The sequence below is a fragment of the Methylocaldum gracile genome, from assembly GCF_053646815.1.
Window position 1 is genome coordinate 4062537 of record NZ_CM132196.1, and the last position, 57671, is coordinate 4120207.

Here is a 57671-nt window from a genome sequence, read left to right on the forward strand (position 1 = left end):
CATTCCTCGAAACCGCGGACACCAACGAAGCAAAATCGCTCGCGGTCTTCTTGCGCAAATTCGCAGCACCCTTCGATCGCGCATTTAAAGACAGCGGATTGCTCGGCAGCCCATCAGATCCCCGCCTGCACCTCTTTTTTCTTAGCTCTATCGCCGCCTATGTCGGTATTTCGATACCCGGCAACTCTTGTCCCTGGTTAATGGGCATTCCCCGCCTGAAATTTCCCCGCGGTGCACCAAGCCGATCCACGCTCAAGCTGGAAGAAGCCTTTCTGACTTTTCTCGACGATCCGAAAGAGAGCCTTAGCCCCGGCATGACGGCGGTCGATCTCGGTGCAGCACCGGGCGGCTGGACTTTTCAGTTGGTCAAGCACCATATCAAAGTCACCGCGGTCGATAACGGAAAACTCGAACCCGCCTTGCTGGACACCGGTCTGGTGGAACACCTGCGGATGGACGCATTTCGTTATCGTCCTCCCAAGCCGGTAGACTGGCTGGTTTGCGACGTGGTGGAACAGCCTGCCAGAATCGCGGCCCTGATCGGCGAGTGGACTGCTCTGGGCTTATGCCGAAGAGCCATATTCAACCTGAAGCTGCCGATGAATAAGCGTTACGAAGAGGTCAAGCGCTGTCGCGAAATCATCGAAGCACGATTAGGAAGAACACTTAACGATTATTCTCTCGCGTTCAAGCAGCTCTACCATGATCGGGCCGAAATTACTGGCTACATTTCGCGGCATATCCGATGAAAACTGGATTTTCCCATTTGGCGCTTAGGGATGGCAGACCGTGGCGCACGAGCTTTCATGCACCGGAATGAGTTGATAGAATGCGGGACGGAGACATCTCCGCCGTCGATAACCCCGATCACCCAGCACGATGACCAATTTCTTCGATACCGACAACTTGCATCAGCATATTTCCAAGCAGTATGACCACGAGCTGCTGGACATCCGCAATCGGGTGCTCACCCTGGGCGGGCTGGTCGAGGAACAAGTCGAGTCGGCCGTAACCGCACTCGTGAATAACGATGTAGAGCTGGCCGAACGTGTCATCACCGACGACTACAAGGTTAATTCCCTGGAAGTTTCGATTGATGAGGAATGCACTCAAATCATCGCCCTACGCCAACCCACCGCCCGCGACTTGCGGTTAGTGGTAGCGGTCATCAAAACCATTACCGACCTCGAGCGGATCGGGGACGAAGCCAAGCGCATCGCCCGGCTGTCTATCGATCTTGCCAGCCATTATCCGAAGAAGAACCAGTTAACCGAGGTCGAGCAACTGGCGAAACATGTGCGCGGATTGCTTCGAGAGGCGTTGGACTCTTTCGCGCGCATGGACGTCGATGAGGCCTTGCGCGTCGTTCAGGAAGACAGGATGGTGGATCGGGAATACGAAAGCATCATGCGCCAGCAGATCACGTATATGATGGAAGATCCCCGAGCCATTCCGGTGTCGCTCGATATCATGTGGTCGGCCCGGTCGCTGGAGCGCATTGGTGACCGCTCCTGTAACATTTGCGAATACGTTATTTACTATGCCAAAGGCAAGAATATCCGGCACATCAGTATCGAGCAGGTGGAGAAAGACTTGCGGGAAGCCTGATGTCATCGCCTTGGACTTCAAGGATTTTGGATTCCCTTCCATCAGCGAAGATTGAACTCGCCAGGATCGTCATGGATTTGATCGCAAGCGTGTAATGGGCCATATCCATTAGATTTTCCGAGCTACTTATACCAACCATCCCCTGCGATCCCAACTCCCCTAATCCATGAACCGCTACAAACTAGCGAAATTGCTGTTGTTAGGGATTTTCTGTTCCTTCTCTGCCTGGGGGCTCGAACCGTTCGTGATCGAAGACATACGTGTCGAGGGGTTGCAGAGAGTTTCAGCCGGTACTGTGTTCAATTACCTCCCGGTCAAAGTCGGCGACCTTTTCGACCAGCGGCAGTCGGCGGAATCCATCAAAGCCTTGTTCAAGACGGGCTTCTTCAGGGATGTTCGACTGGAACAGGACGGAAACGTCTTGGTCGTCGTCGTCGACGAGCGTCCTTCCATCGCGAATGTGAAGATCGAAGGCAACAAGGACATCAGCACGGAAGACCTCACAAAAGCCTTAAAAGGCGTAGGACTTTCCGAAGGAAAAGTATTCGATCGCCAAATCCTCGATAAAGTCGAACAGGAACTCCGCCGACAGTATTACAGCCGCGGAAAATACGGGCTGAAAATCGATTCGGTTGTGACCGACCTTCCGCGCAACCGAGTCTCGGTCAACATCAAGATTTCCGAAGGTAAGGTCGCCAAGATCAAACAGATCAATATCGTCGGCAACAATACCTTTGACGATGAAGAGCTCCTGGAACAATTCGAGCTCAGCACGCCGAACCTGCTTTCGTTCTACACCAAGAACGACCAATACTCGAAGCAAAAACTCTCCGCCGACCTGGAGCGTTTGCGATCGTATTATTTGGACAGGGGCTACATCAACTTCGAAATCGAGTCCACCCAAGTTTCCATTACGCCCGACAAGAAAGAAATCTATATTACGATCAATGTCAAAGAGGGCGAGGTCTACTCGGTCAACGAAGTCAAACTGACAGGCAAACTGATCGTTCCGCCCGAAGAGTTGACACCACTGGTCAAGATCGGCCCGAGCGATACCTTCTCGCGCAAGCTGGCTACGGAAACCTCCAAGGCAATATCCGATCGCTTGGGCGATGAAGGGTATATATTTGCGAACGTCAACATGGTGCCCGACATCAATGAGGCGCAAAAAACCGTTTCGATTACCTTCTTCGTCGATCCCGGCAAACAGGTTTATGTTCGCCGCGTCAATTTTCACGGCAACACCAAGACACGGGACGAAGTACTGCGGCGCGAAATGCGCCAAATGGAGGCGGCTTGGGCTTCCACCAGCAAGATCGAGCGATCCAAAACCCGACTGGAGCGGCTGGGCTATTTCCAGGAGGTCAACGTCGAAACGCCGGCCGTCGCCGGAACCACCGACCAGATAGACGTCAATTACAATGTCGTGGAAAAACCGTCCGGTAACCTGATGGCGGGCGTCGGCTTTTCCCAGGCGCAAGGCATCATTTTTAATGCCAACATTACTCAGGACAATGTCTTCGGCACCGGCAAAAGGATCAATTTCACATTCAACAACAGCAGCGTCAATACGATTTATCGACTCGGTTATTTCAATCCGTACATGACCCTGGACGGCATCAGCAGCGGTTTCGATCTCAGCTACAGAAACACCGATGCGTCGCGAATGTACCTTGCTCGTTACAACACCGACGTCGCCTCCGCGGGGGCCAACCTCGGTATTCCGCTGAACGAATTCGACAGTCTGCGCTTCAACCTGGATCTTGAACACACGAAGCTCGATGCCGCATCCAGATCGTCGCAGGAGATTCTCGACTTTATCGAAGAAAACGGCGACAAGTACAACACCTTGACGATGGCGGCCGGCTGGGTTCACGACACCCTGAACCGAGCCATCTTTCCGACGAAGGGTGGATCCCAGCGCCTTTCAATACTGGCATCGGTGCCTATCAGCGACCTGAATTACTATAAAGCCAGCTATAAGCTTCAGCACTATTTCCCGATCGCGAAGGATCTGACCTTCATGCTGGAGGGTGAAATCGCTTATGGCGATGGTTACGGCGATACCGGAAGCCTGCCGTTTTTCGAACATTATTTCGCGGGAGGTCCTCAGTCTGTCCGGGGCTTTCGACCCAATACACTGGGTCCGCTCACCAAGCCCAACAACCAGGGGCTCGGCGGCAACCTCCCTTTCGGGGGATCGAGCAAATTGGTCGGCACCGCCGAACTCTTCTTCCCGGTGCCCTTCATGCAAGACAGCAAGAACCTCCGTCTGGGGACATTCATCGATGCCGGCAATGTTTTTGACGGTACCTATGATTTAGGTGAAATCCGCTACTCCGCGGGACTTTCGGCCAAGTGGCTGTCACCTTTCGGCGCTTTGGGTTTCAGTATCGCGCAACCTATAAACGCTAGTGGCAGAGACGATGTTCAAAACTTTCAGTTCTCGTTCGGCTCCGGATTCTGACGATCCCGCCACGGCACAAGACGATGTCGAGAGTCGCTGGGCGCTGAACAGTTCTTGTATAATCCGTGAGAGACAACTCGGCGAATTTCAATTCCAAGACTATTAAGCTTCAATATTTCTTCCATCAATAACCTTTCCATTAACCGAATTTTCGAAGTGAGACTTAGAACATGTTAAAGAAAAGCATTGGTTTTGCACTGCTTGGCTTATTGGCGAGCATGAGCCTTGAGGCCGCCGAACTCAAAATTGGATTTGTCAATGTCGCTCGGTTATTGGAAAAGGCACCGCAGGCGGAAAAAGCCAAGAAAGAGCTGGAACGGGAATTTGCACCGCGCGACAAGAAACTGGTTACCGAGCAGAAAGCGATCAAATCGATGGAAGAAAAACTCGCCAAGGATGCCGCGATAATGAGCGATTCCGAACGGCAAAAAATGGATAAAGAAATCATCAGCCGTAAGCGCGAAGCCAAGCGCTTGCAAGACGAGTTTCGAGAAGATTTTAATCTCCGCCGTAACGAAGAATTGACCCAATTGCAGAAAGAGATCTTCGAAGCCATTCAATCCCTGGCCAAGGACGAGAGCTTTGACCTCCTTTTGACGGATGGGGTGGTATTTGCCAGCGAAACGGTTGACGTGACCAGCAAGGTCGAGAAAAAACTCAGAGATAGCTATAAAAATTAATTCGGCTGAGCTGTAATCTCATCCATACCCGAAAAAGGAAAAGCGCCTTTGGATATTCAAAAAATAAAAGAGTATCTACCTCATCGATATCCTTTTCTTCTTGTGGACAGGGTTCTTGAGGTAGATCCCGGCAAGCGGCTCTTGGCTTTCAAGAATGTGACCTATAACGAACCTTTTTTTACTGGACATTTCCCGGAACTGCCCATCATGCCCGGGGTTTTGATTATCGAGGCGCTAGCTCAGACGACGGGTCTGCTTGCATCGGAAACCGCACCGGATGTCTTGGGAAAAGGGATGGTTTACTACCTTGTCGGCCTGGACAAGGTTCGTTTTAAGCGCCCGGTCGTTCCAGGCGACCGTCTGATGCTGGAAGCGACTTATCTGCGTCACAAGCGGAATATCTGGGCGTTTTCCTGCCGTGCCGAGGTCGACGGGGAATTCGTAGCCAGTGCGGAAATCATGTGTGCGGCGGCGGAGCAGGAGTCTTGATTCATCCCACAGCTATTATCGATCCTTCCTGTGAGCTAGCGAACGACGTCCGTGTAGGAGCCTACGCGATCATCGGACCCGATGTCCGAATCGACTCCGGCACCGAAATTGGTCCTCATGCGGTTATCAAAGGGCCGACCCGTATCGGAAAACATAACCGGATCTTTCAGTTCGCTTCCGTGGGGGAAGACCCACAAGACAAAAAGTATCATGGTGAAGTCACCTACCTCGATATCGGCGATCGCAACGTCATTCGCGAGTACGTCACGATTCATCGCGGCACTGTTCAAGATCAAGGAATTACCCGTATCGGTGATGACAATTTGCTGATGGCATACACCCATGTCGCTCATGACTGCGTCATAGGCAGCCATGTCATCATGGCCAATGCCGCTTCGCTCGCGGGCCATGTCCGCGTGGACGATTACGCCATATTGGGTGGCTTTTCGCTGGTACACCAATTTTGCAAGATCGGGCAACACAGCTTTTCCGCCATGGGCAGCGTCATTACGCGCGACATTCTGCCTTATGTCATGGTTGGTGGCTGCCCCACGAAACCCCACGGGATCAATACGGTGGGACTGGAGAGACAAGGTTTTAATCCCGAATCGATTCGGCAGATTCGCAAAGCCTATAAGACCGTGTACAAGTCCCGGCTAAAACTCGACGAGGCGATCCAGCAACTCGACGAGATGACAGCCGAAACGCCCGAGATTCAAAAAATGGTGGACTTCCTCAAGCAAACCGGCCGGAGCATCATCCGCTGATAGACGGCGGATAGGCTCGTTCGGAATCGAATGCCATGGCACTGATTGCCGGTTGCGACGAAGTGGGCCGCGGATGTATCGCCGGACCGGTAGTGGCGGCGGTGGTGATCATCGAAGATCGTTTTCACATCTCGGGGCTGGCCGATTCCAAAAAGCTGACGCCGCAGCGCCGCCAAGATCTGGCCGCAGCCATCAGGACCAAAGCTTTCGCTTGGGCAGTAGGCCGAGCCGAAGCAAGCGAAATCGATCGAATCAACATCCTCCAGGCGTCGCTCTTGGCGATGCGCCGGGCCTTTGACGCTCTACCGATAAAACCGGATTGGGCTATGGTGGACGGCAACCAATATCCGGCATTCCCTTGTCCGGGCGAAGCCATTATCGGTGGAGACGCCACCGTGCCGGCGATTTCTGCCGCATCGATACTGGCCAAGGTATTTCGGGACCGGGAAATGCAAATTCTCGACAGCCTGCATCCCGGCTACGACTTCGCCGTCCACAAAGGCTATCCCACGGCGGTCCATATCTCTCGCTTACGCGAATTGGGACCGACTCCGTGCCACAGACGATCTTTCGGGCCGGTAAGGCGAGCGAGCGTCCCGGGATCGGATTAGCATCAGTCCAACTTTCAACGAGGTGCCGATGGAACTCTTGGCAATCAGCCTAGCCGAGCCGAAACAGGTCGAACATGACGGCCGCCGGATTTTCACTGGCATTTACAAAGAGCCCACGAAGGGTCCGGTCAAAGCCGGCGCCTTCGGGCTAGAGGGCGATGTACAAGTCGATCTCAAGAACCATGGCGGCAAGGACAAAGCGATATATGTTTACACCGTAGAAAACTACCGCTTTTGGGAACGGGAATTGGAGAAGCCGTCCCTGCCTTTCGGGCAGTTCGGCGAAAACTTCACTGTCAGCGGAATGCCCGATGAATCCGTACACATCGGCGACGTCTTTCGAATCGGCAAGATTGTGGTTCAAGTCACCCAACCGCGCGTCCCTTGTTTCAAACTGGGGATCAAAATGGGCGATCCCTCGTTTGTAAATGTTTTTCTCAGCTCGGGCCGAACCGGATTTTATTTTCGAGTACTTGAGGAGGGCGAGGTGCGTTCCGGCGACACGATTGTTCGCCTCCAGGAGGATGAGGAGCGATTGAATATCAAGGATGCGATGCTCGCTATCGTAAAAGGACCGCGCCAACAAGAGATTATCGAGAAAGCCCTCCGGGTCGAGGCGCTGTCGCAGTCCTGGCGGGAAAGTTTGGAGAAGCGCCGCTCGCGGCCATAAAAAACCGGCTCACGGCTCACGCATCCCGCCCCGCCGGGATCGCGTGCCCGATGGACGGCAGCCATGCACGGAGCCCCGGCGCCGTCATGATCGTACTGGCGATCGCCATGAGCACCAGCATGGTGAAGACCTGAGGAGGAATCACGCCGAGCTCGAATCCTAAATTTACGACGACAAGCTCCATCAGCGCCCTCGTATTCATCATGATGGCGATGTTCCGCGCCTCCGGTCTCTTCAAGCCGGAAATCCGAGCCGCGACGTAACAGCCGCCGAATTTACCCAAAACCGCTAGAAAAACCAGCGCTGCGCACCAAAACCAGAGCTCAGCGGTTTCCAATCCTCCCACATCGGTACGCAGGCCGGTATACGTAAAGAAGATCGGCAGGAAAAACACCGTCACCAAATCCGCGACCTTATGCTTCCATGCCTCCACGAGTTCATGCTGATCATGCAACAGCACGCCCATCATGAATCCGCCGAAGATGGCAAAAATTCCGAGCTTGCTGGTCAACATGGCCGAAGTGAACACAATAACCAGGAGAATCGCCATCAGGTCTTGCGGCAACGCCTGATGATTGAATTCGAAACGACGTACGATGAACCGCAGAGCTTGCCGCACCACAGACCAGCACACAATGACGTAAAGCAGAAGCGAGCCGACCTGCGCCAACATGCCGATAATGGAAAAATGCGCGGTCACCGCAGCGGATATGAACGCCAGCAAAGTCCACCCGACCGCGTCATTGACGGCAGCCGACGAGATGGTGATTACCCCGATCCGCGTGCGCGTCAGATCGAACTCCATCATGATGCGCCCCAAAATAGGCACCGCCGTAATCGAAAACGCAGTGGCCATGAATAAGGCGTACGCCGACGCCGAAATTCCGGAGGCGAGATGGGGAGCGGACCCATAGCCGAATACCAGTCCGAGCGTGAATGGCGCCGCAATTCCCATCACGCTGATTAGGCCGACCGCCCGCTGGTTTTGTCGCGATTTGAGCTGTGAGAAATCGAATTCCAGACCGACTTGAAACATCAACATAATCAGTCCGATCTGACTCATAATGCTGATAGGCGTCGTGTCGGCAGTCCGAAATATCAGCTGGAACGTTTCCGGCGCGAGCACGCCGAATAGCGAAGGACCGAGCAAGAGCCCGGCGACGATCTCGCCCACGGCCCGAGGCTGGCCGACCCGCCTGGCCAAATAGCCCGCCACGCGCGCCGCAATAATGATGATTGCGACCTGTACCAGGGTAAAAAAGAGCACCTGCTCGGTCGTCTGAACACCACCCTGAACCGAATCGATCGCCATTATCCGATATTCCGCTTCCGTAAAATCCGCTACGAGCCACACTGCTCGCAGCTTATCGGGCGCATGGTCAAGCTGCGCCAAAGTCCCTTTAAATAAAGTCCTTTCGTGATCAGCTTCCACGCCACCATGCGCGTAATTCTGAGGATATCCGTCACCGGGCGGAAATGGCTGGGACGCGCATTAGCGCGATAAACGGTACTGACCCGCACCGGCATGGCATAAAACCCCATGCGAGCCCCCTCGATCAGAATTTCGCTCTCAAATACAAAACTCCTTTCTCGAGTACAGGACAATTTCACCGAGCGGATCAAATCGGCGGGATAAATCCGAAACCCCGATTGGCTATCCTCTATCGGTTGCCCGGAAGCCCAAGCGATCCAAAAATTGGCGAAACGGTTGGCGCGGTAGCGTGCCGACGGTATGGCTGCCCTATTCCACAGCCTGGATCCGATCACGATATGGTGCGGGAACCGATGCGCCGCCGAAAGCAGCCTGGGAATTTCAGCCGGATCATGTTGACCGTCGCCGTCCATCGTCATTACGGCAAGGATGCTTTCATCTCGCAATGCGTGCTGTAAGCCACGCCAAAGACTAGCCGCTTTGCCCTGATTCGTTTCGTTCCGGAGCAATTCGATATCGAGCCCGTCCAGTGTCGAGGAAGTCCCGTCGGTCGAGCCGTCGTCCACGACGATGATGCGCGGCACGTACCGAAGCGCTGCGCCCACGACCTCCCGGATGGTCGCCGCCTCATTGAACGCCGGAATCACCAGGGCATATGCCGCGTTTCTGCCGCCGGTCCGATCCGGATTCATGCCATGCCGCCATTGACGGAGAACACCTGCCCCGTAATATAGGACGCCTTGTCCGAGGCCAAAAAGCCGACCAGATGCGCCACCTCCTCTGGCGTTCCGGCGCGCTTCATGGGCACCAGTTGCTGGATCAATTCGGGATTGAAGGCTTCTGAAATCATCGGACTTTCGATAATTCCCGGCGCAACCACGTTCACCGAGATTCCGCGAGATGCAACTTCCAGAGCCAACGACTTGCAGGCACCTATCAATCCCGCTTTCGCGGCTGCGTAATTGGCCTGCCCCCGGTTCCCCATGAGTGCAGCTACCGACGAGACGCTTATAATGCGCCCCCACCGAGTTCGGATCATAGGCAGCAGCAAGGGCTGGGTGACATTGTAGAAACCGGTCAATGAAACCTCGAGAACGTTCCTCCACTGCTCCCTGCGCATACCCGCCAGCGGCGCGTCGTCATGGATGCCGGCATTATTCACCAAGACCTGGATAGGGCCGGCCTCCAAGAGCGTCTCCAAAGCCCGTTTAGCCGATTCGTCATCGGCAACGTCAAAGAAAACGGCTTCTGCCGATCCGCCTTGCGCCATGATGTCTTCGACCACGCGGCACGCTCCGTCGCGATTTCCAAAACCGTGCACCACCACATGCAGACCGTCAGCGGCCAATTGTCGAGCAACCGCCGCGCCGATGGCGCCGCTACCGCCGGTAATGAGTGCTCTTCTCATCGATCAAGCCGCCTCAGTCCAAAAGCACGGCCCAACCGAAATTCAGTCCGGTATAGGCTCATTTTTTCGGGTATCCGTAATACGCGGTTGAAAACGATCATAGCTCGCCTAATTCGATCATCCGTGTCAGTGTTGATATATCAACGCCATAGTTTTGAGGCTCTTGTGTTGATGCCTCCTCAGCCAATCTATCAGGCAAGTCATAACCTATGGCCTCATCTGGCGGTATGAGCGGTCGCCTTGATTTACTAGGTTTTCGCTCAAATTTCGGCCTATTGTTCTCGTATTTGAACGCGCCCTCGGCGAATAGGATCTTTGCCCTAAGAGCTTCAAAGCTATACCCCCGCCCAAGCCTGTCCGCTGATCGAATTAGATTGTTGAGTGATTCCGTGTAAGCGTTCGTTATGGGTTGATCGAAATAATTCAGGATGTACGGTTTCCAGTTCGACCAGGCGCGAATGAGATCAGAGAACGCTCTATAGGTCTCAGGCGTGATAGCTTGATACCAGGCTTCGTATTGATTTAGGGCCTGAGCCGAACCAACGGCTGTTTCGTAAATGCCATAGAACTCTTCCTTGAGCCTGTAGGCCGCACCGAGATCCGGGTAATTGACCGTCCAACCATCGAGCAGTAATCTCTCTCGATCATTCAGATCCCGCTCGCGCTTCAGCAATACAAACCGGTCATGCATTAGCCCACGGCGCTGCTTAGTGGTTAACTTTTCTCGCAGGGATTTCCTGATGCGCTCAACGGCATCATTCGCCATCCTGACAACATGAAACTTGTCGATAACGATGAGTGCGTCTGGAAGCACCAGCTGCACGGCGTCACGATATGGCGCCCACATGTCCATAGCCACGAACTGAACTCGCGCCTTATCCTGTAAGCCGTAGAGATAGTTCACGACCGTCTTTTTGTCGCGATTGGGCAGCAAGTCAACGATGGTGTTGCTGCGGATGTTCGCAATGACGCATCGCGGCTTGATGAGGTGGATTTCATCGATCCCCATCCATTTCGGCGTTTCAAAGCGGATCGTCTTCTCAGTGTCGGTTATGTAGTCCTTGAAGATCCCGCGTATCGTCCCTTCCGTGACTCCCACTTCGTCGGCAATGCTGGCAAACGTACGCTTAATCGCCTGCTTGCCGATCCACGCCACCAAGCGTTTCGTCATCGACCGCCGCTCGTTGACCTCGGGTAGAATCTCTGAAAAGGTCTTATTGCAGCTGCGGCACAGCATGCGCCGGGTATTGATATAGATTCCGACTCGACGACCGTGCATGGGTAGGTCTTTAACAACCTGCTCACGCCGACCAAACCCTACCAGGCTTGTAGATCCGCAACTAGGGCACGAGCCTGGCGGTGCTTTTACCTCCGCATTGATGTGGTAGTCGTGGTCATCATGATCCACGGATTTCACAGCGTATTGAGGCAAATTAAGTATGTTGGCTGGCATGTTAGCGCTGTCCCGAGAATACATCGCGCCCGCCGAAAAACGGGCGCGGCAATAAATCATCCTTCCGCATATCGTTCATCTTCGATCTCAACGCCGCCGCGCCCGAAATCGACCCGAACCGCAAAAGTTCCGACATACTCGTTAACCTGAGCTTCGCAGATCAAAAACGGCATGGGGAATTGCCCAGAGTGAATTCCACCGATTGATGTGTTCACCATGCGGGTTTCTATCCGCAGCATGCGAACTTTCGGGATCTCGGTTGACCTAGATGACATGTACCATTTCGTCCGCATCAACTCTTCCGTGGCCTCCGCAAGTGCAATCTCAACTAATCCGCAAGCTACCTCCGCGCCAGCTTCGGGAACTCGAACCGTTGTCGTTTTTCTGTCTCGTGCCATCGTCGTATCCTCTTGTTGTGCATCAACCGTACATTACGATTTCAGTATAATGAACCAACAAGAGAAGTCAACCGTAAAATACGATTTTATCTAATCTATTAGATTTTAGACTGAACAGAGAGATCAACCACTAATTACGGATACCTATTTTTTCTTAATCTATGCTTTACGTTAAGATTTCGGAATTCCAATCGTACGGCTGACATCTAAAAAACGAGCCGACGAGTTCGCAATGAGGAGCGAATTTTAAGTTTTGCCGGCCGTGAAAGCCATCCCGAATCCCGGACCGTTCGAAGAAAGCGAACTCCAATACGCGAAAATCAAGTTCGAAACGGTTATAGATGGACTCCAGCCGCTGGTTACTCCGTAACGCGGCTTTACCCGACCAACTTGCACATAATGAATTCCCGAATCGATGCCATCGCGCATCCTAAAGGCAAAGAAATCCACGTTTGGCACCTGAATCTCGGCGTTATGCCCGTTAATCGTGATGCGTTTTGGAAGGCGCTCGCTCCAGCCGAACGTGATCGCTGTTCGCAGTTCCGCTCCGATATTCATAAGCAGCGCTTCATTGCCACGCAAGGGGCATTGCGATGCTTGCTGTCTTGCTATTTAGGCATTGCACCGCATACCGTCCAGTTCGAACGCAACCAACACGGCAAACCCCGTCTCGCAGGGACAGAACCCGACCGAGGGCTGGTATTCAATCTTTCCCACTCGGGAGACCAGGCCCTCGTTGCCGTGGGCGTGGACATGCCACTTGGGGTGGATCTTGAAATCAGGCGTCCGCTTACCCACATAGAAGGTCTGGTTGAGCGCTGTTTTGCTCCTTCCGAACGCAACCGCTGGTGTTCGCTGCCCCCCTCTCACCGGTTGGCCGCATTTTTCAATGTTTGGACGTGTAAGGAAGCGTTTATCAAAGCGGTAGGCCGGGGCTTGGGACTCGGACTTACCCGATGCGTCCTCGCTTCCGGCGAAGTTCCACGCTGGGAAACGATTCCGGAATCGTGCGGTAATCCCGATGAGTGGTCCCTTCGAAGTTTAGATCTCGGCGAAAATATCAGCGCCGCGCTCTGCGCGCGGGCAACGGACATCCATTGGCGATTAAACGAGCTCGACCCATTCCCGCGCTGAGGCGCGCGGCCCCGGCTCTTCGATGACAGAAAACCTTGAATCACGGATAGGCTTTTCAGTAAGTCGAGGCCTAACGTATCATCCGCCTACCCGTCAATCTTGTGAGGCATTTCGATTATGCAGCAGATCCTTCGTTTTCCGCCTCCCGTCATCGCCTTGGCTCTTGTCGGTCTAGGTTTCGGCTTAGTCCCGATAACCTCCGGATTCCCGTCCTTCAGCATACCCAGCCTGGGAATCATACTTATCGCCGTAGGCATCGTCACTAGCGCTTCGGCGCTGTTTCAATTCCGCCTTATCCGAACCACATTCATCCCCACCGACGATCCTACGGCGCTCGCCAAAGATGGCCCTTATTGCTGGACCCGTAACCCCATGTATCTAGGGATACTAACGGCCTTAACCGGACTCGCCTTTTTTGTCGGCTCGCTATCGATGTTTATCGCTCCGATAGGCTTCTATTTCGTGATCGACCGGCACTTTATTCCTTACGAAGAAACCAAGTTAGCCGGCCTCTTCGCGGAGAACTATCTGGAATACCAACGCCGAGTACCGCGCTGGCTGTAAGCAAAGGGAAGGCGGCGTTCTGCGCCCGCGGCAAAAACTGCCTCGCAGGAATGAGTCAGGATAGATAAACAAATCTAAAGAAGAAGAAATAGAAAAAGGCCGGCGGCACTTTGGCTCAAACCTGTGCCGCCGGCCTATGTAAGAGAAATCAGTCGATGGCTTGGATGCGGATGGCCGGCCGCGCTTTGGCGCCAACCGTTTCCACATCGTACTCCGGCACCGGCTCGGGCGCCATCGGTCCATCGCTACGCGGCCCGAATAGAGCAACCCACGCCGCTTTCAAGGGATTTCTGACGGCATCTTCCACGGCGCTCGCCTCGTATCCGCAATGGGCCATGCAATTGGCGCATTTCGGATTCTTGGAGTTGCCGTATTTATGCCAGGGCGTCTCTTCCATCAATGCCTTGAAAGATGGAGCGTAACCCTCGTCGACCAACAAATAACAAGGCTTCTGCCAGCCGAATACATTGCGGGTGGGGTTACCCCAAGGAGTACAGTTGTAGGCTTGGTTGCCCGCCAAAAAATCCAGATACAGGCTCGAATGGTTCAGCTTCCACTTGCGGCCGCGGCCTAGTTTGAAGACCTTGCGGAACAATTCCTTACTGTCGCGCATCTTGATGAAGATATCCTGCAACGGCGCATGCTCGTAGCTGAAGCCCGGCGCGATGGTCGTGCCTTCGACTCCGAGTTTCTTGCAGTAGTCGAGGAATCCGGCAATTTCTTCGGCGTTCTCGCCTTGAAACAAAGTACAGTTGATGGTGACGCGGAACCCGCGCGCAATGGCCATTTCCACGGCTTCGGTAGCCCGATCGAACACGCCGTTCTGGCAGACTGAAGCATCGTGGCGTTCGCGATTGCCGTCCAAGTGTATCGAGAAAGTAAGGTAGGGGGAGGGTTTGTAATCGTCGATTCGTTTCTTGAGAAGCAGCGCGTTCGTACAGAGATAGACGTATTTCTTACGCTGAATGATGCCTTCGATGATCTGCGGCAACTCCTTATGCAACAGAGGCTCGCCGCCGGCGATGGAAACGATGGGCGCGCCGCATTCGTCAACAGCCGCCAAACACTCATCGATGCTCAGCCGACGATTCAGGATATCATCGGGATAATCGATCTTACCGCAACCGGCGCACGCCAAATTGCAGCGGAACAGAGGTTCGAGCATCAACACTAACGGATAACGTTTGTTTCCATTTAATTTTTGTTGTAGAAGATACTTAGCTACGCTGAGTTGTTGCCTTATTGGAACGCTCATTCACCTTCCCCCGATTTAACAAGTTCGATTCACTTAAAATTAGCCTGTATTCGTGTTTCCACCACAACGAGCACAGCGCCGCAGACTATAAACCATAACTAAATTCCTGACCAATGCACTTTGGAATTCATCAGACCACCTGTCATGTTGATAAGCAGGTTAATTCGGGTTGGTCCAGGCATTAATTCTAATGCAACATCCTAGCTTGTAGTTGTATTTTCCTCAACTAAATTTCGTTAAAATACAACACATCTTGACGATCGGGGCAATCCGGCTAGAATTTGCTGCTTTCCCAGCGAACCGTTGCTGCCTTATCTCAAGACGAACTGGCCGGAACATCGCATCTAGAAACTGGTTGGAATTTCAGAACTTGAACGGAGCAACACTCGTCCGCACGAGCGGAAGCTTTTCCTCGGATCCAAGCGTGATGAGCGACGACGACGCGTTGCAGTCTCACCTACTGGAAGGTGTCTCCCGCACCTTTGCGCTTACTATCCCGCAATTGCCGCCGGTCTTAGCCAAGCCGGTCTCGAATGCTTACTTGTTATGTCGCATTGTCGACACCATCGAAGATGAGACGGCACTTTCATCCACGGAAAAGCGCAAGTTCTGTCAGCAATTCGTGCGCGTGGTCCAAGGCAACGAGGCCGCCGAACTGCTTCGAGACGAACTCGGCCCTCGCCTTTCGACAGTCACCAGTCCGGCCGAGCACGAACTTATCCACTTGATTCCCCGGGTCATCGCCATTACTCACAGCTTCGATCCGCCGCAACGGGAAGCATTGGCCTCCTGCGTCGAAATCATGGCGAATGGCATGGCAGAATTCCAGGACCGAGACCTGCGATACGGTCTCGCAAACATGGAGGAAATGAGTAACTACTGTTATTACGTGGCCGGCGTGGTCGGGGAAATGCTGACCAAGCTTTTCTGTCACTACTCCCCCGAGATCGCCGCCCATAGCGACGAGATGATGAAGCTCGCGGTGTCGTTCGGGCAAGGTCTGCAAATGACCAACATCCTCAAGGACCTTTGGGATGACCATGCCCGCGGCGTTTGTTGGCTGCCACGCGATATTTTTGGCCAGTGCGGATTCGATTTACGCAAGCTTAAACCGGGCCATAACGACCCCAAGTTCTGCGAGGGATTCAAGCATCTGATTGGAATTGCACACGGACATCTGAAGAATGCGCTTGCCTATACCTTGTATATACCTTCGCGCGAGACCGGTCTTCGCGAGTTCTGTCTGTGGGCGCTGGGGATGGCAGTGCTGACCCTGCGCAAAATCAACAAAAACCTTTATTTCAGCGACTCATCGCAAGTCAAGATTACACGCCGGGCAGTGAAAGCGACCGTTCTGACAAGTCGTCTGCTGCGTTCGAGCGATATCCTGCTCAATACCGCATTTTTCCTTGCAGGATCCGGCTTGCAACGTAGCAGCCGTCAGCTCCCGGCCCTCGGTCACCATACCGACACGTGAGAAGCCAACCACAAACAGGGGATTCCTTGCTCATGTTGAAAGAAGCGACTGCACTTTCCGCTCTCGATACGGCTTTCCTCCAGCCTTATAACGAATCACCCTTGGATAACGCTATCCGTCGCGCCAAAAAGGAGTTGCTCGGATTGCAGCACCAGTCCGGCTACTGGGTGTTCGAGCTCGAAGCGGACTGCACGATTCCATCCGAGTACATCTTGATGATGCACTACATGGACGAAATCGACGCAGCATTACAGGCCAAGATCGCCAACTATCTGCGCGCCAATCAGCAGGCAGACGGCAGCTATCCGCTGTTCTTCGGAGGTCCTGGCGATATCAGCTGTACTGTCAAAGCCTATTACGCACTGAAACTGGCCGGCGACGACATCGACGCTCCGCATATGAAGAAAGCCAGAGAATGGATTCTGGCCCAAGGCGGCGCGGCACGCTCCAACGTCTTCACCCGCATCATGCTGGCTATGTTCGAGCAAGTGCCGTGGCGCGCCGTGCCGTTCATTCCGGTAGAAATCATGCTGCTGCCGCGCTGGTTTCCGTTCCACTTGGACAAGGTCTCCTATTGGTCGCGCACAGTGATGGTTCCCTTGTTCATCCTGTGCAGCTACAAGGTTAAAGCGCGCAACCCAAGAAAGATCGGCATTCGCGAACTCTTTACTGTCGATCCGGAAAAGGAAAAAGGATATTTCAGCCACGTAAAGACGCCGCTCGGCAAGAGCATTCTGGCGCTGGAACGCATCGGCCGCCTGATGGAGCCGCTCATCCCAAAAGCGATGCGGCGAAAAGCCACCGAGAAAGCACGCGATTGGTTCATGGCACGATTGAACGGGGTAGACGGTTTGGGCGCCATCTTCCCCGCCATGGTCAACGCTTATGAAGCCATGGACTACTTGGGTTTTCCACCGGAAAACGAGCATCGCCGCATAGCCAAGGAGGCCATCGAACGCCTGCTTGTCGTCGGCGAAAACAGCGCTTATTGCCAGCCGTGCGTATCGCCGATTTGGGACACCGGGCTATCCAGCCTGGCACTGCAGGAAGTCAACAGGTTCGAGAAGGATCCCGAGATCGACGACGCACTAACTCGCGGGCTACGCTGGCTGGCGAGCAAGCAGTTGACCGACGAGCCGGGTGACTGGCGTATCAACCGGCCGAATTTGGAAGGCGGCGGATGGGCTTTCCAGTTCGAAAACACTTATTACCCCGACGTGGATGACAGCGCCGTAGTCGCCCAAGCCTTGGCTCAGGCCGAAAACCACGAGTTCGACGAGAACATTCGCCGCGCCACCAACTGGATTGCCGGCATGCAATCCGACAACGGCGGATTTGGTGCGTTCGATGCGAACAACACGCATTATTACCTGAATCACATTCCGTTCGCGGATCACGGCGCCCTGCTCGATCCGCCCACCGCCGACGTCAGCGGACGCTGCGCGATGTTCTTGGGCAAGATGCTGGAACAACGCCCGGATCTTAAACCGGCGCTGGATCGTACGATCGAATATCTGAGAAAAGAACAGGAAGCCGATGGCTCGTGGTTCGGTCGCTGGGGCACCAATTACATCTACGGCACCTGGTCGGTACTCGTAGGCTTCGAGGCGGCAGGCATCCCCAAGACCGACCCGAGCATACAGAAAGCCATCGCTTGGCTGAAGAGCGTACAACGCCCGGACGGCGGCTGGGGCGAGGACAACTTGACCTATCACGACGCCAGCCCGGAACGGCGGGGCCGTTTTCACACCAGCACGGCCTTTCAGACCGGATTGGCCTTGCTCGCGCTGATGGCGGCAGGCGATACCGATTCGCCCGAAGTCGAGGCCGGCATAGATTACCTCGTCAGAACGCAAAACGCCGATGGTTTCTGGAAGGACGAATGCTTCACCGCGCCGGGCTTCCCGCGGGTCTTTTATCTCAAATACCACGGCTACGACAAATTTTTCCCGCTGTGGGCGTTGGCGCGTTATCGTAACGAGCGCTACGGCACGGCGTGAAGTCCCTTGGGTTTGTGATTGCGCTGCCGGCCGAGGCTCGTACCCTCGTCCGGCAGCGCGTCTGCTTTGACGACCTGCTGGAACTGCCGGACGGTCATCGGTTGGTCGTCTCCGGCTCCGGTCCGAATCATGCGCGCAGTGCCGCATTCCGACTTCTCGAACACAAGGTCGATGCCTTAATCAGCTGGGGCTGTGCGGCGGCCCTCGACGGTTCCATGAATGCAGGCGATCTGGTATTGCCCGATCGAATCTTAAGCCCGGACGGCATCGAGCATGCGGTCTGCCCCGAATGGCACGACCGGGTTCGGCAAGCCTTAGCCCCGATGCTGCCGGTCACGACGGGCCTTCTGCTGGGAAGCCCCAAGGTCGTCGCGAACGCGGCGGAAAAACGAGAACTTCATGCCAGCAAAGGCGCAGTTGCACTCGATATGGAAAGCGCCTCCGTAGCCTCGGTCGCAAACACCCGGGGCGTACCTTTTCTAGCAGTTAGAGCCATCGCCGATCCGGCATGCATGAACCTTCCCAACTCCGTGGCCGTCGCCGTAGATGAACGCGGCGACGTCAACATTCCGAAGCTCCTGAGATATGCCTTGGCTCATCCTGCCGAATTCGTTGCCTTGGCCCGACTGGGGAAGGCTTTTTACGCAGCCGCAAATACACTTCGCCGAACGGCGCATCTTTTGAGAACCGACATCTCTCTTACGCCGTCCGCCGACCGTTAATTCTCGCAACTAAAACGTCGATGAGCAGAACCGCCGAGAACCTTTTTATTCGTGTCGTCCACTGGTGGGAAGAAAACTTCCTCAACCGGCCGTGGTTAGTCACATTGCTGTTCCTGATCGCCTCCGGCTTTACGCTCCAGTACACCATGGAGAACCTGAAGTTCGACACGAACACGGCGGACATGATTTCGACGGAGCTGCCATTCCAGAAAAACCGCATCAAGCTGGAAAAAGCATTCCCTCAGGATGTCAGTACCATCATTCTCCTGGTCGAGGGAAAAACGCCGGAGGAAACCGCCGACGCCGTCAAACTGATCGGCGAGAAACTCAGACAAAATAGGACCGAAATCAAGTCGGTCCATATTCCGGACGAGGGAGAATTTTTCGCTAGGAACGGCTTGTTATATTTGGATTTGGAAGAATTGGAGGATTTGTCCGCCCAACTCGCAAATGCCCAACCTTTTATCGGCCGGATTTCCGAAAACAACAGTCTCGGCGGTCTCCTCGATATCTTGGGCGAGGCCTTGAAGGCTTCGGAAGAAGGCTTCGAAATCGAACTGAATCCTTTGCTAGAGAAAATTCGCGAGGCGGTCGTTGCAACGAGCGAAGGCAAGCCCTACCGGCTGTCGTGGCAGCAATTGATGCTCACCCGAGATGAGGGGCTCGGGGTCACCAAGCGGTTTATTAATATCACGCCGGTCCTCAATTTCGAGGAATTGCTGCCCGCCGAAAAAGCAATCGGGGCTATCGATAAAGTTTTGGCAGAAGTACTGCAGGGCGATCTTGCCGATGTCAGCGTCCGCAAAACCGGCGAGGTGGTGCTGGAGCACGAGGAAATGCAGACCGTCGGAACCGGGGTTTCGATCGCCAGCGTCGCATCCCTTATTCTCGTGTCCGCCACCTTGTGGGTCGCTTACCGATCCTTCAAGCTGATGTTCGCCACTTTCGTCGCGTTGACCATGGGGCTGATTTTTTCGCTCGGTTTCGCTACCGTCGCCATCGGCCAGCTCAATCTGATCTCCATCGGCTTCGCAGTCTTGTTCATCGGCATGGGCGATGCGTATTCCTCCCATTTCTGTCTGCGTTACCGGGAATTGGTCCTGCGCGGCGTCTCCCAACGGGAAGCGTTGCGGGAAACCTTGACATCCACCGGCTCCTCGCTCGTTCTCTGCTCCATCACCGCGGCAACCGGCCTCTATGCCTTCATCCCCACCAACTACTCCGGAGTCGCGGAACTCGGTATTATCGCCGGCACCAGCATGTTCATCGCTCTGGCGACGACCTTCACCATACTGCCGGCGCTGTTGAAGATCATGCCCTTGAGGCCGCCACGTCGGCGCAAGGAAAAGAAAGGCGCATCGTTCCTGTCCTCGAACTGGCCGATCCGCTATGCCCCATCGATTCGCACGGCCACGGTTGTTCTTGGCTTGATCTCCGTGGGTCTCCTCTGTGACGTCACCGTGGACTTCAATCCGATCAACCTGCGCGATCCCAATACGGAATCGGTCAAGACCTTTAAATATCTGCTGCAATTCGAAGACACCTCCCCCATGACATTGGCTTCCCTGGCACGGAGCGAAGCCGAGGTCAAAGCCAAGAAAGCCGCATTCGAGTCCTTGCCAACAGTCGACAAGGTTGTCAGCATTTTCGACTTCATTCCGGAGAATCAGGACGATAAGCTCGCGATTATCAGCGATTTGTCGCTCATCATGGGTCCTCAACTCGAGAGCTTCCCCCCGTCCACGCGAGAGAAAGTCGATCCCCAGGTCATCGAGAATTTTCATCAGGTGTTGCGGGACCGTGCTGCGGCAGGTGAAAACGGCGTAATCAAAGCCTTGGACGAAGCTCTGACGCAGTTGCACGCCCGCCTGGAAACCGCCGACGAAAGCACGCGTCAAGCGATGCTCGGCCGGCTTCAGGACAGCATTTTAGGCCCGCTTCCGGCTACCATCGCCAATCTTCGCGAAAGCCTTCAGGCCCATCCGATTTCCATGGGGACCTTACCTCCCGACCTGAAAAATCGCTGGGTCAGCGCCGACGGACTGTACCGTCTACAAATCTTCCCGAATAAAGACTTGAACGATCTCGAGAACTTGCGCGAATTCATCCTTGAGGCGCAAAAAGTCGACAAGAATGTAACCGACGTGCCGGTCGCTTATCTCGAATCCATGAACGAGGCCATCAACGCCTTTCAGCAAGCGTTCGGCATTGCCTTCGTCGCCACCACGATCCTGTTGCTGCTGATCGTACGAAATCTGAAGGACACGCTGTTGGTCCTGCTGCCGCTGCTGCTGGCGTCCCTATTTACCGCCGCCTCGACGGTGCTGTTCGATATCCCGTTCAACTTCGCCAATATCATCGCCCTGCCCTTGCTTTTCGGTCTGGGAGTCGACAACGGCATTCACATGGCACACCGTCTACACTATCTGCATTCGAACGATGAAAACCTGCTCAGTACCAGCGAAGCACAAGGAATATTCTACGGCTCGCTGACGACCGTATTCAGCTTCGGCAGCCTAGCCTTTACCGCTCATCAAGGCACCGCCAGCATGGGAATGATCCTGACCATCGGCCTCATGCTCACCCTGATCTGCGCGTTGGTCGTGCTGCCCGCCTTCAGTACGCTGAGAGTCTCCCACCGGCGTTGATCCGTGTAAAATTCGAGCGTCTTTTTAGCCCTAGATAATTCCCGAGGTCTTGATGTCCACCTACATTGCGGATTTGCTGGCCACCCATCGCGGCAAGAACTTCGAACTCCACGAAAATTACTTGAATACCCAAATGGTGCGGGTGCTCAAGGCCATCGGCTATGACCGCATCTACACCAGAGCCCGTGGCCCGTATCTTTATGACGATCAGAATAACGAATATTTGGATCTCTTGAGCGGCTTCGGCGTGTTTGCCCTAGGCCGCAATCATCCCGAGATCATTCAGGCGCTTCAGGACGTACTGCAAAGCGAATTGCCAGACATGGTACAGATGGACGTATCCGTGCTGAGCGGTCTCCTCGCGGAGCAAATTCTGAAGCGCTGCCCGGACAATCTCAGCAAGATGTTCTTTTGCAATTCCGGTGCGGAAGCCGTCGAAGCGGCGATCAAATTCAGCCGCTATACGACCAGGCGGGAAAAAATCGTCTACTGTGATCACGGGTTCCACGGCCTCACCATGGGCGCGCTTTCACTGAACGGCGAAAAGATTTTCCGCGAAGGTTTCGGTCCTTTGTTGCCGGAATGCGTCACGGTTCCGTTCAATGACATCAAGGCTTTGGACGAGGCCTTGCGCAACAAAGATGTCGCGGCCTTTATCGTCGAGCCGATCCAGGGAAAAGGCGTCAACCTGCCGAGCGACGACTACCTGCCGGAAGCGGCTCGCTTGTGCGCCAAATACGGAACGCTTTTTGTCGCCGACGAGATCCAAACCGGCATCGGCCGCACCGGCAAGTTTTGGGCTATCGAGCACTGGGGCGTGAAACCCGACATGATTCTGATGGCGAAGGCACTGTCCGGTGGTTTCATCCCGGTGGGCGCCGTGGCGATGACCAAGAGCATCATGGATGCCGTCTTCAGCCGTATGGATCGCGCCGTAGTTCATGGTTCAACCTTCTCCAAGAACAATATGGCCATGGCGGCGGGGCTCGCTGCACTCAAGGTCATCGATGATGAAAAGCTGCTGGAGAATGCCGAACATCTCGGGGAAAAACTTCTGGCCGGAATGCAGAACCTGGTCGACAAGTACGAGTTATTCCAGGAAGTCCGCGGAAAGGGACTGATGATCGCTCTGGAGTTCGGCTCTCCCAAGAGCTTCTCCTTAAAGGCCGCATGGAACCTCCTGGAAACCGCCAATAAAGGGCTGTTTAGCCAAATGATCACGATTCCGCTGTTCAAGAACCATCGTATCTTGAGCCAAGTCGCCGGGCATGGCATGAACGTGGTGAAGTTTCTCCCTCCGTTGGTGATTAACGAAAACGATACGCAGTGGGTCCTCACTGCTCTCGACGATGTCATCGCCGATTGCCACAAGGTTCCCGGAGCCATCTGGGACCTTGGGAAAAACCTTACCAGCCATGCACTTAAGTCCAAAGCGGGCTGATTTCCATCATCCACGACCAACACCGGCACCACCATGCACCAACCACTCTCTTCTCGCAGCCGTAAATTTGCCGTTTTGCTGTTTTCCATGTCTTTGCTGCTGGCCTATGGCCAACGGCCTTGGGCGCACGCCGTCGTCACCGAATCCTCTCTGACCCAAAACCCGATTCAGCCGAATCACGCGACGACGGTAGTACTCTTTTTCAATTCCAATGTGGAATTGCCTTTGTCCCGAGTTTTTCTGGTCAGCAAAGGCGATGTCTTCCATCCGGTACAAATCGAAAAAGGCAAGAAACCGGGCGAGATGCGCATCCAGGTGCCCGCACTGACGCCAGGCGAATATGCCTTGAAATACAAGGTATTCGCTGCGGATGGACACTTCACGGAAAATGTCATTCGTTTCCACGTCTCTGAACCGCGGTAACCCCTATGTACATGCAAGGTTTGGCCAATTTCATCGATGATTTCCTCGGCGGGCTGATTTTGATCAGCTACGCGTTAGTAGTGGGGAGCCTGCTCTGGAGTGCGTTTATCCTCAGAGTATGGTCGCCCGGATTCGCCGCGCATGAATCCGTGGTCCGCCGAGCCGTTAGCTTGCTGCGCGCCGGCGCCATCGCCCTAGCTATCACCCAAGGGCTCAAATTGATCATCAAAGCCGTGGTTCTGGCATCGGTCTTGGGCGATTTTCCGGCCGACGCTTATATGGGCACCGTTCAGTTCCAGGCCGGTTTGATACGTTTCCTGCTTGCCTTGGGTCTGATCTACATCGCCGGCCAGTTGCGCCAAATACCGGATAAGCGGTTTTTGTGGAATCTCGCTGCGATTTCGATGATTCCCATGGTGATTGCCGGCGCCTGGCTGGTGCATGGCGTGGGCCGCTTCGAATATCGGGAGCAGCTCATGACCATGACCGTTCTCCACCAGTTTGCGGCGGCCGTGTGGTTCGGCGGCGTTGCGCAACTTTTGTCGCTCTGGCACATGAGCCGGGAATCTCAAGAGGCAAAAGCACTATGGCCCATCGCGATCACCCGTTTCGCGCTGCTCGGCGTCAGTTCCGTCGTCGTTCTTCTGTTGACCGGGCTTCCCCTGGCCTGGACTTACGTCGGCAGCTGGGATGGCCTTTTCGGCACCGGTTACGGCAGCCTGGTCGTCACCAAAGTCGTTCTTCTCATGGTCGCGCTCGGCTTCGCCTATCTGAATCACCGGGCCGGTCGGCAGTGGTTGAGACACCGCCAAACCGAAGGACTGAATAACAAGGTTCCGCATTACATCGAGGCCGAGACCTTCATACTGGTAGGGATACTTTTCATCGCCGCCACCCTGTCCTCGCAACCGCCTTCGGAAGACATCAAGGAACTGTCCGCGACCGTCTCCGAAGTCGCCGAGATGTTCACCCCGCGCATGCCGCGCCTGACCTCGCCCACGCACGAGCAACTCCTGGCCGGTGAGCCGGGGCGTGTGGCGGTGGTCGACAAAGTTCCCTCACCCGCGGCCACGGAATGGTCGGATTACAATCACAACGTGTCCGGAGTCTTCCTGACCTTGATGGGATTGGTCGCCATGCTTTCCTACTACAGGCGGTTCGAATGGGCGAGGTATTGGCCGCTGGGCTTCGTAGGATTGAGCATTTTTCTCTTCTTCCGTAGCGACGCCGAGACTTGGCCCTTAGGCCCGATCGGCTTTTGGGAAAGCACCTTCGGCAACGGCGAGGTGTTCCAGCATCGTATCGCCACCCTTCTGGCTTTCGCATTGGGGGTTATGGAGATGCGCGCGCGCGCCAATCGGAACGCCGACCGATTACGCTATACGTTCCCGGTCTTGTGCGCGTTCGGCGGCATTTTGCTGCTCACCCATGCCCATGCGGAGTTCGAGCTGAAAAGCGAATACCTCATCCAGTCCACGCACACCGCAATGGGGCTCCTGGCCGTGATCATGGCGAGCGGGCGCTGGCTGGAACTGCGCTTGGCGGAACCCAACGTGAGTTACGGCGGGTATGTGGACGGAAAGATTGCGGGATTTATATCCATCGTGGCGATGTTCCTGATCGGCGCGATATTGCTGGTCTACCGAGAACCGTTGTTCTGAAGCCGAAACAGGAAAAGCACTCTATTCTAGTTGCGTGGCTGAAACGCCTTAGGGACAAACGAAAATGCCCGCCACTCACGTGACGGGCATTTTTTGTTACGAACTGTAATCCAAGATAAGAAAGAACCGCCTCGAACGCATTTGCACGGCCTGCGGCGGCGCCTCATTATCCGGACGTCGCATTATTACTCGAGTAATCGGCGATCTTTTGGGACAGTTTGTTCAGAAGACTGTCGAATCCCTCGCGGTCGATGACACTGGTATATTGGGCCTTCTTGAGCGCCAAATCGCTGATACCGTCCACGATGATATTGATGATGTGCCACTGCCCGCCGAACTGGTTCACGATGTATTCGAACTTGATGGGCTTTTCATCCGGCGAAGTAAGAAAGTAGCGTAGCAGCACGCGATCGCTCTTCATGTCTTGGGCGGAATCGTATTTGAATTCTTCCCCCGAGTAGCCGTTAAACTGAGCGGCATAAGTGGCAATACTTAGATCGGTCAACTTCTCAATAAAAGCCTTTTTCTGTTCTTTATCCAGTTTCTTCCAGTGATTTCCAAGCGCGATCTGGGAAACAGCCTCGAACTCGAACACTTGCTTGACCACCGGCTCTAGCTTTTTGTAACGTCCTTGATATCCCAATTGTTTCGCATCCTTCATAACGTCAATTAACGTGTTGTTGAGCAAGTCTACGGTTTTCTTGGCTTCCGTAGGGGCCTCCGCTGCAACGGACAACGGAGCCAAAGCAATTAGAAACAATCCCAGGAAAAATTGAAGAAACATTGTCTTTCCCATAAGTCCGAAATCGAAATCGTCGCGACTATATCATAAAACGCCAATCAGAACGCTACGCTTAGTTGCGATCGCGCTACGTTTTTGCGTCTGAGCAACACATAATCTTCGAATCGAGCTCCTGGTATTCGATTCAGAAGCGTGAGAATCGTTCTCGACAGCCGGCTCGACTTATTGACCCTGTCGCTGCGCATAAAGATGCGCCAGCAAGTTTGCCTCGGATAGGGAAAGGCCCAACTGGGACACCAGCTCCTGGGGAGCGACGCCGTCCTTAAGTCTTTCGATTGCAGCTCGATAGGATTGGTAGCCGGTATCCTGCGACGAGAGCGACGCCAGTCTCTCGTCGCACTCTCGAAGCCGGCGTTCTTGATCCAGCATACGCCGATCCACTTGCACGGCGGCTGCCGACAGCCCGATCAAGTCGTTTTGCTGCTGTACGAGCCGTGCGCCCAGCGTTGCATAATCGCGCCTGAGGGCCAGGCAAGCACGGGTCAGCATGAGCATTCCCGCCACCAACGCGACGATCAGCCCGACCAGAATAAAATAGGGGAGATGCCAATCCATCAGGCGTATTCATCGATATGGGGCAGCGAATCATCACTCGCCGGTCCCGGTTTTTTCTTTTCTTGTGAATCGGGCTTTTGCTGTTTGCGATTCTCGTCGCCTTTGACCTTGTTCGCCGCCGGCAAAGGTCCGACGTGTTCGACGGGATGAATCTCGACCATAACCCTATCTCGCCATTCTTCGAAAAAGCTCTCCCTCCCAGGGTGGGCGGGATCAAAGCAGATCGAGCTGCGCCTTGTCTTCGTCGTTCAAGAACTGATTCAGGTCGACCAGAATCAGCAAGTCGCCATTATGACTCGTCACGCCCTGAATGTATCGGGCGCTTTCTTCATTGCCGACGCTGGGAGCCGATTCGATTTCGGAGGCTCTGAGTTCGACCACCTCCGCGACACTATCGACCAAAATACCGATGACTTGATCGTCCGCCTCGATAATGACGATCCTCGACGCATCGTCCGGCTGCTTGGGAGGCAGCCCGAAGCGCCGCCGGGTATCGATTACCGTCACCACGTTTCCGCGCAAATTGATGATACCCACCACATAATCCGGCGCTCCCGGAACCGGCGCAATTTCGGTGACACGCAGCACCTCCTGTACCTGCATTACGTTGATGCCGTAAGTTTCTTCGCCCAAACGGAATGTGACCCACTGATTCACCGGGTCGCTGCGTCTTGCCAACGCTTCGCTCATATTACCCTCTCGCCTCTAGCATTATCGTAAAACTCTCAGATTTTTGGATCGGCCGGCCGGAATCAGGCTGTGCGGATCCACCAGCACGCATAAGCGATCGATAATCGTGCCGGCCGCCCATGCTCGCCGGGATCGGTTTACGCGCCAGAGGACATCGCTTTCGCGCAGCCGGACCATATCGACGATCTCGCCGCACACCAACCCCCACCGCCCTTCATTAAGTAATAAGGCATGACGATGGGAATCTTCTAAGGAGATGGAACGCTTGCCGCCTATGAGAAGCTCCGTGTCCGCCAGTTGAATGATCTCGCCCTGAAATCGGGTCAGCCCTTGAAACCAATCTGGCTTTCCCGGCAAGACCGTCACTCGCGTCGAATCGTCAAGGCGTTCGATTCTCCTCACCTCGGTCAACGGCGCGGCAAGAACCGTATGACCGATTCGAAAATAAACCACTTGAAATTCCGATTGCGCCCAGTCGGGCAAAGCCGCGGGAGCAGACAGGACGGGCTGGGATGCCGCTACCGAGTCGGAATCCGTGCGCTCGGCCGGCAATGCTTCCGACTGGCCGTAGGTTTGATTCAGCAGGTTCCGCAGATAGAAAAGGAGTACTTGATCCTGCCATCCCGTAGTGCTTCGGGCTAGGCGATCGGCTTTCATGCGGTTGCCAGAGCCGGCTCGACCGAGCGTGATCGATTTTGCGACAACATATGCTCGAGCAGTTCGGTGTAGGCGATGACAGCCTTGGCCTTGGGCATGTAATAAGACAGCGGAATTCCGGCGTCGCTCGCTTCCCGCACCTGGGTATCGACCGGAATCACGGAATCCCAGACCTGATCCCCATAACGCTCGCGCATCACCCTGAGGGTTTGTATCGACGCGCGGGTACGCCGATCGAACAAAGTGGGAACGACCGTGTAATCCAATCGCGTTTTCCGAGACTTACCGATCATTTCCAGGGTGTGCAGCATGCGCTCCAGCCCTTTGAGCGCGAGAAACTCGGACAGCACCGGAATGAACAAATGTTCGCAGGCGGCTAGTGCGTTCACCATCAGCACACCCAGCATGGGTGGGCTGTCGATCAGCACGAAATCGTACTGCTTCCGAACGGCTGCCAGACTATTGGCAATTACCAGCCCCATGCCGCCGGCGCCCCCCTGCCGCTCTACGGTCGCGATAGCGGTCGAGGCCGGCAGTACCGACAGCCCTTCGAAATCCGTAGAGGCGATATAAGGACCCGGAAGCAAGCTTTTCTTGGCAATTGCGTCTTGAAACAGGTTGTAGACGCTGACATCGATTTGATCCGGGTTCATTCGGAAATAGCTGGTCAGCGAACCGTGCGGATCGAGATCGATCAATAAAGTTCGGTACCCCCGCGACGCGAGAATCCCCCCCAAGGTAACGACTGTCGTGGTCTTGCCGACGCCGCCTTTCTGGTTGGATACGGCCCAGATTCTCATGGCTTCGAAACCTCCGTCGGAGTGATGGGCGCTTCCGTAGACACCGGCTTTTGCGAAGCGCCGAAATCCTCAATTCGGTCCCCGGAAGAAAGCTTGTAACGAGCCGCTCCGTGGGACATCAGAACGATGACCACTCTCCGATTTTGGTAGCGTCCTTCCTCCGTCCTGTTGTCGGCAATCGGATGATGCTCGCCGTAGCCTATCGCCGCCATGCGGCGCGGATCGATGCCGTTGCTCATCAATTGGTTGACCACCACTGCGGCGCGGGCGGACGACAAGGCCCAGTTGGAAGGAAATTCGGGAGTGTTGATCGGCAGATTATCGGTATGACCCTCGACGTGAATGGTGTTGTCGATTTCGCGGAAAATTTCGGACATTCGGTAAAGTATGGGCAGCGATTCCTTAGAAAGTTCGGCTTTGCCGCTGGAGAAAAACATCCCGCTCTTCATTTCGACCTCCACCCACAGCTCATGGCGTTTGACGGCAACTAAATCGTCCTGAATATACGGCGATAAAGCCGCTTCGATCTGATCCGCCAGGCTCTCGAGCTGGGCGTATTCCGCATCGAGATTCTCCGGCATCGGCCGAGTCTTGTCCTGGGACGATGCCGAACCGTCCGACGCCGCGGGTTCGCCCAAAAGGTCTTGTCCTTTCTTCAACTGGCCGAATTGAATCGGCTCCAGCGTATGCCCGAGGTTGTGCTCCTTCCCCGGCTCCTTGAACACCGCGGAAAGCGACTCCGACAACACCCGATACTTGCCTTCGTTGACCGAAGAAATTGCATACATGACGACAAAAAACGCAAACAAAAGCGTAATGAAATCGGCATAGGAAACCAGCCAGCGCTCCAGGTTCACATGCTCTTCTTCCGAATGCTTCCGCCGCGACATACGTTAGTCATCCGTCTAGGAAACCGGTCAGCTTCATTTCGATATTCCGCGGGTTCTCGCCTTCCGCGATCGAAATGATTCCTTCCAGAATCAGTTCCCGCGCCTGGTTATTGGCCTGTGCTCGGGATTTCAGTTTGTTGGCGATGGGAAGAACGATCAAATTGGCGAGACCGACGCCGTAAATCGTCGCCACGAATGCCGTCGCGATGCCGCTCCCCAGCTTGCTGGGGTCGGACAAATTCTGCATCACGTGAATCAACCCCATGACCGCGCCGATGATTCCCACGGTCGGCGCGTAGCCGCCCATCGCCTCGTATACCTTGGCCGCGCCCAAATCCCGCTGCTGGCGAGCGTATATTTCCACCTCCAAGCTGTCCCTTATGGCCTCGGGCTCGTTGCCGTCGACCAGCAACTGAAGCCCTTTCTTCGCCAGCGGTTCTTTCTCGGCGCTGATGAAGGTCTCTAAGCCGAGCAGGCCTTCCCGCCGCGCCAAGGCACTCCAGCTGACGATTTTCTTGATTTGTTCCTTATGATCTATCGGCGGCGTCATGAAGACCCATTTGAGCATTTTGACGGCATAGAAAAACGCTGCCGGCGGCGTCTGCAGCATGGTCGCACCCAGCGTACCGCCGAACACGATCACTATCGCCGGGCCGTTCAGCAGTGACTGGATATGCCCACCCTCGAGCCAATTGCCGCCTAGAACGGCGGCGAGCCCGAGAGTGACTCCGATAATGCTTAAAGGGTCCATGCCTAAAGATTCTTCAATTCGCCGGCCATTTCATCGAGATCGTAGATGCAATCGGCCAGGTTAGCTTCGACGATCGCTTTCGGCATGCCGTAAACGACGCAGCTCTGCTCGTTCTGGGCCCAGATGGCCGCGCCCTTGGCTTTCAATTTTTCCGCTCCGAGCTTTCCGTCCGATCCCATGCCGGTCAGCACGATGGCGAGAACCTTGCCGGGCATGTTCTTGGCTATGGAGCTAAACGTGACATCGGCACTGGGACGAAAATGTTCCCCGCTTCCGCTCTCCCGAACGACGACGGTTTTCCGCGCCCCGTGCTCGCTCAGCTCCAACTGAAAGCCGCCGGGCGCCAGAAGAGCGACACCGGGTCGCAGTTCGTCGCCGTTCTGGGCCTCCTTGACCCGAATTCGGCAAAGCTGATCCAGGCGTTCGGCAAAGCTGCCGGTGAAATTTCCCGGCATGTGCTGGACCAAAAGAATGGGGACCGACGCGGTCTCCGGAATTTGCGTCAGAACTTTCTGGATAGCCACCGGACCGCCGGTAGAAGCGGCGATGACCAGCAAACGGAAATCCCGAAGTTGCGCTTTGGCGGCCGGAGGCCGGGCAACGACCGGAGCGGCGACAGGCCTTGATGGCCGACGGAGCCGCCTCAGCCTCCCCGCATGCTCGGCCAAATCGCGAACGCGCCGCCGCAAAATGCGCTTGGCCAAGTCCTGGTCTCCGCTGATTTCCTGCAATTGTTTGGGCATGAAGTCCATTGCGCCGGCCTCGAGAGCATCCAAGGTAGCCTTGGCGCCCGCTTTGGTGGACGCGGAAAACATCAGAATCGGCGTGGGCCGATCTTTCATGATCTCGCGCACCGCGGTAATACCATCCATTACGGGCATATCCACGTCCATGGTGATGACGTCCGGATTCAAGGATGCCGCCTTTTGCACGGCCTCGGCGCCGTCGGCGGCGCTTCCTACGACCTCCATGTCGCCATCGGCGTTGAGGATTTCGGTCAGTCTGCGGCGTATGAAGCCCGAGTCATCCACCACCAAAACCCTGATTGTCATGAAAACCTCTTAGTTGTCCTAGGCTTAATGCAAGGAGGCGTACCGTTTCATCAAACCGGGTACATCCAGAATGAGGGCGATTTTTCCGTCGCCGGTAATCGTCGCACCGGCCATTCCGCATACCCCTTGGAGTTTCGCCCCCAAAGGCTTGATGACGACTTCTTCCTGTCCGACCAAATGATCGACCACGAAGCCGACATGTCGTCCCCCTACATTCACCACCACTACATGGCCGCATTTCCCGTCCTGATTTCTATCATGCCGGTAGCCCGGAACCAGCCATTCCTTGAGATAAAACAATGGCAACGCGCGCTGCCGGACCAGCACCACCAACTGCCCATCGACCGTATTGGACTTCGTGAGGTCGAGGTCTAGGATTTCGACGACGTTCGCCAACGGAAGAGCGAATGGTTGATTGTTCAGCTTGACCATCAAAGTCGGCATGATGGCCAAAGTCAGCGGCAATTTGATGGTGATGCGGCTGCCCTTTCCCTTGCTCGAATCGATGGCTACCGAGCCGTTCATCTGGGCTATTCGGGTCTTTACCACATCCATGCCGACACCTCGTCCGGAGATATCGGAAATCTCGGACTTGGTGGAAAAGCCGGGCATGAAAATCAAGTTGTAACAATCCTTGTCGTCCAGGCGGGCGGCGCTCTCCTGGTCCATCAGTCCCTTTTCCACGGCCTTGCGCCGGAGCACGTCCGGATCCATGCCTTTGCCGTCGTCCTCGATGGTCAATTCGATATGATTGCCCTCCTGAGACGCGGTCAGAACGACCGAGCCCTCGCGCGGCTTACCCGCTGCGATCCGCTCCCCGGGGGTCTCGATGCCGTGATCGACCGCGTTGCGAACCAAATGCACCAATGGATCTGCCAAGGCCTCGACAAGATTTTTGTCGAGATCGGTTTCTTCGCCGCGCAACTCGAGCTGCACCTCCTTGTTGAGGCTTCTGGCCAAATCCCGCACCACGCGGGGAAAGCGGCCGAATACCTTCTTGATGGGCTGCATGCGCGTCTTCATGACGGACAGCTGGAGATCCGAGGTCACCACGTCCAGGTTGGCGACCGCTTTGGCAATCTCCTCGTCATTGAGCGCGATCTTGAGGGTTTGAAAGCGGTTGCGAACCAAGACCAGCTCGCCGACCATGTTCATGATCTCGTCGAGACGCTGGGTATCGACGCGGACCGTGGTTTCAACTGCCGCGGCCGCCTGTGGTTTGACGGTCTTGGCCGGTTCCCTTGTCGCGCTGCGCGCTTCCGTAGGTGCCGAAGACAGAGCCGCTGGACGCGCGCTCTCCTGATTCGGTACACCGCCATGCTTGCCCTTGCCATGAAGCTCGTCCAGCAGGCGATCGAATTCTTCCTCAGTGATGCGATCGCTCTCGGCTACAGGTCTCGGCGCCCCGGGAACCACGGCGCTCGGCATGCCGGTGTGCTTGCCCTTGCCATGGAGTTCATCCAGCAAGCGCTCGAATTCTTCCTCGGTGATGTCATCATGCGATTTGGCATTCGGAGTGTTTAGCGCTGGCGCATCTGGCACACCGCCATGCTTGCCCCTTCCGTGAAGTTCGTCCAGCAGACGCTCGAATTCTTCTTCGGTGATTTCATCCGAAGTCGAGCCGTTCGAGTCAACCGCCGAGACGGGCGAGGGCCGGCTCGGCTCCTCCGCCGCATCCGGCAACGGTTCGAATTCCGCCTCGGCCGGATCGTCGTCCTGGCCGGGTTCCAGCATCGCCGCGAGCGCCTGTTCCACAACATTCGCCGCGGACGGAAGCCTCTCGGGTTCGGCCGCCGAAACGGATTCGGGCTCCACCGACGCCGGAGCCGGCGGGACAAGAGTAGAATCGCTTCCCGGCTGGGCGAGAACTTTCAGCCGATCGATCAGCGACGGGTCGGCCGGTTCGGGATCGTGTCCGGAGCGGATGTCCCGAAACATGGCGTTGACGACGTCCAATACTTCCAGAATGACGTCCATCAAGGCCGGGTCGGCGCGCCGCTCGCCTTGTCGAAGCACGTTGAATACGTCTTCGGCGTTGTGGCAAACGTCGACCAAGGCGACAAGATTGAGAAACCCCGCTCCACCCTTCACGGTGTGAAAGCCGCGAAAAATGGCGTTCAATAAATCGTAATCGTCCGGCGACTGCTCAAGCTCGACCAGTTGAGCATTGAGCTTTTCCAGTATTTCCCCGGCTTCTACCAAGAAATCCTGAACGATTTCGTCATCGAGATCGATCGCCATTGCGCCTTACCTTCAGAAACCCAAACTCGACAGCAAACTGTCCACGTCGTCTTGATTCTGCACGGTATTCTTGTCCACCCCCGGAACAGCCGGGCCGAGTGGTTCCGATTTGGTTTCCGGCACGCTATCGCCGGAGGGCTTGAAGCGCCGTCCCGAAATTCGGATCAATTCGACCAGACTGTGCTCGAGATCCTGAACGAGCTTGATCACGCGCCGAATGATCTGGCCGGTGAGATCCTGAAATCCCTGCGCCATGAGCACTTCGGTGAGACTATGCTGAATGGTCTGCAAATGCCCCGCGGAAACGTCGAAATACTGCGCCAGGTCTTGAGTCAGGGACTTGAATTCCTCATAAGGCATTTCCCGCTGGCGAAAGCGTTGCCACTGGGCGCTGAGTTCGTTCGACTGCTCGCGAAGACTTTCGGCGAACGGCAAGATGGATTCGACTGCATTCAAGGTGGTGTTCGCCGCCTGCTCGGTCATGGTGATGACGTAGTTGAGGCGCTCTTTGGCGTCGGGAATTTCTTTCTCCGTGAGATCCGCGATTCTTTCGTCCAGGGAAAAATTCGCCAGCGTGTCGTGGAGCTGGCGGGTCAACTTGCCGACTTCCTGAAACATCAGGGTTTCCCGGACGCGGCCGATATCATCGAGGATACGGTCGGCCGACTCGTCGTCGCCGCGCTCCAATGCCGCCAGAAGTGCGCGAGCCTGTTCGATCCGCCCGTCGGCGGACGGTTGCTTGTCAATCATTAGCCGCCCCCAAAGGTTCGATCAGGCTTCCAGGCGTTCGAAGATCTTTTCGATCTTCTCTTGCAGGGTGGCCGCGGTAAACGGCTTGATTACATAGCCGTTTACACCGGCCTGCGCCGCCTCCACGATCTGGTCCCGCTTCGCCTCGGCGGTCACCATCAACACCGGCAACTGAGCCAGGTTCGGATCGGCGCGTACTGCGCGCAGCAGATCGATACCCGTCATTCCGGGCATATTCCAATCGGTGATCAGAAAATCGATTCCCCCCGACTGCAATTTGGGCAGAGCACTCTGCCCGTCGTCGGCTTCGAAAATATTGTTGAACCCGAGCTCCCGCAGCAGGTTTCTGATGATCCTTCGCATGGTGGAAAAGTCATCCACAACCAGGATTTTCATGTTCTTGTTCAAGGACGCTCACCTCGTTCCGGTTAACCATTTTTTATTATCGATTCATCGGGGCCTCAGACTTGCGCGGCTTTTCGCCTTCCCTTCGAACGGGCTCCGGCGGATTGCTCCGCATCCAGCCAGCCTTGCATTCTCGCCCTAAGGCGCAACATGGCCTGGCTTTGCAATTGACACACTCGGGACTCGCTGACCCCCAGCACTTCGCCGATTTCGCGCAGGTTGAGTTCCTCTTCGTAATAGAGCGAAATCACCAGGCGCTCGCGCTCCGGCAATCCCGCGATCGCGTTCGCCAAAGCCTCGGCAAATCCGGACTGGGTCAATACCTCGACCGGAGGCGCGGCCGAATCCGCACAGTCGTCCAAAGCCGAATCGCCGGCCTCCAACAACTCTTCGAAACTGAACATGCGACAGCTCAAACTATCGTGAAGAACCTGATGGTATTCGGAGAGCGACAGTCCCAAATGCTCGGCGACTTCCGCATCTCGGGCGTCGCGTCCGGTCCTGGCCTCGATGCTACGCATTGCTTCAGCCACATCACGCGCCTTGCGATGAACCGAGCGCGGCGTCCAATCGTAGCGCCTCAGCTCATCCAGCATCGCGCCGCGGATCCGGATCCCGGCATAGGTTTCGAAACTCGCGCCCTGAGCGTGATCGTACTGGCGGGCTGCTTCCAGCAAGCCCACCATGCCGGCCTGGATCAAGTCCTCCACTTGCACGCTGGACGGCAGCCGGCTCATGAGATGATAGGCAATCCGTTTGACCAGTGACGCGTGCTGCCCCACGATGGCGTCCAATCCGGGCGCCTGTACCGATGCGTACAAGGCGATGCCGCTCATAAGGCTGCTGCGCTGTGGTACTGAATCATCCGCTCTACGAAAAACTCCAGCCGCCCACTGGCTTGGCCGGAAATCGGCAAGGCATCCATTTTCAGCGCCAAGGCGCGAAACGCCCGCGCCGCTTTGCTGTGCGGATAGGCGACGACCACCGGAGTTTGCTTTTGAACCGCCTTTCTCAATTGCTCGTCGCGAGGAACCACGCCCAATAGATCGAGCGTCACGTCGAGATAGCGGTCCGTCACCCGGCACAGCTTGCCGAACAACGCCTGACCCTGTTGATAGTCCTGGACCATATTGGGCAGGATTTGGAACCGATGAACGCCGTAGTCCCGGTTCAGCAATTTGATGAAGGCATAAGCGTCGGTAAGCGACGTAGGCTCGTCGCACACCACCAGAATGATGTCCTGGCAGGCGCGCGCGAAGTTGACCACCCCCCCCGAAATACCCGCTGCCGTGTCGACCAGCAGCACGTCGATGTCCTGGTTCATCTCCCCGAAGGCGCGAATCACGGCGGCCTGTTCCGCAGTGGTAAGCTCCGACATGCGCTGAATACCGGACGAGGCCGGCACGATCTTCAGCCCCGACGGCCCTTCTACGAGGATTTCGTCCAAACTGCGCTCGCCGCTCAACACATGGGACAGATTGAATTTGGGCTGCAAACCTAGGAGCACGTCGACGTTTGCGAGTCCCAAATCGGCATCCAGCAGAACCGCGTGCCGACCGAGCTCGGATAGGCTGACCCCGAGATTGACGGCGACATTGGTTTTGCCGACCCCGCCCTTGCCGCTGCTCACCGCCAAGACACGCACCGGCCTGGGCTGTGCCATACGTCGAATTCCGTCGGCCTGATCAGTATCAAACATTCGCATGGACTATCCAGTCTTCGTAGGTAGGCATCGGAGCGCCGACAGTCTCCGCTTCGGACCTTTCGGCAAAACACCGGTTTAATAATAGATGAGTTCTCGCCACGTGCAGGTCTTCCGGGACCTGCTGTCCGTCGCACACGAAGGACACCGGCAAGCGGTTCTCCACCACCGTGGACACCGCGGCGCCGAGTTGGCCGGTTTCGTCCAGTTTGGTCAGAATGCAGGCTTCCGGGGAAAAGACCTTGAAGGCCTCCACCGCCTCTTGCATCACGCGTAGCTGGCTGGCCGCGGACATGACCAGATAGGATTTGACGGGCATGTCGGTGCGGCTGAACAGTGCGGCTTGCTCGGCCAGGCGCCGGTCGCGCTGCCCTATGCCGGCGGTGTCGATGAGTACCAGGCGCTTATCGTAGAAACTCGACAGCAGCTGACGCAGATCCTCGATACTGGAAGCCGCCCGGACCGGTACGTCGAGGATGCGGCCGTAAGTCCCGAGCTGCTCATGAGCCCCGATGCGGTAGTTGTCGGTGGTGATCAGCGCGATTTGGCGCGGTCCGTGCTTGAGTCTGAACCGGGCCGCCAGCTTGGCAATCGTCGTCGTCTTACCGACGCCCGTAGGCCCGACCAGGGCGACGACGCCGCCGTAATCGAGCAGGTTGTCTTCGGCCAGCGGGATCTGCCGTGCCAAGACATGTTGACTCGCTTGCCACGCGACGTCGGCGTCGGCGACGCCGCCCAAGCGCTCGGCCAGTTCCAGACTGAGTTTCTTGGAGAACCCGAGCGCGCCGAAACGACGCAAGAGATCCAGTCGGGTCGGATTTCGGCCCGCCGCGGCCTGCCATCCGGTTTCACTCAAATGGGCGTCGATCACGCGCCGCATCTGTTTGAGTTCCCGTTGCATTTCCTTCAGCGCGTCGGCATCGACGCTCGGTTTGGCAGGAGCCGGCTGGGAAACGACGGCTTCGACAGAAGATTCTCGCTCGGGCCGGGAAGCCGGCTTTCCGGCAGCGGGTTCGACCGCAGGACCGCCCTGTTCGCTCCGCCCTGATATGGCATGGGTATCTACACAAGCTCCAAGATTGTCATTCCGGCAGGGAGTACTCGCCCCTTCCCTGCCGGGGTGGCGATTTGTGCGAATATCTTTGCCCGATACGGAAGGAGCCGGCTTGCGAAGGCTCGTCGCTGCCGAACCGGCTCCCAGTGCGGCCGAGCTCTTTCCAAGAGCCTCGCGAAAGGCGTCCTCGGCGCGCCGCCGGGTATCCGTTTCGGCTTTCGCGACCGGTTCGGCGTCGCCCGTCTCCGATTCGCCGCGCGACTCCGATTTCGCACGATCCAATAACAGCTGCTCGTCGAAGTCCCGAGCCGCGACGATCTCCACCCCGCCATCCACTTTGCGGTTGGACAAAATCACGGCGTCCGGCCCCTGCTCTTCGCGGACCATGCGGATCGCTTGACGAATATCGGGTGCGAAATATCGTTTGATCTTCATGCCTATGTCCTAGTCTTTCGGAAGCTGTCCCCAAAACTTTGCTAACGACTCCGGCAAGCGCAGCGGGACTGTGCGCGGCGGCTCAACCGCGCTGGCCGATGCTGGCCACCACCCTGACTTGCCGGTCTTCCGGGATCTCGTTGTAAGCCAAAACATTGAGCCCAGGGATGGAATGGCGCACGAAGCGCGCCAACCAGGGCCGCACCGGCGAGGACACCAGCAGAATGGCGGGATGTCCTTCCATTTCCAGCTTCTGCGTCTTCTCATCCAAGGATTTGTGGAGCTGCTCCGCCAAGCCCGGTTCGATGCCGGCGCCCTCGTGTCCGGCCGTTTGAAGTATTTTTTGCAACAACTGTTCCAGGTCCGGATCCAGGGTCAGAACCGGGATTTCCTTCTCCATGCCACTGATTTTCTGGACGATTAGGCGTCCGAGTGCGGCACGCACCACCGCCGTCAAAACGCCGGGATCTTGGCTTCTGCCGCCGAACTCCGCCAAAGTTTCGGCGATGGTCCGCATATCGCGAATCGGCACGTTCTCCTGAAGAAGGTTTTGCAGCACCTTGACGATGACGCTGAGAGGCAGGGTTTTCGGCGTGAGATCCTCGACCAGCCGCGGCATCGATTTGGCGAGCAGGTCGAGTAACTGCTGCGTCTCCTGATGTCCGAGCAGCTGGTGGGCGTGGGACTGCAACAAATGGCTGAGATGGGTGACCACCACGGTACCGGGATCGACCACGGTATAACCGAGCGTCTGGGCGTGGTCGCGCTGATCCGGTTCTATCCAGACGGCCTCCAGTCCGAAAGCCGGGTCCTTGCCCTCGACGCCCTTCAGCGTTCCGTAAACCCGCCCCGGATTGATGGCCATCAGGCGATCCGGAAACACTTCGGCCTCCCCGACGGTGACGCCGAGCAGGCTGATGCGGTAGGCGTTGGGAGTCAGGTCCAGGTTGTCCCGGATGTGCACCGAGGGGATCAGGAATCCGAGATCCTGGGACAGCTTCTTGCGCACGCCCTTAATCTTCGACATGAGCTGCCCGCCCTGATTCTTGTCGACCAGCGGGATGAGCCGATAGCCCACTTCCAGCCCGATGAGATCGACCGGCACGACATCGTCCCAGCCGAGCTCTTTCACTTCGGGCGCGGCGGCCGAGGGCCTGGCCGCGACGCGCGCTTCCGCCAATTCGCGCTCGCGCCGCTGACGCTTGGAAATGGAATAGGACGACGCGCCCATGGCGCCGGCCAGGAGCAAAAAGGCAAGATTCGGCATGCCGGGAATCAGGCCCAAGAGTCCGACCACGCCGGCGGAAAGCGCAAGAGGCCTCGGATCGGCAAAAAATTGAGCGCTGAACTGGGCGCCGATGTTCTCGTTGCTGCTGGACACACGGGTCACGATCATGGCCGACCCGACCGACAGCAACAGCGAGGGGATCTGAGCCACCAAACCGTCGCCGATGGTCAGCAGCGTGTAATTGTGCAGGGCTTCGGAAAACGCCAGATCGTGCTGCAGCATGCCGACGATCAGCCCGCCGACCACGTTGATGAGCAAGATGAGGATGCCGGCTATGGCATCGCCCCGGACGAACTTGCTGGCACCGTCCATCGATCCGTAGAAGTCCGCCTCGCGCGAGACCTCCTGGCGTCTCGTCCGGGCTTCATCCTGATTGATAAGACCGGCATTGAGATCGGCATCGATCGCCATCTGCTTGCCGGGCATCGCATCCAGGGTGAACCGTGCGCTGACTTCCGACACGCGCCCGGCGCCCTTGGTAACGACCACGAAATTGATGATGACCAGAATGATGAACACCACCAGACCCACGGCGTAGTTGCCGCCGATCACGAATTCGCCGAATGCCTCGATCACCTTGCCGGCCGCGTCGGGACCCTTATGCCCTTCCAGCAGGACCACGCGGGTCGAGGCCACGTTGAGGCTCAGTCGGAGGAGCGTGGCGACCAGCAGGACCGACGGAAACACGGCGAAATCCAGCGGGCGCAGCGTATAAATCGTCACCAGCAGGATCAGCAGCGAAAACGCGATATTGAAGGTGAACAGCAGATCTAGAATGAACGGTGGCAGCGGCAGCACCATCATCATCATCATGAGAAGAATGACGAGAGGAGCGCCCAAGCCGAGTTTGCCGGCGACTTTGATTCGTTCCAAAACTGTTGCGGCCATGACGAAACCCGTGCGTAACCTTCAGTGACAGCGAAGGCAATCACGTTTCGTGCCGACCGGCCGCAGAGCCGGACCCTCCGAAAAAAAATACAGGCAGTATGCGGCTTACGCGTCGGCAGCCTTGCGCAAGAATTCTTCCGGGATCTTGAATTCGGTCGGCGGCGTCGGAATGTCGCCGCCGAAAACCCGGGCCGCCTTGAGTTGATAGACGTAAGCCAAAACCTGGGCAACCGCGAAATAGAGACCGGCGGGAATTTCGCGGTCGAGATCGGTGGACGCATAGAGCGCGCGGGCGAGCGGCGGCGCGGACAGGAGCGGCACACCGGCACCCACGGCCAAATTCCGGATTTGGGCCGCCACCAGGTCCGCGCCCTTGGCGACGACTTTGGGCGCTTTCATGCCGGCCTGGTCGTATCTCAGGGCCACCGCGTAATGGGTCGGGTTGGTCACGATGACATCGGCCTTCGGCACCTCGTCCATCATTCGGCGCCGCGCCAGCTCCATCTGCAAGCTGCGAATCCGGCTTTTGACTTCCGGTTTGCCTTCGACTTCGCGCATTTCGTCCTTGACTTCCTGGCGCGTCATTTTCAGCTGGCGCTTGTGGTTCCAGAGCTGAAAGGGCACGTCCACGATCGCGATCAGCCCCAGCGAAGCGCATAGCCACAAAATAAACGTCATGACGAGGCGCGCGGTTTGATTCGCCGCCGGAAGCAAAGCCTCGCGGCCGAGACCGACGAGATCGTCGAAATAAGCCGTCAGCAGTCCGGCGGTCACAAAACCGATCAAGAGAAATTTCAGAACCGACTTCACGACTTCCGCGAGGGCCTGAACCGAGACCATGCGAGCCAGGCCCTTCATGGGATTGAGCTTTTCCGGCTTGGGCATCAGGTTCTCGCCGCTGAAATTCCAGCCGCCCAGCGCCATGGGAGCGGCCAGGGCAGCCAGAACGGCAAGACCGAGGATCGGGAGCAGAACCTGGCCCGCGGCCAGCAAGTCTCGGCCGAGATGGGCAAGCGGCGCCGCAGGATCGAAAAGGTCGCGGCGACTCAGACGAAAGTCTCCCTCCATGATTTGCCACAGGCTTTGCGCCATGCCGCCGCCAAAGACGAATATCGCTACCGAACCGGTCAGCAGAAGAACAAGAGTGTTCAATTCGCGGGAACGCGGAATCTGACCTTTTTTCCGAGCATCGCTCAGGCGTTTACTGGTAGGGTCCTCTGTTCGTTCCTGATCGGATTCCTCGGCCATGACACCTTATTTCAAATCGCTTTCAATTACGGAATTAACTTTTGTAAGGGTGGGTTATTCCAAATCGCTTTCAACAGGAATTCATTTTTGTAGGATGGGTAGAGCGAAGCGAAACCCACCGAGCGACCTCGGATCGGTGGGTTACGCTGCGCTAACCCACCCTACGATTAATGCCCATTCGAATACCGAATCGAATTAGTCCTACTGCAGAATCGCGCTCATCAGTAGATAGCCTTCATCGAGAAAACCGGAAAAAAGGCCTAGGACGTCCGGCACGGTAATGCCGATCAGAAACAGTCCCAACCCCAAGCTGACCGGGAATCCGACCGAGAAAATATTGAGCTGGGGCGCCGCACGGCTGGCTACGCCGAACCCCAGATTAACCAACAGCAAGGCCGTTACCAGCGGCAAGGAAAACAGAACTCCCGCAGCAAACAAGCGGCTCGCCCAGAGCGCCAGCCGCCGCATTCCGTCGGCACTCAAACCTTCGAACCCGACCGGCAGCATTTGAAAGCTGTCGACCAGCAGCCGGATCAGTATCAGATGTCCGTCCATGGCCAGGAACAGCAGCGTCGCCAAGATTTGATAAAACTGGGCGATGACCGGAACCTGCACGCCGGTCTGCGGATCGACCATGGACGCAAAACCCAGTCCCATGCTGTAGGCGACGCTCTGCCCGCCGAAAACGACGGCTTCGAAAACCAGGTGCAGAACGAGACCGATTGCGAGACCAATCAGGAATTGCTGAACGGCGATCCAGAAACCGGACAAGCTGAATAGTTCCGCATCGGGCATGACCGGCAACATCGGCGAGATCAGCCAGGTGACGGACGCCGCCAGCATGACGCGGACACGGACCGGCACCATATGGCCGGTAAAGACCGGTATCGCAAGAAACAGCGCGCTAACGCGCAAGAAAGGCCATGCGATGCCGGCGACCAGAGTCAGGAGCTGGCTTTCGCTGAACTGCACAGACTTCAACCGATCAGGCTGGGTATGCTGCGAATCAACGACCGGGTGTAATCGATCAGCAGTTGCAGCATCCAGGGTCCGGCCAGCATCAGCACGATGGCCATGGCGATGAGCTTGGGCACGAACGTAAGGGTCATCTCGTTGATCTGGGTGGCGGCCTGGAACAGGGCGATCACGAGTCCGACGGCAAGGGCCACCAGCAGCATGGGCGCGCTGATCTGCATGGTGACGGTCATGGCTTGCTGGCCCAGGGCGGCAATGGTTTCGGGTGTCATTTACTGTTCGTAATGAAAGTCAAACCATATCGTCACCCCGGCAAGGAATGCCGGGGTCCAGGTTACAGGGACGTAGACGCCTCGCCATCCTTGGCCTCTGGATTCATGCCGCACAGTCCCTGTGCGGCACCCTACGGGCGCTTCGCGTGCAAATCGGCAATCCTCTGCCGATTTGTCATGCCGGGCCATCCTGTGCGGCACCCTACGGGCGCTTCGCGTGCAAATCGGCAATCCTGCCGATTTGTCATGCCGGGCCATCCTGCCCGGGACCCTCCGAGCGGCTCTCGCCGTGCAAACCGGCTGTCCTGCCGGTTTGTCATGCCGGGCCATCCTGCCCGGCACCCTCCGAGCGGCTCTCGCCGTGCAAACCGGCTGTCCTGCCGGTTTGTCCGGCACAAATTTGCCTGGAGCAAATTTGGACGTGCGGAGCACGGTCCGAAGGACGAGCCCCAGGGAAGGGGCGAGCAATCCGTGCCGGAATGACGGGTAATCCCGGCATCTCTTCCCTATAGCATTTTCTGATTCGGTGTAAGGGAGCCCCATAGGTAGGTCGGCAATCCCTTGCCGACGTACTGGCTCGGCAAAGGGCTTTGTCGGAAGGGCAGCTCTGGCGCTCCCAGAGATGCCGTTTGCGATTGGGAAGGGATTGCCGACCTACGCTCTTCCCACCCCACACGAATCCGTACACCGGGATGAAAAACGCTCTAATACCTGCTGTAAAGACCTACTCGACGAAAAAACTCGCCGCGAGCGTCTCGACCACCAGCGCCCAACCGTCCACCAGGACGAACAGCAAAAGCTTGAAGGGAAGCGAAACGATCATGGGCGACAGCATCATCATGCCCATCGACATCAGTATGGTGGCCACCACCAGATCGATGATCAGAAACGGCAGGAACAAAAGAAATCCCATTTGAAAAGCCGTCTTCAGCTCGCTGGTCATGAAGGCCGGCACCAGCAAGGAAAATGGCGTCGCCTCGGGACTGGCGATGTCCTGCTTGCCGGATATGCGCGCGAAAAGCTCCAAATCGGTTTCCCGCGTCTGCTTGAGCATGAACTGGCGGAACGGAACCGCGGCTCGTTCGAGGGCCGCGCCCGGCGCCAGCTGTTCTTTCATATAAGGCTGCAGGGCCTGTTCGTTCACCTGCTCGAACACCGGCAGCATGGTAAACAGGGTCAGAAACAGCGAAATGCCGAGCAGTACCTGATTGTTGGGCGTCTGACCGGCGCCTAGTGCCTGCCGCAAGATCGCCAGGACGATCATGATGCGGGTAAACGAGGTCATGCTGAGCAACAGCGAGGGCAGCACGGTCAGCGCCGTCATCAGCGCCAGAACCTGTATCGTGACCGTGTAGGTCTGGCTGCCCTGGCCGTTGGCGGCCACGGTGAAAGCCTCGATGCCGGGAGCGCCTTGCGCCGAGGGAATCGACAACGCAAATAGAGCCGCGATCATCCCGAGAAACGTCAGAGCGAAGTACGGCCGACGGTTCATGATCGCCGCCCCGTCAACTCGTGCAAGCGTTCGGCGAACGAGGCCCCGGCCGACGGCATTCCGCTCTCGACCGGGATGATTTCCGAATTTTCCAGGATGCACAGGGTCTCGACCCGTCCTGGCGCTACCCCCAGCACCAGTTGTTTCCCACCTGCCTGCAACAACACGACCCGCTCCCGAGATCCCAGCGAAACCGCGGCCAACACGCGAAAGCTTCCCGGCGCGAGCCGGGAAAAGCTGCCGAATCGCCGCAGCAGCCAGGCCAGAGTGAAAATGACCGCCAATACCGCCAGCAATCCGGTCAGACTCTTCGCCATATCCACCGAAGGCAAGGCCTTGGGTACGGCGGAAGCGGTGTCGGCCAGCAGAACCGGCGACATCAGCGACGAAACCACCGCAAAGACATGGGCCTTCATTTCAGCTTTCTCACCCGCTCCGCGGGACTGATGACATCGGTGAGACGAATACCGAACTTGTCGTTCACCACCACCACTTCGCCGTGAGCGATCAGCGTGCCGTTCACCAGCACATCCATGGGTTCGCCCGCCAGCCGGTCCAACTCGACGACCGAGCCCTGGGTCAGCTGCAACAAATTGCGGATGTTGATCTTAGTGCGCCCTATCTCCATCGCGATGGTCACCGGAACGTCCAGCAGCACGTCCAGGTTGATGTCCTCGATTTTTGCCACGTCCGCCGCCGGCGGAGATCTCCCGAGATCTTCGAAGGTCGCGGGTTCGGGTTTCGGAGCCGCCGGCTGGCGGGGAGGCTCCGCCATTTTTTTGGCAGCCTCTTGCTGCTCCAACAGGGCGGCGGCCCAATCGTCGGCTAGATCTTCGGATTCGTCGCCCCCGTCAGCGCCTTCGATCGATTCTTCCAATTCGTCGCTCATGCTCGTTCAACTCCGCTTCCCAATACCCCGATTAAGCGTTCTTTATCCCCGCTTGCGCGGCTGATCTTCTCCAGAATCTGCACTGCGTAATTGCCCCGCGAGATCCCGACCTTGCCGCGAAATACGGGGATGTCGTCGACGACGACCGTAATGGTCTCCGGCATTTCGATCGGAATCACGTCGCCGGCTCTCAACCGCAACATGTCCTCCAACGACAAGGTCTTTTCGACCAAGGTGCTGTGCATCTCGATTTCGGCATCCAGGATTTCCGCTTGCAGAGCCGTGCGCCAACGGTCGTCCGAATCATCGCTTCTATCCCCCTGAATACCGGCATCCAGAAGTTCCCTGATCGGCTCGATCATGGAATACGGCAGGGTAATGTGCAGATCGCCTCCCCCGCCTTCCACTTCGATATGTATGGTGGAGACCACGACGACCTCGGCGGGACTCACGATGTTGGCGAACTGCGGGTTCACTTCCGAACCCAGATACTCGAACTCGATCGGCATGACCGGCGCCCAGGCTTCTTTCATGTCCTTGAAAATCAGCTCGAGCAGCATCTGAATGACCCGCATCTCGGTCGGCGTGAACTCGCGTCCCTCGATCTTGTTGTAGAACTGACCGCTGCCGCCGAAAAAATTGTCCACGACGGTGAACACCAGGGTCGGCTCCATGACCATCAAACCACGCCCACGCAAGGGGTTGAGCCGGATGACGTTCAGATTGGTCGGAACGAACAGGCTGTGCACGTATTCCGAGAACTTCAGGACCTGAACGCCCAATACCGAAATCTCCGCGGAGCGCCGCAGCAAATTGAACAGACTGATGCGGAAATGACGGACGAAGCGGTCGTTGATCATCTCCAGAGTGGGCATCCGCCCGCGCACGATGCGGTCCTGACTGGTGAAGTCGTAGGTCCGTACCTCGCCGCTTCGAAAATCGATCTCCGATTCGGTTCCGATATCTCCGTCGTCGACGCCGTGCAGAAGCGCGTCGATTTCTTCCTGAGTCAAAAGATCATGAACGGCCATGGCTATTGCATGATGAATCCGGTGAAAAAAACCTCTTCGGCGCCTTCCTTGTGGCCCGTTTGCTTAGAAACTACCGCGTTGATTTCCTCGAGCAGCTTGCCCCTGAGCGCCTCTTTGCCTTCGGCCGTCTTGAGCCCCGCCGGCTCCTGGCCGCTCAGCAGCAAAAGCACGTTGTTGCGGATCATCGGCGAATGCTTTTTCACCGCGTCGATCACGGCTTGATTTTTCGAAGCGACGCTAAGGCCAACCTGGAGCAGGCGGGCATCCGGATTGCTCTTGAAATTGACCACGAAAGCCGGGTCGATAGCGAAATAGATCATCGGCAGCGCGAGCGCCCCGCCGTCACGGGATTCCGCAGCCGCCTCATTCTCGTTCTGCTTCGGTGGGAAGATCCCCCAAAAATAAAGCGCTGCGAACACGGCAAGGAGCGTTCCCAGCATGGCTCCGAGAACGATAAAAATAACGCTCTTGGATGACTTCTTCTTTTCTTCGCCTAAATCCAGTTTGTCTTGTTGCGCCATCGCGGTTTTCCAAAGTTTTCTGCTGCCTTCAGCAACAATGATGCCCACAAAAAAAGCTTAGCACCGACAAGGCATTAGCAAGCCCTGAACGCTTTTCGTCGCACTACGGCAAGACAAAAGCCAGCAAGGCGCCAAAATTCGGACGCTTGGAAACGAAAGGAGACTGATGGCTGAATGCTCCAAGAGCGAGATCAACGCCGGCAGCACTACGGCCGATACGCGGAGAGAGCAACTGCGGCAAGGGAACGGGTATTCAGATACAGAGCCAGAAAAGGGGGGATCGGCATAATCTGTATCAGCCGGCTAAGCCGATCCCTTAGGCATTATGAAATCGAGATTAGTAATCCATGCTTAATTGGCAAGCGTTCCGGTAATACTCGTGAATACATTTTGGCCGGTACAGGCATTGATCGTACCCTTTACAGTAAGGGTGCCGCCTGTAACGCCACTGAACATTCCAGTATTTCCGGGAGCGGTAATTGGCCCCACCGTGAGCACGGGCGCCTTGACATACATGATTTCCGTGACCGCCCATTTACAAGGATATGCTACCGGAGAAAAGCTGACAGGCGTATCGCCATCGGTGCTCAACCGCGACAGTTCCGAACCCGACGAATCGGTACACGTGATGACATGGCGAAGATGGCCGGGCACCACGAGAGGCTGTCCTGTCGGAAGCATGACGGGCGCTCCGGAGCCGTCCGTAAAAACCTGTAGATCGTATCCTTTCCCCAAGACGGCGCATACCAACGTAGTCTTGTTATCTACTTTTACGGCCATTTCTCCGAGCTGGGTATCTCCCTCGTAATTCGGCGCTATCGCCGGCCAATCGATATCGTCATTTCCCAAATCGTCGTAATGAATCGAGGCTTCCATAACCGTTTGAGTGCGCCCTACTCCCGATTTGATCACGATATCCGCAGAAGCAGAGGCCGAAAAGATCATCCCGGTAGCGACGCAAACGGTAATTACAGACGGTTTCTTAAACATTATTGTTTCCTTGTAATTGATGAACAAACTAAAGCGCGACTGAACTCCCAAAGCGTGTTGTTCCTCCGCCACATGAAGATAGCAGGTTAAATTGGCCTCAGCCATTACAAAGACTTACCTAATCCGGGCGGGGCGACGTTCGCGCAGGCAGACAGCCGGTCCAAAACCGGAATACATTGTCAAAGGACCTCCATGCAAGGCAGAATTGGGCGGACAAGCCAAATCATTGAGAATGAATCTGAAAATAAGAAATCTCGATTAATAAATTCTAAAACTCATCCACCCAAGAGGAAGACCCCATGGATAGCAAGATTCATCATCGTGTCGTAGTGATCGGCGGCGGCGCCGCCGGGCTCGGCATCGCCGCCCGTCTGCTGCATGCCGGGATAACGGATGTCGCCATCATCGAGCCGTCCGAGAAGCATTATTACCAGCCCTTCTGGACGTTCGTCGGAGGCGGCGTCGTCACTCGCGAGCAGTCGGTCAAACCGATGGCCGAGTTGATCCCCAAAGGCGCCACCTGGATACGCGATGCCGCCGCGGAGTTCGATCCCGCCAACAATTCGCTGAAAACCGAGGGCGGCAAGGAAATCGGCTACGACTACCTGGTCGTCTGTCCGGGGCTACAGATCGACTGGGACAAGATCCCGGGCGTAAAGGAAGCGGTAGGCAAGGACGGGGTGTGCAGCAATTACAGCTACGACACCGTGAACACCACCTGGGAAAACATCCGGAACTTCAAGGGCGGCAACGCCGTGTTCACTTTTCCGCCGCCGCCCATCAAATGCGCCGGCGCACCGCAGAAAATCATGTATTTGGCGGAGGATTATTTCCGCAAGCACGGCCTGCGTGACAAATCCCGCGTCGTCTACTACTGCGCCACGCCCACCATCTTCAGCGCGCCCAAATACGCCGCCAGCCTGATGGAACAGGTGGTGAAACCGCGCAATATCGAAGTTCATTTCAAGCACAATCTGGTGGAACTGCGCCCGGCGTCGAAAGAGGCCGTGTTCAAGAATCTCGATACCGGAGAGAGCGTCGTTCAGCCCTACGACATGATCCACGTGGTTCCGCCCATGAGCGCTCCCGACTTCCTCAAGAAAAGTCCGCTCGGGAACGAAGGCGGGTGGGTGGACGTAAATAAGGACACCTTGCAGCACGTCCGCTACCCCAACGTGTTCAGCCTGGGCGATGCCAGCAGCCTGCCCACGTCCAAGACGGCGGCGGCAGTCCGGGCGCAAAGCCCGATCCTGACCGCGAATCTCCTGTCGGTCATGAACGGCGGACAGCCGGTAGCCAAATACGACGGCTATACTTCGTGCCCGCTGATCACCGGTTACGGCAAGCTGATCCTGGCCGAATTCGACTACGACCTGAAGCCCAAGGAAACCTTTCCCTTCGACCAGGGCAAGGAGCGCTACAGCATGTATCTGTTGAAGCGCTACATCATTCCGGTGATTTACTGGCAGGGCCTGCTCAAGGGCTATCAGTGGCCTCATCTGGGCAAGGCGTAAACCGGCATCCCCGCGCCGCAGGAATGGCAAAGTCCGTAGGCTGGAATGGAGCTTTGCGTAATCCCAGTTCGATCTCGCATCTGATCTCCTGAAAATGCTGGGTCTCGTTCCTGGACCCAGCCTACGGCGCTGCACCTCGTAAGCCGGAGCCTTTCCCACGAGGCGGGCCCAAGCGCAATCCGCTATTTGCATGGCAATACCGATCTTTCCCTCTCCCGCTGGGAGAGGGCTAGGGTGAGGGTATTAAGAACGAAACCTAACTGACCGCCCCGTGCTTCGCCTCTACCAATCCGACAAGCTGGAATTTCTCGCCGAACTCTTGACGGCGGACAGCACACCGCCGGCCTCCCCCTTCGAACCGGAAATCGTCATCGTTCAAAGCCTTGGCATGGGACGCTGGCTGTCCCTGCGCCTTGCGGACAATCTCGGCATCTGCGCCAACGTCCGTTTTCTGCTGCCGGCCTCGTTCATCTGGGACCTGCTTCGGCAATTCCTCGGCGAACTCCCGAGGCGTTCGGCATTCTCTTCCGAGGTACTCACCTTCCGCATCTTCGACTGGCTGGGACAAACCGCGAATCTGGAGCGAACTCCGCGCCTGTCCGGGTATCTCCAAAACGGAGACGAACTCCGCCGGTTCCAACTCGCTAAGCGGATCGCCGATCTGTTCGATCAATATCTGATGTACCGGGCCGACTGGATAGCCGCCTGGGAACGCGGCGAAACGCTCGCCTTGGACGGCGACGAGGACTGGCAAGCCCTATTGTGGCGCGACCTGAGCATGGGGGAAGCTGCGCCCCATCGCGCCCGTTTCATGAACGAACTGCTGACGGCGCTCGAATCCGACTCGGCGGCCGATCGGCTTCCGCGGCGCATCGCCATCTTCGGCGTTTCCTCGCTGCCGCCGGCCTTTCTGGACGTGCTGAATGCGCTCGCCAGGCATACCGAGATCAATCTATACGCGCTCAATCCCTGCCGCGAATACTGGGGCGAAATCCGGGATGAACGGGAAATCGGCCGCGTGGCCGGAGAACGCTCGCCGGAAGATCTGTACCTGGAAGTGGGGCATCCCTTGCTGGCATCGCTAGGGAAACAAGGCCGCGAATTTTTCGATTCCGTGGCCGAGCATTCCGAGCTGCACAGCTTGTTTCGGGCGGAACCGCCGCGCGATTCGCTGCTGCACATACTCCAGGCCGACATCCTGGAACTGATCGACCGCCGCAGCGCCGGGCGCTTGGCCGTACGGCCGGACGACCGCTCGCTGCAAGTCCATGCCTGCCACAGTCCGATGCGCGAAGTCGAAGTCCTGCGCGATCAGCTTCTGGCACTGTTCGACGCCGATCCTGAATTGAAACCGAGCGACGTGGCCGTGCTGACGCCGGACATCGAGCAATACACGCCTTACATCGAAGCGGTATTCGCCGAATGCCGCGACGCCCCGATGATCCCCTTCAGCATCGCCGACCGCGGTTTGACCCACGAACAGCCGCTCCTGGAGACTTTTCTCTCGCTGCTCGATTTGCCGGAGAGCCGATTCGCGGCGGACACGACGCTCGGCTTTTTGGAGCAACCCGCCATACAGCGCCGTTTCCGGCTATGCGAAGACGATCTTCCCATGATCCATCACTGGGCGCGGGCGGTCGGCACCCGCTGGGGACGGGACGGGACCCACAAGACCGAATACCGGCTGCCGGACATTCCGCGCCACACCTGGCGCGACGGCCTGAAGCGCCTGATGCTGGGTTATGCCCTGCCGCAGGAACTGGCGGGTGACGGCTTTCCGCTGTTCGCCGAAACCCTGCCTTACGACGACATCGAAGGCAGCCGGGTCTTGATCCTGGAGCGGTTCGCGGAATTTCTGGAAACCCTGTTCGAATGGGCGGACCGGTTCAAGGCGAAGCAGCCCGTGACGGAGTGGGTCGAGCGCTTGAACAGCTTCATCGACCGGCTGTTCGATCCGCGGGACGAGGACGAAACGCTGCTGCTCCAGCTGCGCGGCACCCTCGATCTGCTGCGGGAACTCTCGGAACAAGCCGGCTTCCGCGAGCCGGTCGGGATACGGGTGATCAAGCGCTGGCTCGCCGACCGCCTGTGTCAGCCATCGAGCGCCGGCGGCTTTTTGACCGGCGCGGTCACCTTCTGCGCGATGGTGCCGATGCGCAGCCTGCCGTTCAAGGTCATCGCCGTGCTCGGCCTGAACCACGACAGCTTTCCGCGTCAGCGCCATCCCCCCGACTTCGACCTGATGGCGAAGCATCCCCGCCGGGGAGACCGTTCCCGCCGGCTGGACGACCGCTATCTCTTCCTGGAAACGCTGCTGTCGGCGCGCGAGGTGTTTTATCTCAGCTATGTGGGCCGCAGCGTCCGCGACAACGCCGAACTCCCGCCTTCCCCTTTGGTGTCCGAACTCATCGACGTCGCGAAACAAAGCTGCGAGCTGGCCGAAGGCGACATCGAGTCCCATCTCGTTACCCAGCACCCGCTGCAACCGTTCGATCCCGGCTACTTCAAGGACGACGCAAGGTTGCCGGGCTATTCGTCGACTTGGCTGGCCGCGGCCCGCCTGATCGGACGAGGCGACCAGGAGCCCGCACCCTTGTTTTCCGGCCCTCTACCGGAACCCGAAGAGGAATGGCGCACGGTCGATCCGGAAGGCCTTGCTTATTTCTTCAGCAACCCCGCCCGTTATCTTCTGCGTCGGCGGCTGAACCTGGTTCTGGAAGACGCCGCAACGGAGTTCGAAGTGCGCGAACCGTTTGCGCTCGATTACCGAACGAGAAACCAGGTCCGCCAGAACCTCCTGAACGCCTTGGCGCTGGACCGAGAACCGCACAGCGCGCTGCTGCTCGCCGACGCCCAGGGCCTTTTGCCCCACGGCCGCTTCGGCGAAGCGCTGCACGGCAAGGAGCAACGGTTGGTCGAAAGCTTCGCCGTCAAACTGCTCCCGGAGCTCGTCAAACCCCGCTTCGAGCCGATGCCGGTGGATTTCGAAGCGAACGGCCTGCGCCTCATCGGCTCCCTCGCCGAAGTCGGCGCTAGCGGCCTTACCGACTACAGCTTCGAAGAGCCGAGCCCCCGCCAGCTCTTCGACCTCTGGCTCCGGCACCTGATGCTTTGCCTGATCGCCCCGAAAAACGTGACGCCGCAATCCATCCTGCACACGCCCAAGCAAACCCTCACATTCCATGCGGTCCACGATCCCGAAAACGAACTCGTGAAACTATTGAACGCCTACTGGCAGGGACTATCCGCCCCGCTGCCCTTCTTTCCCAAGGCCAGTCATGCCTACGCCCGCTGCATACACGATCCGCCGGCCAGACTTGGCGGCGATCCGGAGGCTATCCGGCTCAACGCGCTAAGGCAGGCCTGGAGTATCTGGGAAGGGTCGGAGTTTCAGGCCGGCGAAAGCGTGAATTCCTATTACCAGACGGTTTATCGAGGCAGCGATCCTCTGGACGAAAGCTTCGAGGCGCTGGCCATCGAGCTTATAAGCCCGATGTTGGCGGCGATGACGAAAGAGGTATCTCGGTAATTGCCGATGAGATTCTTGAATTCGGTGTATACGATGCCTCTTTATCCCGAATTAGCCTGATCGATATTGATTACTTTTCCGTGTTATTGGGAGTGGGGCACGAAACTAACGTTTATCGATCAGGCCGGCATAAAACGATTACGCTTCGAACAAGGATACGGAGCGTAGCTATCGAAGTAAGATATTGGATATTTTCCGATTAAGATTTGGCTTCGTTCTTGAAGTCGATTTTACCTTGAATGTTTCGAAATTTTGACCTAACTAAGGTATTTATGGGTATAACATCAAAATTGATTGAGATTTTTAGATCAAGAAAAGCGGGACCATTTCTGTTTGTTGGATCGGGGTTTTCGAGACGCTACTTAGGTCTTGAGGATTGGAGAGGACTTCTAGAGAGATTCTGTGTTACTGGAAAGCCGTTTGAGTATTATCTAGCTTCTGCAAATGGGCACTACCCTACCGTTGCAGCTCTCTTAGCAAGAGATTTCAATGAGATCTGGTGGAACTCAGAAGATTATAAAAAAAGCGTAGAGCGCTTCAAGTCAAAAGTGAAAGATGAAACATCAGCTCTACGTATTGAAATCTGCAATTATCTATCAACCCTAGATCAGTCAAAAGCGATGGACTCTGAATATAAAGAAGAAGTTTCGCTATTATCAGGACTGAATGTTGATGGTGTCATAACCACGAACTGGGATATGTTTATTGAACAGCTTTTTCCTGAACATAGAACTTATATAGGTCAAGAAGAGCTGCTGTTTTCACATCCCCACGAAATTGGCGAAATCTACAAGATTCACGGCTGCTCTACTGAACCGTCTTCGTTAGTAATGACGAAAAAGGATTACGATGAATTTAACGAAAAAAATACTTATCTTGCTGCCAAATTAATAACTCTGTTTGTCGAGCATCCAATTGTGTTTATTGGTTATTCAATTTCTGATGAAAACATAAGCAGCCTCCTAAGAGCAATTGCTTCATGTATCGGCACGGACAAGATAGAGCAACTAAGGAAAAATCTAATATTCGTACAGCGCTTGTCTAATGGCGAAGAACCAATTATTTCTGATACATATCTAGCCATAAACGGTGTGCAGATACCGTTGGTTCTGGTGAAGACCAATAACTTCGGAGAGGTCTATCAAGCCATTGATACAACAAAGCGGAAAATTCCTGCAAGAGTTCTGCGGTACTGCAAAGAACAACTTTATGAGTTAGTGCAGTCGGCAGAGCCAGAAAAGAAGATATGCGTGGTGGATATCGACGAAATTGAATCAAAAGAGGATGTTGAATTTTTAGTTGGAGTTGGAGTTGCATCAAAAGAGCACGCGGGCCCAGCACCAATTGGATATGCGGCGATAGGTGCAGAGGAGCTAATCGAAGATCTATTGCTTGATAACAAAGGCTTCGATCATCAACAAATTGTTGACAACGTGCTACCCCGCGCCAGTAAGAACACCCCTTATATTCCAGTATTTAAATACTTGAGATCAATCGGAATTGATAGTGAAGAGAAGTACAGGCTGGCCAATATATGCCTTGATAAAGTTGTAAAAAAAGAAGTAAAGGATTTTAGACTGAAAATGTACTCGAGGCCATTCTTTAGAAACTATAGGCATAAAAGTATAGAGGAGATTATCCAGCTATGCACGCCCGAGAATTCTTCCGCGTACATTCCTTTCGTACCAAGCGATAAAATTGATCTAGATGTATTGAAAGAATTCCTCATCAATAATCTTGAAAAGATAGATTATAAAAAATCAAGCTACGCCAGTAATTTTAGAAAATTGGCGGCGCTGTACGATAGGCTAAAATGGGGTTGGTAGCCCGCAGGCGCAATATGGGAAAAGGGTCATATGGGAAAAGGGTCAGGAAAAGGGTCAGGCTTTTGTTATTTGCTTCAGACTTCTTTAGGCGAAGGGCCGTAGGATGCGGTGAGGAACGAACCGCCCTTCGACCAGGCTCAGGACAGGCATCAATCGCGAACGATGCGCCTCCTATCGTCGGCACATCCTACGAACTGCCGCTGAACAATCAGTAACCGCACAAATAATCTAATCTTGTTTTCAACCGGACGCGGTATCGCGCCGACGCAAGGCTTGGATTTCATGCCGGTAGCGGCCATGTTGCCGGCGGACGCACTGGAAACTCGGATAATTACAAATGCCCGATCGGGCGGAAAAAATCGAGGTGAACTCATGAGATTGCCATTGGGGATTTCGTTTTTGTTTTTGTTTTTGGCGGTTCCGGCCCTCTTTGCCGGGACGGTGCAAGCCGAGAAAACCGATTTGGCCGGTTCCGCCGATCATGCCCTGGTCGGACGTTACGAGGGGTCGGTTGTCACGTTTTACGAAACGAAAGCCCACGAAGAATTGAAGCTGCCGTTCAAACCGCTGGACCGTGGCCAAAAAGACAAGCCCGAGGCATGGCAGATCGGCGTGTCCGGGAAGCTCACCTCGATTCGATATGAAGGCCCCGCGGATCGCTCGATCCTGGAGGTCATGCGCAATTACGAGGCGGCATTGCGCTCGAAGGGATTCACGATTCGTTTCTTCTGCAAGGGCGCGAAGGAATGTTCGCCCGGCGGATCGGTCCCAACCTTCTGGGAAGCCGGGAACGGCCAGATCGGCATGCCGACGACCTGGGATACCACTGTCTATTTGCTGGCGGAGCGGGATGCGCCGGAAGGCCGGGTTACCGTCGGGATGCTCGGGGTCGAGACCAAGGCGACCAAATCCCGGCCTCTGACGCCGCATGTTGCCGTGACGGTCGTCGAATCGAAGCCGATGGAGGCCGACAAGATCGCGCTGGTCAAGGCCAGCGAAATGCAGCAGGCGCTGGAGCGCGACGGCCGGATCGCGATCTACGGCATCTACTTCGATTTCGACAAGGCGGAGATCAAGCCGGAATCGGAACCGCAAATCGCGCAATTGGCGGCGCTTCTGAAAGAAAACCCTAAGTTAAAGGTCCTCATCGTCGGACACACGGACGGCAAGGGCGCGTTCGACTACAATCTCTCGCTGTCCCAGAAACGAGCCCAGACCGTGGCAGACACTCTGGTGTCGGCCCATGGCATCGCTCGCGACCGCCTGACACCCGCGGGCGCCGGCATGATAGCGCCTGTCGCTTCGAACAAAACGGAAGAAGGGCGCGCGAAAAACCGGCGCGTCGAGATCGTCGAACACTACTCCGGCGGTTAAAGGCAAATACTACCCTCCTTCCACACGGCGTCAGCTTTCCCGGTCGTCTTGGGGACACCAAGACGACCCTTCTAATCGCAAACGGTTGCTTTAGAGCGTTTTCATCTCGCTCGTCCGGCAAAACAGGCTTGGCGGAAGTCGTTGGCGACTTCGGCTCGGGTGAATGGATTCAAGCACTCGTAGGTCGGCAATCCTTTGCCGACGAAGACGCTCGGCCGAGACGTGGTGTCGGGAAAGGATTCCCGACCTACTCGCGAATGCCCGTACAGTCGGTATGAAAATGCTCTAGCCGCAATCTTTCTCGTCGTTGCCGGAGAAGTGCTTCGTGGCGTAGGATGCGGCTCGTTCCTCACCGCGCTCTACGGCATTAAACGAAATCGCCCATGCTCCCTTCCAGCCAGCTATCCACCGACCATACCCCCGAGCTCGACATCTACGACGCCGAGCTCGCCGGGCTGAATCTGGTCGAAGCCAGCGCCGGGACGGGCAAGACCTGGACGATTTCGGGGCTTTACGTTCGGCTGATTCTGGAGCTTGGCCTCAGCGTCGATCAGATTCTGGTAGTGACGTACACCAAGGCGGCGACTGCCGAGCTTCAGGACCGCATCCGCAAGCGGTTGAGGGAGGTCCTTTCCGCCTTCGAAACCGGCGAAAGCGACGACGATTTCTGCCGCCGCATCATCGAACTGTACGGCGACCGGACCGAGACCGCCAGGCGCCTTCTCGGCTATGCGATCAGCGGGTTCGACGAGGCCGCGGTCTACACCATCCACGGATTCTGCCAGCGCCTCTTGAACGAAAGCGCCTTCGAGTCGGGAGCGGATTTCGATTGCGAGCTGATGCCGGACGAAACCGATTTGCTGCTGGAAATCGTCGACGATTTCTGGCGACGGGAGGTCTATCTCGCCTCCGCAGCTTGGGCCGATTATCTGGCCCAAACAAATCAATCGCCCGATGTCTGGCTGAGCGAAATTCAGCCCCATGTAGGCAAGCCGTTCCTGAAAATCGCCGGGCCCGTCGAACCGGCTGACGAGGAGGACGACATCGCGCGGTTCGGGCAGGCGGTGCTCGAAGCGGCGGAAGTCTGGTATGCCGAAAGGACTGCCATCGAGGCGCTGCTGCTGGATTATCCGAATTTCAATCGCACCCGCGCCAAACCCGAAAGCTTGCGGAACTGGCTAGCCGAAACGGCCGAATTTTTCGGCCGATGGCCGGCATCAGAACAGACTCCGCAGCCGGTCGTTTTACCCGAAGTCCCGCCCTTGCTCGATCTGCCGGAAGGTCTTCAACGTCTGACGCCCGAAGCCCTTGCCTCTGCCGTCAAGAAAGCTTGCGAGCCACCGCGGCATCCTTTTTTTCAACGTTGCCGGTCCGTGGTCGAGGCGGACGAGGCCCTGCGCCGAAATTTCGAAATCCGGCTTCAGTGCCTCAAGCGGCGCCTGATCGAGTTCTGCGACGCCGAACTGGACCAGCGCAAGAGCGCGCTGCAAGTCGTCTGCTACAACGACCTGCTGAACCGCCTGGCCAGCGCGCTGGATTCGGAACACGGCGAACGCCTGGCGGAAACCGTCAGCCGCCGCTACCGGGCCGCCCTGATTGACGAATTCCAGGACACCGACCCGATCCAATACCGCATCTTCCGCCGCATCTACGGAGACGGCGGCTCGCCGGTGTTCTTCGTCGGCGATCCCAAGCAGGCGATCTACGGGTTTCGCGGCGCGGACATCTTCAGCTACCTCGAA

The 57671-nt window shown here is 56.4% G+C and carries 54 protein-coding genes (2 of these 54 cut by a window edge); 22 read left to right on the forward strand and 32 right to left on the reverse strand.

Features of this window, described 5'->3' with window-relative positions; genetic code table 11:
- The 8 genes from rlmM to ACWJJK_RS18080 form a co-directional block, all read left to right on the forward strand.
- On the forward strand, positions 1-749 hold the 3' portion of the coding sequence (gene rlmM, locus ACWJJK_RS18045) for a 23S rRNA (cytidine(2498)-2'-O)-methyltransferase RlmM (protein ID WP_156879641.1). Its footprint begins 331 nt before the window's first position; the window shows 749 of its 1080 coding nt (coding positions 332-1080); the start codon falls outside the window, past its left edge; its stop codon occupies positions 747-749.
- A gap of 130 nt (positions 750-879) precedes the next feature.
- Positions 880-1608, forward strand: coding sequence for a phosphate signaling complex protein PhoU (gene phoU, locus ACWJJK_RS18050; protein WP_077730387.1), 729 nt, complete (start codon positions 880-882; stop codon positions 1606-1608).
- Positions 1609-1774: 166 nt separating this feature from the next.
- Positions 1775-4075: an outer membrane protein assembly factor BamA gene (gene bamA, locus ACWJJK_RS18055; protein ID WP_077730386.1), complete on the forward strand. Its 2301-nt coding sequence runs from the start codon at positions 1775-1777 to the stop codon at positions 4073-4075.
- Positions 4076-4245: 170 nt separating this feature from the next.
- Positions 4246-4755, forward strand: a complete 510-nt coding sequence (locus ACWJJK_RS18060; protein WP_077730385.1) for an OmpH family outer membrane protein — start codon at positions 4246-4248, stop codon at positions 4753-4755.
- A gap of 48 nt (positions 4756-4803) precedes the next feature.
- Positions 4804-5244 carry a 3-hydroxyacyl-ACP dehydratase FabZ gene (fabZ, locus tag ACWJJK_RS18065; protein ID WP_077730384.1) on the forward strand — a complete coding sequence of 147 codons (441 nt, stop codon included), beginning with the start codon at positions 4804-4806 and terminating at the stop codon, positions 5242-5244.
- Entirely contained in the window at positions 5241-6011 is a 771-nt protein-coding gene (gene lpxA, locus ACWJJK_RS18070; RefSeq protein ID WP_077730383.1) for an acyl-ACP--UDP-N-acetylglucosamine O-acyltransferase, read from the forward strand. The genes fabZ and lpxA overlap by 4 nt, the downstream gene beginning before the upstream one ends.
- Positions 6012-6046: 35 nt before the next feature.
- Entirely contained in the window at positions 6047-6622 is a 576-nt protein-coding gene (gene rnhB, locus ACWJJK_RS18075) for a ribonuclease HII (protein ID WP_156879642.1), read from the forward strand.
- Between the two features lie 28 nt (positions 6623-6650).
- On the forward strand, positions 6651-7292 hold the full coding sequence (locus ACWJJK_RS18080) for an MOSC domain-containing protein (protein WP_156879643.1): 642 nt from the start codon (positions 6651-6653) through the stop codon (positions 7290-7292).
- Positions 7293-7308: 16 nt separating this feature from the next.
- Here the strand turns inward: ACWJJK_RS18080 and ACWJJK_RS18085 are convergent, their stop codons facing one another.
- The 6 genes from ACWJJK_RS18085 to ACWJJK_RS18110 form a co-directional block, all read right to left on the reverse strand.
- Positions 7309-8604: a cation:proton antiporter domain-containing protein gene (locus tag ACWJJK_RS18085; RefSeq protein WP_156879644.1), complete on the reverse strand. Its 1296-nt coding sequence runs from the start codon at positions 8602-8604 to the stop codon at positions 7309-7311.
- A 29-nt stretch (positions 8605-8633) separates the two neighbouring features.
- Positions 8634-9416, reverse strand: coding sequence for a glycosyltransferase family 2 protein (locus ACWJJK_RS18090; RefSeq protein ID WP_077730380.1), 783 nt, complete (start codon positions 9414-9416; stop codon positions 8634-8636).
- The gene (gene fabG, locus ACWJJK_RS18095; RefSeq protein ID WP_077730379.1) at positions 9413-10132 is read right to left on the reverse strand and encodes a 3-oxoacyl-ACP reductase FabG; all 720 of its coding nucleotides are present in this window, start codon (positions 10130-10132) and stop codon (positions 9413-9415) included. The genes ACWJJK_RS18090 and fabG overlap by 4 nt, the downstream gene beginning before the upstream one ends.
- Positions 10133-10229: 97 nt before the next feature.
- A complete protein-coding gene (locus ACWJJK_RS18100) occupies positions 10230-11585 on the reverse strand; it encodes an ISL3 family transposase (protein WP_454128339.1) in 1356 nt (451 codons plus the stop codon).
- A 56-nt stretch (positions 11586-11641) separates the two neighbouring features.
- Complete coding sequence (locus ACWJJK_RS18105; protein ID WP_454128340.1) at positions 11642-11983, reverse strand: hypothetical protein; 342 nt, start codon at positions 11981-11983, stop codon at positions 11642-11644.
- Positions 11984-12229: 246 nt separating this feature from the next.
- On the reverse strand, positions 12230-12541 hold the full coding sequence (locus ACWJJK_RS18110; protein ID WP_434114309.1) for a hypothetical protein: 312 nt from the start codon (positions 12539-12541) through the stop codon (positions 12230-12232).
- Here ACWJJK_RS18110 and ACWJJK_RS18115 point away from each other — a divergent pair.
- On the forward strand, positions 12458-13117 hold the full coding sequence (locus ACWJJK_RS18115) for a 4'-phosphopantetheinyl transferase superfamily protein (protein WP_434114282.1): 660 nt from the start codon (positions 12458-12460) through the stop codon (positions 13115-13117). The genes ACWJJK_RS18110 and ACWJJK_RS18115 overlap by 84 nt on opposite strands.
- A gap of 117 nt (positions 13118-13234) precedes the next feature.
- Positions 13235-13681, forward strand: coding sequence for a methyltransferase family protein (locus tag ACWJJK_RS18120; protein WP_077730377.1), 447 nt, complete (start codon positions 13235-13237; stop codon positions 13679-13681).
- A gap of 148 nt (positions 13682-13829) precedes the next feature.
- Here the strand turns inward: ACWJJK_RS18120 and hpnH are convergent, their stop codons facing one another.
- Positions 13830-14936, reverse strand: a complete 1107-nt coding sequence (hpnH, locus tag ACWJJK_RS18125) for an adenosyl-hopene transferase HpnH (protein ID WP_077730376.1) — start codon at positions 14934-14936, stop codon at positions 13830-13832.
- 427 nt (positions 14937-15363) lie between these two features.
- Between hpnH and ACWJJK_RS18130 the strand changes: the two genes are divergently transcribed.
- The 7 genes from ACWJJK_RS18130 to ACWJJK_RS18160 are packed head-to-tail and all read left to right on the forward strand — an operon-like array spanning position 15364 to position 25308.
- Positions 15364-16413, forward strand: a complete 1050-nt coding sequence (locus ACWJJK_RS18130; protein ID WP_454129053.1) for a phytoene/squalene synthase family protein — start codon at positions 15364-15366, stop codon at positions 16411-16413.
- Between the two features lie 32 nt (positions 16414-16445).
- Positions 16446-18413 carry a squalene--hopene cyclase gene (gene shc, locus ACWJJK_RS18135; protein WP_133716707.1) on the forward strand — a complete coding sequence of 656 codons (1968 nt, stop codon included), beginning with the start codon at positions 16446-16448 and terminating at the stop codon, positions 18411-18413.
- 14 nt (positions 18414-18427) lie between these two features.
- Positions 18428-19135, forward strand: a complete 708-nt coding sequence (locus tag ACWJJK_RS18140) for a phosphorylase family protein (protein WP_454128341.1) — start codon at positions 18428-18430, stop codon at positions 19133-19135.
- A 20-nt stretch (positions 19136-19155) separates the two neighbouring features.
- The gene (locus ACWJJK_RS18145) at positions 19156-21783 is read left to right on the forward strand and encodes an MMPL family transporter (RefSeq protein ID WP_077730373.1); all 2628 of its coding nucleotides are present in this window, start codon (positions 19156-19158) and stop codon (positions 21781-21783) included.
- 52 nt (positions 21784-21835) lie between these two features.
- Entirely contained in the window at positions 21836-23224 is a 1389-nt protein-coding gene (locus tag ACWJJK_RS18150; RefSeq protein ID WP_077730372.1) for an aspartate aminotransferase family protein, read from the forward strand.
- A gap of 33 nt (positions 23225-23257) precedes the next feature.
- Positions 23258-23647, forward strand: coding sequence for a copper resistance CopC family protein (locus tag ACWJJK_RS18155; RefSeq protein ID WP_240502511.1), 390 nt, complete (start codon positions 23258-23260; stop codon positions 23645-23647).
- Between the two features lie 5 nt (positions 23648-23652).
- Positions 23653-25308, forward strand: coding sequence for a copper resistance D family protein (locus ACWJJK_RS18160; protein ID WP_454128342.1), 1656 nt, complete (start codon positions 23653-23655; stop codon positions 25306-25308).
- Positions 25309-25474: 166 nt separating this feature from the next.
- Here the strand turns inward: ACWJJK_RS18160 and ACWJJK_RS18165 are convergent, their stop codons facing one another.
- The 25 genes from ACWJJK_RS18165 to ACWJJK_RS18285 all read right to left on the reverse strand — a co-directional run bounded on the left by ACWJJK_RS18165 (position 25475) and on the right by ACWJJK_RS18285 (position 47686).
- A complete protein-coding gene (locus ACWJJK_RS18165; protein ID WP_077730369.1) occupies positions 25475-26092 on the reverse strand; it encodes an HpnM family protein in 618 nt (205 codons plus the stop codon).
- A gap of 180 nt (positions 26093-26272) precedes the next feature.
- Positions 26273-26665, reverse strand: coding sequence for a DUF2802 domain-containing protein (locus ACWJJK_RS18170; protein ID WP_086134992.1), 393 nt, complete (start codon positions 26663-26665; stop codon positions 26273-26275).
- Complete coding sequence (locus ACWJJK_RS18175) at positions 26665-26826, reverse strand: hypothetical protein (protein ID WP_156879648.1); 162 nt, start codon at positions 26824-26826, stop codon at positions 26665-26667. The genes ACWJJK_RS18170 and ACWJJK_RS18175 overlap by 1 nt, the downstream gene beginning before the upstream one ends.
- Positions 26827-26878: 52 nt before the next feature.
- Positions 26879-27355: a chemotaxis protein CheW gene (locus ACWJJK_RS18180; protein WP_086134993.1), complete on the reverse strand. Its 477-nt coding sequence runs from the start codon at positions 27353-27355 to the stop codon at positions 26879-26881.
- 21 nt (positions 27356-27376) lie between these two features.
- Complete coding sequence (locus ACWJJK_RS18185; protein ID WP_454128343.1) at positions 27377-28012, reverse strand: chemotaxis protein CheW; 636 nt, start codon at positions 28010-28012, stop codon at positions 27377-27379.
- Entirely contained in the window at positions 28009-28812 is an 804-nt protein-coding gene (locus ACWJJK_RS18190; protein WP_077730365.1) for a ParA family protein, read from the reverse strand. The genes ACWJJK_RS18185 and ACWJJK_RS18190 overlap by 4 nt, the downstream gene beginning before the upstream one ends.
- On the reverse strand, positions 28809-29702 hold the full coding sequence (gene motD / locus ACWJJK_RS18195) for a flagellar motor protein MotD (RefSeq protein ID WP_077730364.1): 894 nt from the start codon (positions 29700-29702) through the stop codon (positions 28809-28811). The genes ACWJJK_RS18190 and motD overlap by 4 nt, the downstream gene beginning before the upstream one ends.
- 7 nt (positions 29703-29709) lie before the next feature.
- Positions 29710-30453: a flagellar motor protein gene (locus ACWJJK_RS18200; RefSeq protein WP_077730363.1), complete on the reverse strand. Its 744-nt coding sequence runs from the start codon at positions 30451-30453 to the stop codon at positions 29710-29712.
- A 2-nt stretch (positions 30454-30455) separates the two neighbouring features.
- The gene (locus ACWJJK_RS18205; RefSeq protein WP_086134996.1) at positions 30456-31505 is read right to left on the reverse strand and encodes a protein-glutamate methylesterase/protein-glutamine glutaminase; all 1050 of its coding nucleotides are present in this window, start codon (positions 31503-31505) and stop codon (positions 30456-30458) included.
- A 24-nt stretch (positions 31506-31529) separates the two neighbouring features.
- Positions 31530-33746, reverse strand: a complete 2217-nt coding sequence (locus tag ACWJJK_RS18210; RefSeq protein WP_454128344.1) for a chemotaxis protein CheW — start codon at positions 33744-33746, stop codon at positions 31530-31532.
- Between the two features lie 12 nt (positions 33747-33758).
- On the reverse strand, positions 33759-34496 hold the full coding sequence (locus ACWJJK_RS18215) for a protein phosphatase CheZ (protein ID WP_454128345.1): 738 nt from the start codon (positions 34494-34496) through the stop codon (positions 33759-33761).
- Between the two features lie 21 nt (positions 34497-34517).
- Positions 34518-34904, reverse strand: a complete 387-nt coding sequence (gene cheY / locus ACWJJK_RS18220) for a chemotaxis response regulator CheY (protein ID WP_077730359.1) — start codon at positions 34902-34904, stop codon at positions 34518-34520.
- Positions 34905-34957: 53 nt separating this feature from the next.
- Positions 34958-35737 (reverse strand): RNA polymerase sigma factor FliA, encoded by a 780-nt coding sequence (locus ACWJJK_RS18225; RefSeq protein ID WP_077730358.1) that lies wholly within the window; start codon positions 35735-35737, stop codon positions 34958-34960.
- A complete protein-coding gene (locus ACWJJK_RS18230) occupies positions 35734-36564 on the reverse strand; it encodes a MinD/ParA family protein (protein ID WP_077730357.1) in 831 nt (276 codons plus the stop codon). The genes ACWJJK_RS18225 and ACWJJK_RS18230 overlap by 4 nt, the downstream gene beginning before the upstream one ends.
- A gap of 28 nt (positions 36565-36592) precedes the next feature.
- Positions 36593-38092, reverse strand: coding sequence for a flagellar biosynthesis protein FlhF (flhF, locus tag ACWJJK_RS18235; protein WP_077730356.1), 1500 nt, complete (start codon positions 38090-38092; stop codon positions 36593-36595).
- An 82-nt stretch (positions 38093-38174) separates the two neighbouring features.
- The gene (gene flhA / locus ACWJJK_RS18240; RefSeq protein WP_086135000.1) at positions 38175-40268 is read right to left on the reverse strand and encodes a flagellar biosynthesis protein FlhA; all 2094 of its coding nucleotides are present in this window, start codon (positions 40266-40268) and stop codon (positions 38175-38177) included.
- A gap of 105 nt (positions 40269-40373) precedes the next feature.
- Positions 40374-41516 (reverse strand): flagellar biosynthesis protein FlhB, encoded by a 1143-nt coding sequence (flhB, locus tag ACWJJK_RS18245; RefSeq protein WP_347258354.1) that lies wholly within the window; start codon positions 41514-41516, stop codon positions 40374-40376.
- A gap of 201 nt (positions 41517-41717) precedes the next feature.
- Positions 41718-42488: a flagellar biosynthetic protein FliR gene (gene fliR, locus ACWJJK_RS18250; RefSeq protein WP_086135002.1), complete on the reverse strand. Its 771-nt coding sequence runs from the start codon at positions 42486-42488 to the stop codon at positions 41718-41720.
- A gap of 5 nt (positions 42489-42493) precedes the next feature.
- Positions 42494-42763: a flagellar biosynthesis protein FliQ gene (fliQ, locus tag ACWJJK_RS18255; protein ID WP_077730352.1), complete on the reverse strand. Its 270-nt coding sequence runs from the start codon at positions 42761-42763 to the stop codon at positions 42494-42496.
- Positions 42764-43487: 724 nt separating this feature from the next.
- On the reverse strand, positions 43488-44216 hold the full coding sequence (gene fliP / locus ACWJJK_RS18260; protein ID WP_077730412.1) for a flagellar type III secretion system pore protein FliP: 729 nt from the start codon (positions 44214-44216) through the stop codon (positions 43488-43490).
- A 35-nt stretch (positions 44217-44251) separates the two neighbouring features.
- Complete coding sequence (gene fliO / locus ACWJJK_RS18265) at positions 44252-44671, reverse strand: flagellar biosynthetic protein FliO (protein WP_077730351.1); 420 nt, start codon at positions 44669-44671, stop codon at positions 44252-44254.
- Positions 44668-45144, reverse strand: coding sequence for a flagellar motor switch protein FliN (fliN, locus tag ACWJJK_RS18270; RefSeq protein ID WP_086135748.1), 477 nt, complete (start codon positions 45142-45144; stop codon positions 44668-44670). The genes fliO and fliN overlap by 4 nt, the downstream gene beginning before the upstream one ends.
- Positions 45141-46175 (reverse strand): flagellar motor switch protein FliM, encoded by a 1035-nt coding sequence (fliM, locus tag ACWJJK_RS18275; protein WP_077730349.1) that lies wholly within the window; start codon positions 46173-46175, stop codon positions 45141-45143. Before fliM ends, fliN begins: the two co-directional genes overlap by 4 nt.
- A 2-nt stretch (positions 46176-46177) precedes the next feature.
- Positions 46178-46696: a flagellar basal body-associated FliL family protein gene (locus ACWJJK_RS18280; RefSeq protein WP_077730348.1), complete on the reverse strand. Its 519-nt coding sequence runs from the start codon at positions 46694-46696 to the stop codon at positions 46178-46180.
- A gap of 351 nt (positions 46697-47047) precedes the next feature.
- Positions 47048-47686, reverse strand: coding sequence for a hypothetical protein (locus ACWJJK_RS18285; protein ID WP_139841202.1), 639 nt, complete (start codon positions 47684-47686; stop codon positions 47048-47050).
- Between the two features lie 299 nt (positions 47687-47985).
- Between ACWJJK_RS18285 and ACWJJK_RS18290 the strand changes: the two genes are divergently transcribed.
- The 5 genes from ACWJJK_RS18290 to recB form a co-directional block, all read left to right on the forward strand.
- Complete coding sequence (locus ACWJJK_RS18290; protein ID WP_156879655.1) at positions 47986-49200, forward strand: NAD(P)/FAD-dependent oxidoreductase; 1215 nt, start codon at positions 47986-47988, stop codon at positions 49198-49200.
- Positions 49201-49471: 271 nt separating this feature from the next.
- Positions 49472-52729 carry an exodeoxyribonuclease V subunit gamma gene (recC, locus tag ACWJJK_RS18295; RefSeq protein ID WP_454128346.1) on the forward strand — a complete coding sequence of 1086 codons (3258 nt, stop codon included), beginning with the start codon at positions 49472-49474 and terminating at the stop codon, positions 52727-52729.
- Between the two features lie 290 nt (positions 52730-53019).
- Positions 53020-54555 (forward strand): SIR2 family protein, encoded by a 1536-nt coding sequence (locus tag ACWJJK_RS18300; RefSeq protein WP_454128347.1) that lies wholly within the window; start codon positions 53020-53022, stop codon positions 54553-54555.
- 372 nt (positions 54556-54927) lie between these two features.
- Positions 54928-55929 (forward strand): OmpA family protein, encoded by a 1002-nt coding sequence (locus ACWJJK_RS18305; protein ID WP_077730411.1) that lies wholly within the window; start codon positions 54928-54930, stop codon positions 55927-55929.
- Between the two features lie 383 nt (positions 55930-56312).
- Positions 56313-57671: the 5' portion of an exodeoxyribonuclease V subunit beta gene (gene recB / locus ACWJJK_RS18310; RefSeq protein ID WP_156879657.1), read on the forward strand. 2307 nt of this gene lie beyond the right edge of the window; 1359 of the gene's 3666 nt are visible here — the first part of the coding sequence; its start codon is at positions 56313-56315; the stop codon falls past the right edge of the window.

Bases quoted from the DNA above. Each gene is read 5' to 3' on its own strand.
- phoU (WP_077730387.1), top strand. From the start codon at position 880: ATGACCAATTTCTTCGATACCGACAACTTGCATCAGCATATTTCCAAG.
- bamA (WP_077730386.1), top strand. From the start codon at position 1,775: ATGAACCGCTACAAACTAGCGAAATTGCTGTTGTTAGGGATTTTCTGT.
- ACWJJK_RS18060 (WP_077730385.1), top strand. From the start codon at position 4,246: ATGTTAAAGAAAAGCATTGGTTTTGCACTGCTTGGCTTATTGGCGAGC.
- rnhB (WP_156879642.1), top strand. From the start codon at position 6,047: ATGGCACTGATTGCCGGTTGCGACGAAGTGGGCCGCGGATGTATCGCC.
- ACWJJK_RS18080 (WP_156879643.1), top strand. From the start codon at position 6,651: ATGGAACTCTTGGCAATCAGCCTAGCCGAGCCGAAACAGGTCGAACAT.
- ACWJJK_RS18085 (WP_156879644.1), bottom strand. From the start codon at position 8,604: ATGGCGATCGATTCGGTTCAGGGTGGTGTTCAGACGACCGAGCAGGTG.
- ACWJJK_RS18090 (WP_077730380.1), bottom strand. From the start codon at position 9,416: ATGAATCCGGATCGGACCGGCGGCAGAAACGCGGCATATGCCCTGGTG.
- fabG (WP_077730379.1), bottom strand. From the start codon at position 10,132: ATGAGAAGAGCACTCATTACCGGCGGTAGCGGCGCCATCGGCGCGGCG.
- ACWJJK_RS18100 (WP_454128339.1), bottom strand. From the start codon at position 11,585: ATGCCAGCCAACATACTTAATTTGCCTCAATACGCTGTGAAATCCGTG.
- ACWJJK_RS18105 (WP_454128340.1), bottom strand. From the start codon at position 11,983: ATGGCACGAGACAGAAAAACGACAACGGTTCGAGTTCCCGAAGCTGGC.
- ACWJJK_RS18115 (WP_434114282.1), top strand. From the start codon at position 12,458: ATGCCCGTTAATCGTGATGCGTTTTGGAAGGCGCTCGCTCCAGCCGAA.
- ACWJJK_RS18110 (WP_434114309.1), bottom strand. From the start codon at position 12,541: ATGAATATCGGAGCGGAACTGCGAACAGCGATCACGTTCGGCTGGAGC.
- ACWJJK_RS18120 (WP_077730377.1), top strand. From the start codon at position 13,235: ATGCAGCAGATCCTTCGTTTTCCGCCTCCCGTCATCGCCTTGGCTCTT.
- hpnH (WP_077730376.1), bottom strand. From the start codon at position 14,936: ATGAGCGTTCCAATAAGGCAACAACTCAGCGTAGCTAAGTATCTTCTA.
- ACWJJK_RS18130 (WP_454129053.1), top strand. From the start codon at position 15,364: ATGAGCGACGACGACGCGTTGCAGTCTCACCTACTGGAAGGTGTCTCC.
- shc (WP_133716707.1), top strand. From the start codon at position 16,446: ATGTTGAAAGAAGCGACTGCACTTTCCGCTCTCGATACGGCTTTCCTC.
- ACWJJK_RS18145 (WP_077730373.1), top strand. From the start codon at position 19,156: ATGAGCAGAACCGCCGAGAACCTTTTTATTCGTGTCGTCCACTGGTGG.
- ACWJJK_RS18150 (WP_077730372.1), top strand. From the start codon at position 21,836: ATGTCCACCTACATTGCGGATTTGCTGGCCACCCATCGCGGCAAGAAC.
- ACWJJK_RS18155 (WP_240502511.1), top strand. From the start codon at position 23,258: ATGCACCAACCACTCTCTTCTCGCAGCCGTAAATTTGCCGTTTTGCTG.
- ACWJJK_RS18160 (WP_454128342.1), top strand. From the start codon at position 23,653: ATGTACATGCAAGGTTTGGCCAATTTCATCGATGATTTCCTCGGCGGG.
- ACWJJK_RS18165 (WP_077730369.1), bottom strand. From the start codon at position 26,092: ATGTTTCTTCAATTTTTCCTGGGATTGTTTCTAATTGCTTTGGCTCCG.
- ACWJJK_RS18170 (WP_086134992.1), bottom strand. From the start codon at position 26,665: ATGGATTGGCATCTCCCCTATTTTATTCTGGTCGGGCTGATCGTCGCG.
- ACWJJK_RS18175 (WP_156879648.1), bottom strand. From the start codon at position 26,826: ATGGTCGAGATTCATCCCGTCGAACACGTCGGACCTTTGCCGGCGGCG.
- ACWJJK_RS18180 (WP_086134993.1), bottom strand. From the start codon at position 27,355: ATGAGCGAAGCGTTGGCAAGACGCAGCGACCCGGTGAATCAGTGGGTC.
- ACWJJK_RS18185 (WP_454128343.1), bottom strand. From the start codon at position 28,012: ATGAAAGCCGATCGCCTAGCCCGAAGCACTACGGGATGGCAGGATCAA.
- ACWJJK_RS18190 (WP_077730365.1), bottom strand. From the start codon at position 28,812: ATGAGAATCTGGGCCGTATCCAACCAGAAAGGCGGCGTCGGCAAGACC.
- motD (WP_077730364.1), bottom strand. From the start codon at position 29,702: ATGTCGCGGCGGAAGCATTCGGAAGAAGAGCATGTGAACCTGGAGCGC.
- ACWJJK_RS18200 (WP_077730363.1), bottom strand. From the start codon at position 30,453: ATGGACCCTTTAAGCATTATCGGAGTCACTCTCGGGCTCGCCGCCGTT.
- ACWJJK_RS18205 (WP_086134996.1), bottom strand. From the start codon at position 31,505: ATGACAATCAGGGTTTTGGTGGTGGATGACTCGGGCTTCATACGCCGC.
- ACWJJK_RS18210 (WP_454128344.1), bottom strand. From the start codon at position 33,746: ATGGCGATCGATCTCGATGACGAAATCGTTCAGGATTTCTTGGTAGAA.
- ACWJJK_RS18215 (WP_454128345.1), bottom strand. From the start codon at position 34,496: ATGATTGACAAGCAACCGTCCGCCGACGGGCGGATCGAACAGGCTCGC.
- ACWJJK_RS18225 (WP_077730358.1), bottom strand. From the start codon at position 35,737: ATGAGCGGCATCGCCTTGTACGCATCGGTACAGGCGCCCGGATTGGAC.
- ACWJJK_RS18230 (WP_077730357.1), bottom strand. From the start codon at position 36,564: ATGGCACAGCCCAGGCCGGTGCGTGTCTTGGCGGTGAGCAGCGGCAAG.
- flhF (WP_077730356.1), bottom strand. From the start codon at position 38,092: ATGAAGATCAAACGATATTTCGCACCCGATATTCGTCAAGCGATCCGC.
- flhA (WP_086135000.1), bottom strand. From the start codon at position 40,268: ATGGCCGCAACAGTTTTGGAACGAATCAAAGTCGCCGGCAAACTCGGC.
- flhB (WP_347258354.1), bottom strand. From the start codon at position 41,516: ATGGCCGAGGAATCCGATCAGGAACGAACAGAGGACCCTACCAGTAAA.
- fliQ (WP_077730352.1), bottom strand. From the start codon at position 42,763: ATGACACCCGAAACCATTGCCGCCCTGGGCCAGCAAGCCATGACCGTC.
- fliP (WP_077730412.1), bottom strand. From the start codon at position 44,216: ATGATCGCGGCTCTATTTGCGTTGTCGATTCCCTCGGCGCAAGGCGCT.
- fliO (WP_077730351.1), bottom strand. From the start codon at position 44,671: ATGAAGGCCCATGTCTTTGCGGTGGTTTCGTCGCTGATGTCGCCGGTT.
- fliN (WP_086135748.1), bottom strand. From the start codon at position 45,144: ATGAGCGACGAATTGGAAGAATCGATCGAAGGCGCTGACGGGGGCGAC.
- fliM (WP_077730349.1), bottom strand. From the start codon at position 46,175: ATGGCCGTTCATGATCTTTTGACTCAGGAAGAAATCGACGCGCTTCTG.
- ACWJJK_RS18280 (WP_077730348.1), bottom strand. From the start codon at position 46,696: ATGGCGCAACAAGACAAACTGGATTTAGGCGAAGAAAAGAAGAAGTCA.
- ACWJJK_RS18285 (WP_139841202.1), bottom strand. From the start codon at position 47,686: ATGTTTAAGAAACCGTCTGTAATTACCGTTTGCGTCGCTACCGGGATG.
- ACWJJK_RS18290 (WP_156879655.1), top strand. From the start codon at position 47,986: ATGGATAGCAAGATTCATCATCGTGTCGTAGTGATCGGCGGCGGCGCC.
- ACWJJK_RS18305 (WP_077730411.1), top strand. From the start codon at position 54,928: ATGAGATTGCCATTGGGGATTTCGTTTTTGTTTTTGTTTTTGGCGGTT.